The 57,296-nt window shown below is 74.4% G+C and carries 52 protein-coding genes, 3 rRNA genes and 1 pseudogene; 13 read left to right on the plus strand and 43 right to left on the minus strand.

The annotated features are described in order from the left end of the window. Positions 1-54: 54 nt before the first annotated feature. From rrf to ACWIZO_RS00055, 11 genes are all read right to left on the minus strand, one after another. A 5S ribosomal RNA gene (gene rrf, locus ACWIZO_RS00005) occupies positions 55-171 on the minus strand. A 154-nt stretch (positions 172-325) separates the two neighbouring features. Further along, positions 326-3,470, minus strand: a 23S ribosomal RNA gene (locus ACWIZO_RS00010). A 511-nt stretch (positions 3,471-3,981) separates the two neighbouring features. Further along, positions 3,982-5,504, minus strand: a 16S ribosomal RNA gene (locus ACWIZO_RS00015). The 16S, 23S and 5S rRNA genes sit together here, the layout of an rRNA operon. Positions 5,505-5,830: 326 nt before the next feature. Continuing rightward, positions 5,831-6,637 (minus strand): 4-hydroxy-tetrahydrodipicolinate reductase, encoded by an 807-nt coding sequence (dapB, locus tag ACWIZO_RS00020; protein WP_448640539.1) that lies wholly within the window; start codon positions 6,635-6,637, stop codon positions 5,831-5,833. Positions 6,638-6,693: 56 nt separating this feature from the next. After that, entirely contained in the window at positions 6,694-7,071 is a 378-nt protein-coding gene (locus tag ACWIZO_RS00025) for a VanZ family protein (RefSeq protein WP_448640540.1), read from the minus strand. A gap of 28 nt (positions 7,072-7,099) precedes the next feature. Next, positions 7,100-8,398 carry a M16 family metallopeptidase gene (locus tag ACWIZO_RS00030; protein ID WP_448640541.1) on the minus strand — a complete coding sequence of 433 codons (1,299 nt, stop codon included), beginning with the start codon at positions 8,396-8,398 and terminating at the stop codon, positions 7,100-7,102. Between the two features lie 82 nt (positions 8,399-8,480). Further along, entirely contained in the window at positions 8,481-10,760 is a 2,280-nt protein-coding gene (locus ACWIZO_RS00035) for a polyribonucleotide nucleotidyltransferase (protein WP_448640542.1), read from the minus strand. A 269-nt stretch (positions 10,761-11,029) separates the two neighbouring features. Next, positions 11,030-11,299, minus strand: coding sequence for a 30S ribosomal protein S15 (gene rpsO / locus ACWIZO_RS00040; RefSeq protein WP_448640543.1), 270 nt, complete (start codon positions 11,297-11,299; stop codon positions 11,030-11,032). Between the two features lie 129 nt (positions 11,300-11,428). Continuing rightward, positions 11,429-12,397 carry a bifunctional riboflavin kinase/FAD synthetase gene (locus tag ACWIZO_RS00045; RefSeq protein WP_448640544.1) on the minus strand — a complete coding sequence of 323 codons (969 nt, stop codon included), beginning with the start codon at positions 12,395-12,397 and terminating at the stop codon, positions 11,429-11,431. A gap of 32 nt (positions 12,398-12,429) precedes the next feature. Continuing rightward, complete coding sequence (locus tag ACWIZO_RS00050; RefSeq protein ID WP_448640545.1) at positions 12,430-13,569, minus strand: branched-chain amino acid aminotransferase; 1,140 nt, start codon at positions 13,567-13,569, stop codon at positions 12,430-12,432. Between the two features lie 114 nt (positions 13,570-13,683). Further along, the gene (locus tag ACWIZO_RS00055; RefSeq protein ID WP_448640546.1) at positions 13,684-14,007 is read right to left on the minus strand and encodes an antibiotic biosynthesis monooxygenase family protein; all 324 of its coding nucleotides are present in this window, start codon (positions 14,005-14,007) and stop codon (positions 13,684-13,686) included. A 71-nt stretch (positions 14,008-14,078) separates the two neighbouring features. Between ACWIZO_RS00055 and ACWIZO_RS00060 the strand changes: the two genes are divergently transcribed. Next, positions 14,079-14,759 carry an HAD family hydrolase gene (locus tag ACWIZO_RS00060; protein WP_448640547.1) on the plus strand — a complete coding sequence of 227 codons (681 nt, stop codon included), beginning with the start codon at positions 14,079-14,081 and terminating at the stop codon, positions 14,757-14,759. A gap of 76 nt (positions 14,760-14,835) precedes the next feature. On the opposite strand, the gene truB is transcribed toward ACWIZO_RS00060, so the two are convergent. From truB to rimP, 11 genes and pseudogenes are all read right to left on the minus strand, one after another. Beyond that, a complete protein-coding gene (truB, locus tag ACWIZO_RS00065; protein WP_448640548.1) occupies positions 14,836-15,753 on the minus strand; it encodes a tRNA pseudouridine(55) synthase TruB in 918 nt (305 codons plus the stop codon). Positions 15,754-15,808: 55 nt separating this feature from the next. Continuing rightward, on the minus strand, positions 15,809-17,077 hold the full coding sequence (locus ACWIZO_RS00070) for an MATE family efflux transporter (RefSeq protein WP_448640549.1): 1,269 nt from the start codon (positions 17,075-17,077) through the stop codon (positions 15,809-15,811). Between the two features lie 119 nt (positions 17,078-17,196). Then, positions 17,197-18,213: a DHH family phosphoesterase gene (locus ACWIZO_RS00075; RefSeq protein WP_448640550.1), complete on the minus strand. Its 1,017-nt coding sequence runs from the start codon at positions 18,211-18,213 to the stop codon at positions 17,197-17,199. Between the two features lie 5 nt (positions 18,214-18,218). Further along, positions 18,219-18,464, minus strand: coding sequence for a hypothetical protein (locus ACWIZO_RS00080; RefSeq protein WP_448640551.1), 246 nt, complete (start codon positions 18,462-18,464; stop codon positions 18,219-18,221). A 73-nt stretch (positions 18,465-18,537) separates the two neighbouring features. Continuing rightward, positions 18,538-19,041 carry a 30S ribosome-binding factor RbfA gene (gene rbfA, locus ACWIZO_RS00085; RefSeq protein WP_448640552.1) on the minus strand — a complete coding sequence of 168 codons (504 nt, stop codon included), beginning with the start codon at positions 19,039-19,041 and terminating at the stop codon, positions 18,538-18,540. A 108-nt stretch (positions 19,042-19,149) separates the two neighbouring features. Then, the gene (locus ACWIZO_RS00090; protein WP_448640553.1) at positions 19,150-19,449 is read right to left on the minus strand and encodes a DUF503 domain-containing protein; all 300 of its coding nucleotides are present in this window, start codon (positions 19,447-19,449) and stop codon (positions 19,150-19,152) included. Between the two features lie 27 nt (positions 19,450-19,476). Next, positions 19,477-21,309, minus strand: coding sequence for a translation initiation factor IF-2 (gene infB, locus ACWIZO_RS00095; RefSeq protein ID WP_448642905.1), 1,833 nt, complete (start codon positions 21,307-21,309; stop codon positions 19,477-19,479). 1,140 nt (positions 21,310-22,449) lie between these two features. Continuing rightward, positions 22,450-22,593: pseudogene (locus ACWIZO_RS00100) on the minus strand (translation initiation factor IF-2 N-terminal domain-containing protein); the annotation flags it as partial. 94 nt (positions 22,594-22,687) lie between these two features. After that, positions 22,688-23,077, minus strand: coding sequence for a YlxR family protein (locus ACWIZO_RS00105; protein ID WP_448640554.1), 390 nt, complete (start codon positions 23,075-23,077; stop codon positions 22,688-22,690). 8 nt (positions 23,078-23,085) lie between these two features. Then, entirely contained in the window at positions 23,086-24,219 is a 1,134-nt protein-coding gene (nusA, locus tag ACWIZO_RS00110) for a transcription termination factor NusA (RefSeq protein WP_448640555.1), read from the minus strand. Next, positions 24,216-25,004: a ribosome maturation factor RimP gene (rimP, locus tag ACWIZO_RS00115; protein ID WP_448640556.1), complete on the minus strand. Its 789-nt coding sequence runs from the start codon at positions 25,002-25,004 to the stop codon at positions 24,216-24,218. The genes nusA and rimP overlap by 4 nt, the downstream gene beginning before the upstream one ends. Positions 25,005-25,247: 243 nt before the next feature. Here rimP and ACWIZO_RS00120 point away from each other — a divergent pair, with 243 nt between their 5' ends. After that, positions 25,248-25,742, plus strand: a complete 495-nt coding sequence (locus ACWIZO_RS00120; protein WP_448640557.1) for a hypothetical protein — start codon at positions 25,248-25,250, stop codon at positions 25,740-25,742. A 12-nt stretch (positions 25,743-25,754) separates the two neighbouring features. After that, the gene (locus ACWIZO_RS00125) at positions 25,755-26,210 is read left to right on the plus strand and encodes a ferritin-like domain-containing protein (RefSeq protein ID WP_448640558.1); all 456 of its coding nucleotides are present in this window, start codon (positions 25,755-25,757) and stop codon (positions 26,208-26,210) included. A gap of 76 nt (positions 26,211-26,286) precedes the next feature. Here ACWIZO_RS00125 and ACWIZO_RS00130 read toward each other — a convergent pair whose 3' ends face one another. From ACWIZO_RS00130 to dxr, 5 genes are all read right to left on the minus strand, one after another. Continuing rightward, on the minus strand, positions 26,287-28,182 hold the full coding sequence (locus tag ACWIZO_RS00130) for a penicillin-binding transpeptidase domain-containing protein (RefSeq protein WP_448640559.1): 1,896 nt from the start codon (positions 28,180-28,182) through the stop codon (positions 26,287-26,289). Between the two features lie 79 nt (positions 28,183-28,261). Then, positions 28,262-29,113: a GNAT family N-acetyltransferase gene (locus ACWIZO_RS00135; RefSeq protein WP_448640560.1), complete on the minus strand. Its 852-nt coding sequence runs from the start codon at positions 29,111-29,113 to the stop codon at positions 28,262-28,264. Between the two features lie 14 nt (positions 29,114-29,127). Further along, on the minus strand, positions 29,128-30,288 hold the full coding sequence (gene ispG / locus ACWIZO_RS00140; RefSeq protein ID WP_446756809.1) for a flavodoxin-dependent (E)-4-hydroxy-3-methylbut-2-enyl-diphosphate synthase: 1,161 nt from the start codon (positions 30,286-30,288) through the stop codon (positions 29,128-29,130). A 41-nt stretch (positions 30,289-30,329) separates the two neighbouring features. Continuing rightward, on the minus strand, positions 30,330-31,763 hold the full coding sequence (locus ACWIZO_RS00145) for a M50 family metallopeptidase (RefSeq protein ID WP_448642906.1): 1,434 nt from the start codon (positions 31,761-31,763) through the stop codon (positions 30,330-30,332). Further along, complete coding sequence (gene dxr, locus ACWIZO_RS00150) at positions 31,715-32,917, minus strand: 1-deoxy-D-xylulose-5-phosphate reductoisomerase (RefSeq protein WP_448640561.1); 1,203 nt, start codon at positions 32,915-32,917, stop codon at positions 31,715-31,717. Before dxr ends, ACWIZO_RS00145 begins: the two co-directional genes overlap by 49 nt. Before the next feature lie 171 nt (positions 32,918-33,088). On the opposite strand from dxr, the gene ACWIZO_RS00155 reads away from it, so the two are divergent. From ACWIZO_RS00155 to ACWIZO_RS00165, 3 genes are read left to right on the plus strand one after another with little or no spacing between them, the layout of a single operon-like run. Beyond that, on the plus strand, positions 33,089-34,060 hold the full coding sequence (locus ACWIZO_RS00155) for a hypothetical protein (protein WP_448640562.1): 972 nt from the start codon (positions 33,089-33,091) through the stop codon (positions 34,058-34,060). 2 nt (positions 34,061-34,062) lie between these two features. Beyond that, complete coding sequence (locus ACWIZO_RS00160; RefSeq protein ID WP_448640563.1) at positions 34,063-35,031, plus strand: LCP family protein; 969 nt, start codon at positions 34,063-34,065, stop codon at positions 35,029-35,031. Between the two features lie 56 nt (positions 35,032-35,087). After that, positions 35,088-35,408 (plus strand): DUF2631 domain-containing protein, encoded by a 321-nt coding sequence (locus ACWIZO_RS00165; protein ID WP_448640564.1) that lies wholly within the window; start codon positions 35,088-35,090, stop codon positions 35,406-35,408. Positions 35,409-35,478: 70 nt separating this feature from the next. Here ACWIZO_RS00165 and ACWIZO_RS00170 read toward each other — a convergent pair whose 3' ends face one another. From ACWIZO_RS00170 to ACWIZO_RS00180, 3 genes are all read right to left on the minus strand, one after another. Further along, on the minus strand, positions 35,479-36,228 hold the full coding sequence (locus tag ACWIZO_RS00170) for a VIT1/CCC1 transporter family protein (RefSeq protein ID WP_448640565.1): 750 nt from the start codon (positions 36,226-36,228) through the stop codon (positions 35,479-35,481). After that, positions 36,225-37,400: a 23S rRNA (adenine(2503)-C(2))-methyltransferase RlmN gene (gene rlmN / locus ACWIZO_RS00175; RefSeq protein WP_448640566.1), complete on the minus strand. Its 1,176-nt coding sequence runs from the start codon at positions 37,398-37,400 to the stop codon at positions 36,225-36,227. The genes ACWIZO_RS00170 and rlmN overlap by 4 nt, the downstream gene beginning before the upstream one ends. A gap of 63 nt (positions 37,401-37,463) precedes the next feature. Beyond that, positions 37,464-38,816 (minus strand): hypothetical protein, encoded by a 1,353-nt coding sequence (locus ACWIZO_RS00180; protein ID WP_448640567.1) that lies wholly within the window; start codon positions 38,814-38,816, stop codon positions 37,464-37,466. Between the two features lie 197 nt (positions 38,817-39,013). Between ACWIZO_RS00180 and ACWIZO_RS00185 the strand changes: the two genes are divergently transcribed. The 5 genes from ACWIZO_RS00185 to ACWIZO_RS00205 all read left to right on the plus strand — a co-directional run bounded on the left by ACWIZO_RS00185 (position 39,014) and on the right by ACWIZO_RS00205 (position 43,262). Then, positions 39,014-39,649, plus strand: coding sequence for a TrmH family RNA methyltransferase (locus tag ACWIZO_RS00185; RefSeq protein ID WP_448640568.1), 636 nt, complete (start codon positions 39,014-39,016; stop codon positions 39,647-39,649). A gap of 2 nt (positions 39,650-39,651) precedes the next feature. Beyond that, positions 39,652-40,665 carry an RNA polymerase subunit sigma-70 gene (locus ACWIZO_RS00190; RefSeq protein ID WP_448640569.1) on the plus strand — a complete coding sequence of 338 codons (1,014 nt, stop codon included), beginning with the start codon at positions 39,652-39,654 and terminating at the stop codon, positions 40,663-40,665. A gap of 61 nt (positions 40,666-40,726) precedes the next feature. Then, positions 40,727-41,356 carry a dihydrofolate reductase family protein gene (locus ACWIZO_RS00195; RefSeq protein WP_448640570.1) on the plus strand — a complete coding sequence of 210 codons (630 nt, stop codon included), beginning with the start codon at positions 40,727-40,729 and terminating at the stop codon, positions 41,354-41,356. A 32-nt stretch (positions 41,357-41,388) separates the two neighbouring features. Next, positions 41,389-42,153, plus strand: a complete 765-nt coding sequence (locus ACWIZO_RS00200; protein WP_448640571.1) for a polyphosphate kinase 2 family protein — start codon at positions 41,389-41,391, stop codon at positions 42,151-42,153. Further along, on the plus strand, positions 42,150-43,262 hold the full coding sequence (locus ACWIZO_RS00205) for a GNAT family N-acetyltransferase (protein WP_448640572.1): 1,113 nt from the start codon (positions 42,150-42,152) through the stop codon (positions 43,260-43,262). Before ACWIZO_RS00200 ends, ACWIZO_RS00205 begins: the two co-directional genes overlap by 4 nt. On the opposite strand, the gene ACWIZO_RS00210 is transcribed toward ACWIZO_RS00205, so the two are convergent. From ACWIZO_RS00210 to rpsB, 5 genes are all read right to left on the minus strand, one after another. Continuing rightward, positions 43,226-44,380 carry a phosphatidate cytidylyltransferase gene (locus tag ACWIZO_RS00210; RefSeq protein WP_448640573.1) on the minus strand — a complete coding sequence of 385 codons (1,155 nt, stop codon included), beginning with the start codon at positions 44,378-44,380 and terminating at the stop codon, positions 43,226-43,228. The genes ACWIZO_RS00205 and ACWIZO_RS00210 overlap by 37 nt on opposite strands. Before the next feature lie 17 nt (positions 44,381-44,397). Beyond that, on the minus strand, positions 44,398-44,955 hold the full coding sequence (gene frr / locus ACWIZO_RS00215; RefSeq protein ID WP_446756823.1) for a ribosome recycling factor: 558 nt from the start codon (positions 44,953-44,955) through the stop codon (positions 44,398-44,400). Positions 44,956-45,024: 69 nt separating this feature from the next. Next, on the minus strand, positions 45,025-45,810 hold the full coding sequence (gene pyrH, locus ACWIZO_RS00220) for a UMP kinase (protein WP_448640574.1): 786 nt from the start codon (positions 45,808-45,810) through the stop codon (positions 45,025-45,027). Positions 45,811-46,030: 220 nt separating this feature from the next. Then, the gene (tsf, locus tag ACWIZO_RS00225; protein ID WP_448640575.1) at positions 46,031-46,846 is read right to left on the minus strand and encodes a translation elongation factor Ts; all 816 of its coding nucleotides are present in this window, start codon (positions 46,844-46,846) and stop codon (positions 46,031-46,033) included. Between the two features lie 93 nt (positions 46,847-46,939). Then, complete coding sequence (rpsB, locus tag ACWIZO_RS00230; RefSeq protein WP_448640576.1) at positions 46,940-47,899, minus strand: 30S ribosomal protein S2; 960 nt, start codon at positions 47,897-47,899, stop codon at positions 46,940-46,942. A 298-nt stretch (positions 47,900-48,197) separates the two neighbouring features. Between rpsB and ACWIZO_RS00235 the strand changes: the two genes are divergently transcribed. Together ACWIZO_RS00235 and ACWIZO_RS00240 are read left to right on the plus strand one after the other, a co-directional pair. Continuing rightward, positions 48,198-48,701 carry a M23 family metallopeptidase gene (locus ACWIZO_RS00235; protein ID WP_448640577.1) on the plus strand — a complete coding sequence of 168 codons (504 nt, stop codon included), beginning with the start codon at positions 48,198-48,200 and terminating at the stop codon, positions 48,699-48,701. 49 nt (positions 48,702-48,750) lie between these two features. Continuing rightward, positions 48,751-49,371, plus strand: coding sequence for a TMEM175 family protein (locus ACWIZO_RS00240; RefSeq protein WP_448640578.1), 621 nt, complete (start codon positions 48,751-48,753; stop codon positions 49,369-49,371). A 296-nt stretch (positions 49,372-49,667) separates the two neighbouring features. On the opposite strand, the gene whiG is transcribed toward ACWIZO_RS00240, so the two are convergent. The 8 genes from whiG to ACWIZO_RS00280 form a co-directional block, all read right to left on the minus strand. Continuing rightward, positions 49,668-50,468 carry an RNA polymerase sigma factor WhiG gene (gene whiG / locus ACWIZO_RS00245; protein WP_448640579.1) on the minus strand — a complete coding sequence of 267 codons (801 nt, stop codon included), beginning with the start codon at positions 50,466-50,468 and terminating at the stop codon, positions 49,668-49,670. A 140-nt stretch (positions 50,469-50,608) separates the two neighbouring features. Next, the gene (locus ACWIZO_RS00250; protein ID WP_448640580.1) at positions 50,609-51,544 is read right to left on the minus strand and encodes a tyrosine-type recombinase/integrase; all 936 of its coding nucleotides are present in this window, start codon (positions 51,542-51,544) and stop codon (positions 50,609-50,611) included. Between the two features lie 196 nt (positions 51,545-51,740). Then, positions 51,741-53,009: a DNA-processing protein DprA gene (gene dprA, locus ACWIZO_RS00255; protein WP_448640581.1), complete on the minus strand. Its 1,269-nt coding sequence runs from the start codon at positions 53,007-53,009 to the stop codon at positions 51,741-51,743. Beyond that, a complete protein-coding gene (locus tag ACWIZO_RS00260; RefSeq protein ID WP_448640582.1) occupies positions 53,006-54,526 on the minus strand; it encodes a YifB family Mg chelatase-like AAA ATPase in 1,521 nt (506 codons plus the stop codon). The genes dprA and ACWIZO_RS00260 overlap by 4 nt, the downstream gene beginning before the upstream one ends. After that, positions 54,523-54,882 (minus strand): YraN family protein, encoded by a 360-nt coding sequence (locus ACWIZO_RS00265; RefSeq protein WP_448640583.1) that lies wholly within the window; start codon positions 54,880-54,882, stop codon positions 54,523-54,525. Before ACWIZO_RS00265 ends, ACWIZO_RS00260 begins: the two co-directional genes overlap by 4 nt. 131 nt (positions 54,883-55,013) lie before the next feature. Further along, a complete protein-coding gene (locus ACWIZO_RS00270) occupies positions 55,014-55,334 on the minus strand; it encodes a DUF2469 domain-containing protein (protein WP_446756854.1) in 321 nt (106 codons plus the stop codon). Next, positions 55,331-56,029 (minus strand): ribonuclease HII, encoded by a 699-nt coding sequence (locus ACWIZO_RS00275; RefSeq protein ID WP_448640584.1) that lies wholly within the window; start codon positions 56,027-56,029, stop codon positions 55,331-55,333. Before ACWIZO_RS00275 ends, ACWIZO_RS00270 begins: the two co-directional genes overlap by 4 nt. A 306-nt stretch (positions 56,030-56,335) precedes the next feature. Continuing rightward, positions 56,336-57,058 carry a LuxR C-terminal-related transcriptional regulator gene (locus ACWIZO_RS00280; protein ID WP_448640585.1) on the minus strand — a complete coding sequence of 241 codons (723 nt, stop codon included), beginning with the start codon at positions 57,056-57,058 and terminating at the stop codon, positions 56,336-56,338. Between the last annotated feature and the right edge of the window lie 238 nt (positions 57,059-57,296).

Consider the following 57,296-nt stretch of genomic DNA (forward strand, 5'->3'; position numbering starts at 1 on the left):
GAAGGACGCAGGAAGGGCCCCCACCGGGTGGTGGGGGCCCTTCCTGGAATGGTTGTCCGGCGGTGTCCTACTCTCCCACCCCGTCTCCAGGGCAGTACCATCGGCGCTGAGAGGCTTAGCTTCCGGGTTCGGAATGGGACCGGGCGTTTCCCTCTCGCCATGACCGCCGTAACACTGTGAACGTGACCAACCCCCGGCCCCCACACCCCCGGCGCGGATGTCCGCGGGCGGGGTGGGGCGGGTTGGGTGCGTTCAGAACCGCACAGTGGACGCGACACAAGACTCTTCCGATGCTGCTTGCTGGTGGCTTGACCGGTGGTGTGGCGTGGTCAAGCCCTCGGCCTGTTAGTACCGGTCAGCTCCACACCTTGCGGTGCTTCCACTTCCGGCCTATCAACCCGCTGGTCTGGGCGGGGGCCTTACCCCATTGACTGGGTGAGAGACCTCATCTCGAAGCGAGCTTCCCGCTTAGATGCTTTCAGCGGTTATCCCTGCCGAACGTAGCCAACCAGCAGTGCACCTGGCGGTACAACTGGCACACCAGAGGTTCGTCCGTCCCGGTCCTCTCGTACTAGGGACAGCTCTTCTCAAGTCTCTTACGCGCACGGCGGATAGGGACCGAACTGTCTCACGACGTTCTAAACCCAGCTCGCGTACCGCTTTAATGGGCGAACAGCCCAACCCTTGGGACCTACTCCAGCCCCAGGATGCGACGAGCCGACATCGAGGTGCCAAACCATCCCGTCGATATGGACTCTTGGGGAAGATCAGCCTGTTATCCCCGGGGTACCTTTTATCCGTTGAGCGACACCGCTTCCACCTGCCGGTGCCGGGTCACTAGTCCCAGCTTTCGCTCCTGCTCGACCCGTCGGTCTCACAGTCAAGCTCCCTTGTGCACTTGCACTCGACACCTGATTGCCAACCAGGCTGAGGGAACCTTTGGGCGCCTCCGTTACCCTTTGGGAGGCAACCGCCCCAGTTAAACTACCCACCTGACACTGTTCCTGATCCGGATCACGGACCCAGGTTAGACATCCAATTCGACCAGAGTGGTATTTCAACGGCGACTCCACGAACACTGGCGTGCCCGCTTCCACGTCTCCCACCTATCCTACACAAGCCGAACCGAACACCAATATCAAGCTGTAGTGAAGGTCCCGGGGTCTTTCCGTCCTGCCGCGCGTAACGAGCATCTTTACTCGTAGTGCAATTTCGCCGAGCCTGTGGTTGAGACAGCTGAGAAGTCGTTACGCCATTCGTGCAGGTCGGAACTTACCCGACAAGGAATTTCGCTACCTTAGGATGGTTATAGTTACCACCGCCGTTTACTGGCGCTTGAGTTCTGAGCTTCGCACACCCGAAGGCGCACTAACCCGTCCCCTTAACGTTCCAGCACCGGGCAGGCGTCAGTCCGTATACATCGTCTTACGACTTCGCACGGACCTGTGTTTTTAGTAAACAGTCGCTTCTCACTGGTCTCTGCGACCCCCCACCGCTACCCACCGCACGGATGGTCACAGTCAGGGGTCCCCCTTCTCCCGAAGTTACGGGGGCATTTTGCCGAGTTCCTTAACCACAGTTCGCTCGATCGCCTCGGTATTCTCTACCTGACCACCTGAGTTGGTTTGGGGTACGGGCCGCTCGGAACTCGCTAGAGGCTTTTCTCGACAGCATAGGATCATCGGATTCGCCTCACTCGGCTATGCGTCAGGCCTCACCCTGCATGTCCGGCGGATTTGCCTACCAGACGGGCCACACCCTTGCACCGGTACTACCACTCACCGGCCCGACTACCTTCCTGCGTCACCCCATCGCTTGCCTACTACCAGTCCGGGTCCCCAGCTACTCCCCGCGACCCGTCCGAAGACGAGCCACCGGTTTCGGTGGGTCAGCATCGCTGGGTCCAGCATGGGCGTTCCTTCGCGGGTACGGGAATATCAACCCGTTGTCCATCGACTACGCCTGTCGGCCTCGCCTTAGGTCCCGACTCACCCTGGGCGGATTAGCCTGGCCCAGGAACCCTTGGTCTTCCGGCGGGGGAGGTTCTCACTCCCCTCTCGCTACTCATGCCTGCATTCTCACTCGCATGGCGTCCACGGCTGGATCCCTCCGCCGCTTCACCCGCCACACGACGCTCCCCTACCCACCCCACCACCTGGCCGCCATCCCGAAGGATGCCGGCGGGCTATCGGTGGAGTGCCACGGCTTCGGCGGTGTGCTTGAGCCCCGCTACATTGTCGGCGCGGAACCACTTGACCAGTGAGCTATTACGCACTCTTTCAAGGATGGCTGCTTCTAAGCCAACCTCCTGGTTGTCACTGCGATCCCACATCCTTTTCCACTTAGCACACGCTTAGGGGCCTTAGCCGATGATCTGGGCTGTTTCCCTCTCGACTACGAACCTTATCGCCCGCAGTCTCACTGCCGCGCTCTCACTTACCGGCATTCGGAGTTTGGTTGACGTCAGTAACCTTGTGGGGCCCATCAGCCATCCAGTGCTCTACCTCCGGCAAGAAACACGCGACGCTGCACCTAAATGCATTTCGGGGAGAACCAGCTATCACCGAGTTTGATTGGCCTTTCACCCCTACCCACAGCTCATCCCCCAGGTTTTCAACCCTGGTGGGTTCGGTCCTCCACGCGGTCTTACCCGCGCTTCAACCTGGCCATGGGTAGATCACTCGGCTTCGGGTCTAGGACACGCGACTAGAAACCGCCCTGTTCGGACTCGCTTTCGCTACGGCTACCCCCCACGGGTTAACCTCGCCACGCACCACTAACTCGCAGGCTCATTCTTCAAAAGGCACGCAATCACCGCCCGCACACGAAGCGCGGATTCACGGCTCTCACGGCTTGTAGGCACACGGTTTCAGGTACTATTTCACTCCCCTCCCGGGGTACTTTTCACCTTTCCCTCACGGTACTCGTCCGCTATCGGTCACCAGGGAGTATTCAGGCTTAGCGGGTGGTCCCGCCAGATTCACACCGAATTCCACGGGCTCGGTGCTACTTGGGATACAGAAACAAGGAGACGACAGGCTTTCACCTACGGGGCTCTCACCCTCTACGGCGACCCCTTCCAGAGGCCTTCGGCTAACCCGACCGCTTTCTCACTCCCCGCCACCCCGGCAGAGGCGACACGACTGTCCCACGACCCCGACGACACAACGCCTGCCGGCTATCACATGCCATCGGTTTAGCCTCATCCGCTTTCGCTCGCCACTACTCACGGAATCACGGTTGTTTTCTCTTCCTGTGGGTACTGAGATGTTTCACTTCCCCACGTTCCCTCCACACGCCCTATGTGTTCAGGCGCGGGTCACACCACATGACTGGTGCGGGGTTCCCCCATTCGGACACCCTCGGATCAACGCTCGGTTGGCAGCTCCCCGAGGCATATCGCAGCCTCCCACGTCCTTCATCGGCTCCTGGTGCCCAGGCATCCACCGTGTGCCCTCAACATCTTGACCACACACAACCCACCCCTCCACGACCCCTCCCGAAGGAGACAGCCGCGCCCGGGGGCGGGACACCTACAAGCAAACACCCTGCAAACAAACTCTGCAAAACAGAGATCAAAAGATGCTCGCGTCCACTGTGCAGTTCTCAACGACCAACCCGCAAACCCTCCACACGACCCCACCAGCACCGAGAACACTCGGCCGGTCTGAGACCAGGAAGGCCCGGACGAAGACAGCAACCCCTCCCGCCACAGGCTCACACCCACAGCAGCAGAGCCCGCTCCCTCAGGACCCAACAGCGTGCCTACGACCGACCCACCCCTGCCACCCCGTTCCCCACGCCACCAGTGAAGATGACGCCGTACTAGGAGCAGCAGCAGCTGCCGGCCGAACTGGTCAGCGTTCCACCCTCGAGCACTGTCACGAGCACCCGCGGCCACCCGGTAGTGGGCGACCGTCACGACCCGCGCACAGCTCTGCACCCGACAACCATCCGGCTGCCGAGCGAGATGCTCCTTAGAAAGGAGGTGATCCAGCCGCACCTTCCGGTACGGCTACCTTGTTACGACTTCGTCCCAATCGCCGATCCCGCCTTCGACGGCTCCCTCCCACAAGGGGTTGGGCCACCGGCTTCGGGCGTTACCGACTTTCGTGACGTGACGGGCGGTGTGTACAAGGCCCGGGAACGTATTCACCGCAGCGTTGCTGATCTGCGATTACTAGCGACTCCAACTTCATGGGGTCGAGTTGCAGACCCCAATCCGAACTGAGACCGGCTTTTTGGGATTCGCTCCACCTCACGGTATCGCAGCCCTTTGTACCGGCCATTGTAGCATGTTTGCAGCCCTAGACATAAGGGGCATGATGATTTGACGTCATCCCCACCTTCCTCCGAGTTGACCCCGGCAGTCTCCCATGAGTCCCCACCATCACGTGCTGGCAACATGGAACGAGGGTTGCGCTCGTTGCGGGACTTAACCCAACATCTCACGACACGAGCTGACGACAACCATGCACCACCTGTGCACGACGCCAAAGGCACCCCGCATCTCTGCGAGATTTCCGCGCATGTCAAGCCTAGGTAAGGTTCTTCGCGTTGCATCGAATTAAGCAACATGCTCCGCCGCTTGTGCGGGCCCCCGTCAATTCCTTTGAGTTTTAGCCTTGCGGCCGTACTCCCCAGGCGGGGCGCTTAATGCGTTAGCTGCGGCACGGAGACCGTGGAATGGCCCCCACACCTAGCGCCCAACGTTTACGGCGTGGACTACCAGGGTATCTAATCCTGTTCGCTCCCCACGCTTTCGCTCCTCAGCGTCAGTTGTTGCCCAGAGACCCGCCTTCGCCACCGGTGTTCCTCCTGATATCTGCGCATTTCACCGCTACACCAGGAATTCCAGTCTCCCCTGCAACACTCGAGTCTGCCCGTATCGACTGCAGGCCCGGAGTTGAGCTCCGGGTTTTCACAGCCGACGCAACAGACCGCCTACGAGCTCTTTACGCCCAATAATTCCGGACAACGCTTGCACCCTACGTATTACCGCGGCTGCTGGCACGTAGTTGGCCGGTGCTTCTTCTGCTCCTACCGTCACTTCCGCTTCGTCGGAGCTGAAAGAGGTTTACAACCCGAAGGCCGTCATCCCCCACGCGGCGTCGCTGCGTCAGGCTTCCGCCCATTGCGCAATATTCCCCACTGCTGCCTCCCGTAGGAGTCTGGGCCGTGTCTCAGTCCCAGTGTGGCCGGTCACCCTCTCAGGCCGGCTACCCGTCGTCGCCTTGGTAGGCCACTACCCCACCAACAAGCTGATAGGCCGCGGGCCCATCCCCAGCCGGAAACCCTTTCCACCACCAGACCATGCGGCCAGCAGAGGACATCCGGTATTAGCCCCAATTTCTTGGAGTTATCCCAGAGCCGGGGGCAGGTTGCCCACGTGTTACTCACCCGTTCGCCACTCATCACCACCCGAAGATGGATCAGCGTTCGACTTGCATGTGTTAAGCACGCCGCCAGCGTTCGTCCTGAGCCAGGATCAAACTCTCCGTAGATGCTTGAACCAGGCCGAGAACCGAGACCTGACAGATCTCGATCACATCAACCAAAGGAATCCCACCCAGGCATCACGCCCAGGCCGGGGTTACTACTTGGCACTGACTTTCGGCACGCTGTTGAGTTCTCAAGGAGCGGACGCACACCAACTCCACCCTCTCGGGCTTCCTCGGTGACGGCTTGTCCCACTGTACGCCGACTCGTGGAGCCCTGCACCACTCGGGTGGTCTCCGCGGCCCTCCCGGGCCCGTCCGGCGCGAAGGGAACAGTACACGACCGTGGAGGGGTGTGCACGCCGGGTCCGGCGCACGCAGCCGGACCGGTCTCAGAGGCCCAGGAACCCCTCGATGCCCACGGTCAGGCCGGGGCGCCGGCCGACCTCCCGGACGGCGAGCAGGACGCCCGGCATGAAGGAGGCACGGTCGAAGGAGTCGTGCCGGAGCGTCAGGGTCTCCCCCGCCGCACCCATCAGCACCTCCTGGTGGGCCACCAGCCCGGTGAGCCGGACGGCGTGGACCGCGACCCCCTCCACGTCGGCACCGCGTGCCCCGGGCAGGGTGTCCGTGGTCGCGTCCGGCGACGGCGGCATCCCCGCCGACCGGCGGGCGGCCGCCACCAGGCGGGCCGTCCGCACCGCGGTGCCCGAGGGGGCGTCCACCTTGTTCGGGTGGTGCAGCTCGACGATCTCGGTCGAGGGGAAGAAGCGGGCCGCCTCCTGCGCGAAGCGCATGAGCAGCACCGCGCCGATCCCGAAGTTCGGGGCGATGACCACGCCGAGGTCGGGCTTGGGCCGGAGCCACTCCGCGACCGTGGCCAGCCTGTCCTCGTCGAAGCCCGTCGTCCCGACGACGCAGTGGATGTCCTGGTCGATGCAGAAGCGGATGTTGTCCATGACGACGTCCGGGCGGGTGAAGTCCACGACCACGTGGGCGCCGGCGTCGGACACGTTGAACAGCCAGTCGCCGTCGTCGACCATCGCGACCAGCTCGAGGTCGTCGGCGGCGGTGACCGCGTTGACCACCTCGGTGCCCATCCGGCCGCGCGCGCCCAGGACGGCGACCGGGATCCTCGGGGACTCCGACGCCGCGGTACCGGGGGCCTGCTGCTCGGACGACGGGCGGCTGGTGGTCACCCGGCCAGGCTTCCCGGCGTCCCCGCGCGGCGCAAGGCGGCTCCGGAGCCGGCGGTTCAGCGCGCCACGGAGCGGCGCTCGCCCGCGGACCAGGCGAGCAGGCCGAGGGCGACGCCGGCGCCGTCGGCCAGCCAGTCGAGCACCGACCCCGAACGCTGCAGAGCCGTGACCGCCTGCACCACCTCGCTCACCGCCCCGTAGGCGACCAGGAGGACGGCGAGCGGTCCCGGCCGGACCCCCGCCCAGCGTCCGGCGAGGGCCAGGGCGAGGAACAGGGTCAGGTGCACCACCTTGTCGACGCCGGGGGGTGCCGACGGCACGTCGGCGCCGGGCGCGAACAGGACGGCGAGGGAGACGAGCACCGTCACGGCGAACGCGCCGCGCGACAGCGCCCCGTGCACGCGCATGGCGGGGTGCGGACGGCGGGCGGTCATCGCGGGCGGTCCCCGGGTACGGGCGGGGTCAGAGCCGGTCGAGGTCGGACTCGCGGTACGGGCCGACGACGGCCAGGCAGGTCTCGCGGCCCAGCAGGTCGGCGGCCACGGCGCGCACCTGGTCCTCGTCGACCGCGGCGATCCGGTCGAGCACCTCGCGCACCGGCACGTACTCCCCGTGCGAGAGCTCGCTCTTGCCCAGGCGGCTCATCCGCGAGCCGGTGTCCTCCAGCCCGAGCACCGTCCCGCCGCGCAGCTGGCCGCGCCCGCGGGCGACCTCCTCGCCGGTGAGACCCTCGGCGGCCACCCGGGCCAGCTCCTCGCGGACCAGCCGCAGGACCTCGGGCACCCGCTTCTTCGCGCACCCGGCGTAGACGGAGAACGACCCCGTCCCGGCGTAGGAGGTCAGCGCCGAGCCGACGCTGTAGACCAGCCCCCGCTTCTCGCGGATCTCCTGGAACAGCCGCGAGCTCATCCCGCCGCCCACCGCGGTCTCGAGGACGGCGGCGGCGTAGCGCCGCTCGTCGAAGCGGCTCAGGCCCAGGCTCCCGAGCAGCAGGTGCGTCTGCTCGGTGCGGCGGGACACCAGCCCGGTGGCCCGCGCCGGCCGGTCGAGGACGACGTCCTCCCCGCGGCGCAGCGGTGCCGGGGACGCCGAGCCCGACAACCGCCCGCCGAAGACCGCCGTCACCAGGTCGACCACCTGCTGGTGGTCCACCCGGCCGGCGGCGGTGACCACCATCGAGGGGACGGCGTAGCGGGAGCGGTACCAGCCGTCGACGTCGTCGCGGGTCAGGCCCTCGATCGAGTCGATGGTGCCGAGCACCGAGCGGCCCAGCGGCGTGCCGCCGAAGAGCGTCTCGGAGAAGAGGTCGTGCACGAGGTCGGAGGGCTCGTCGTCGCGCATGGCGATCTCCTCCAGCACCACCGTGCGCTCGGACTCCAGGTCCTCGGCGGTGTTGAGCGCCTCGGTCACCAGGTCGCCGAGCAGCGTGACGGCCAGCGGCAGGTCACTGGCGAGCACGTTGGCGTAGTAGCAGGTGTGCTCCTTGGCGGTGAAGGCGTTCATCTCACCGCCGACGGCGTCCATCTCCGTCGCGATCTCCAGCGCGCTGCGGCTGCGGGTGCCCTTGAACAACAGGTGCTCGAGGTAGTGCGAGGCACCGGCGACGCGGTCGGTCTCGTCGCGCGACCCGACGCCCACCCAGATGCCGAGGGTGGCCGAGAGCACCCCGGGCATCGTCTCGGTCAGCACCCGCAGGCCGCCGGGCAGCACGGTGCGCTCCACCCGGCCGCCGACCTCGTCGACGTCGAGGACGCGGGGCACACCGACCGGGGCCGGGGCGGCGGCGAGGTCGGTGGACCCCTCCCCCGCCCCGGCCCCGGTCGTGATCGGGTCGGCGGTCGTGTCAGGCCTCCGCGGGCGCGGGGGCCTCGGCCGGCGTGGCGCCGTCGCCGGCGGGAGCACCGTCACCGGCACCCTCGGCGGCCACCGGCACGAGGCTGATCTTGCCGCGGGCGTCGATGTCGGTGATCTCGACCTGCAGCTTGTCCCCGACGTTGACGACGTCCTCGACCTTGCCGATGCGCTTGCCGCCGCCCAGCTTGCTGATGTGGACGAGACCGTCCTTACCCGGCAGCAGCGAGACGAAGGCGCCGAACGGCGTGGTCTTGACGACGGTGCCGAGGAAGCGCTCGCCGACCTTCGGCATCTGCGGGTTGGCGATCGCGTTGATGCGGTCGACCGCGGCCTGGGCCGAGGGGCCGTCGGAGGCGCCGACGTAGATCGTGCCGTCGTCCTCGATGGTGATGTCGGCGCCGGTCTCGTCCTGGATCGAGTTGATCATCTGGCCCTTGGGACCGATGACCGCGCCGATCTTGTCGACCGGGATGCGCACCGTGGTCACGCGCGGGGCGTAGGGGCTCATCTCGTCGGGGCCGTCGATGGCCTCGTTCATCACGTCGAGGATGTGCAGGCGGGCGGCGCGGGCCTGGGTCAGCGCCTGGGCCAGCACGTCGGACGGGATGCCGTCGAGCTTGGTGTCCAGCTGCAGGGCCGTGACGAAGTCCTTGGTGCCGGCGACCTTGAAGTCCATGTCACCGAAGGCGTCCTCGGCACCGAGGATGTCGGTCAGCGCGACGTACTGCGTCTTGCCGTCGACCTCGTCAGAGACCAGGCCCATCGCGATGCCGGCGACCGGGGCCTTGAGCGGCACACCGGCGTTGAGCAGCGCCAGGGTCGAGGCGCACACCGAGCCCATCGACGTCGACCCGTTGGAGCCCAGCGCCTCCGACACCTGCCGGATCGCGTAGGGGAACTCCTCGCGGTCGGGCAGCACCGGCACCAGCGCCCGCTCGGCCAGCGCGCCGTGGCCGATCTCGCGCCGCTTGGGCGAGCCCACCCGGCCGGTCTCGCCGGTGGAGTACGGCGGGAAGTTGTAGTTGTGCATGTACCGCTTGCGGGTCACCGGCGACAGCGTGTCCAGCTGCTGCTCCATGCGCAGCATGTTCAGCGTGGTGACCCCGAGGATCTGGGTCTCGCCGCGCTCGAACAGCGCCGAGCCGTGCACCCGCGGGACGACCTCGACCTCGGCCGACAGCGGCCGGATGTCGGTCAGGCCGCGACCGTCGATGCGGACCTTGTCGCGCAGGATGCGCTGCCGGACGACCTTCTTGGTGACGGCGCGGAAGGCGGCCGACACCTCCTTCTCGCGACCGGCGAACCGCTCGGCCAGGGAGGAGACGACCTCGTCCTTGAGCGCGTCGGTGGCGTCGTTGCGCTCCTGCTTGCCGGCGATCGACTGCGCCTGGGTGAGCCGGTCGAGGGCGGCGGACTCCACGGCGGCGTAGACGTCGTCCTGGTAGTCGAGGAAGCGGGGGAAGTCGGCGACCGGCTTGGCGGCCTTCTCCGCCAGCGCGGACTGCGCGTCGCACAGCGCCTTGATGAACGGCTTGGCCGCCTCGAGGCCCTGCGCCACGACCTCCTCGGTCGGGGCGGGCGAGCCGCCGGCGACCAGCTGGATGGTCCGCTCGGTGGCCTCGGCCTCGACCATCATGATCGCGACGTCGCCGTCCGGGAGGACGCGGCCGGCCACGACCATGTCGAAGACGGCCTCCTCGAGCTCGGAGTGGGTCGGGAAGCCGATCCACTGGCCGTCGACGAGCGCGACGCGGGTGCCGCCGACCGGGCCGGAGAACGGCAGGCCGGAGAGCTGGGTGGAGGCGGACGCGCCGTTGATGGCCAGCACGTCGTAGAGGTGGTCGGGGTCCAGCGCTAGGACCGTGATGACGACCTGGACCTCGTTGCGCAGGCCCTTGGCGAACGTCGGGCGCAGCGGGCGGTCGATGAGCCGGCAGGTGAGGATCGCGTCCTCGCCCGGGCGGCCCTCGCGGCGGAAGAACGAGCCGGGGATGCGCCCGGCGGCGTACATCCGCTCCTCGACGTCGACGGTCAGGGGGAAGAAGTCGAACTGCTCCTTGGGCTGGCGGCCGGCCGTGGTGGCCGACAGCAGCATGGTGTCGCCCGTGGTGACGACGACGGAGCCGGCGGCCTGCTTGGCCAGCCGGCCGGTCTCGAAGGTGATGCTGCGGCTGCCGCGACTGCCGTTGTCGATGACCGCGGTGGCGGTGGTGACCCCGTCCTCGGGGTCGAACTCGGCGGCGATGCTGTGCTGGGTGGGTGCGGACACTGTGTCCTCTTCCTTCGTCGCATGCGGCGACGTCCTCTGCGGCGCGATCTCGCGCCGGCGTCCTCCTCGGCGTCCCCTGCGCCGACGGCGTCCGGGGCGACCGGTCTTCGATCGAAACCCCCGGGACCCTGTGTCCCCCGCGGGAGGACCGGTCATGCCCGGGGGCCACCACCGAGGACCGGTGCGCTGCGCGCCGTGGTGGCCGGGGTCGTGCGGCGGGTGCCGCACGAGAGAGGGGACCGTCCCGGCGGGACGGTCCCCTCGACGTGCTAGCGGCGCAGACCGAGCCGCTCGATCAACGAGCGGTAGCGGGTGATGTCGGTCTTGGCCAGGTAGTTCAGCAGCCGGCGACGGCGGCCGACCAGGAGCAGCAGGCCCCGGCGGCTGTGGTGGTCGTGCTTGTGCTGCTTGAGGTGCTCGGTCAGGTCACTGATCCGGCGGGTGAGCATCGCGACCTGGACCTCGGGCGAGCCGGTGTCCCGCTCGACCGTCGCGTAGTCGGTCATGATCTGCTGCTTCGTCGCGCTGTCGAGCGCCATGGGCGGGCCTCCGGGGGTCCGGTCAGGTGTGGCCCCCGGTCTGGGTCACGGGGGCAGGTGGCACACACGTCGGGCAGGGCCCGACGTGGACGAGGTTACCAGCGCGGTCCGCGGGCCCCGTCGGCATGATCACCGCGCGGGCGGCAGCCCGAGCACGGCGCGGGTGCGGGCGACGTCGTCGGCCATCGCGGCGACCAGCGCGTCGACGCCGGTGAAGGAGGTCATCGGCCGCAGCCGCTGCACGAACTCGACCCCGACGTGCTCGCCGTAGAGGTCGCCGGAAAAGTCGAGCACGTGGGCCTCGACGGTGCGCCTCGACCCCTGGAAGGTCGGGTTCGTGCCGACCGAGATCGCGGCCGGGGCGCTGCCGAGGGTGGCCCCGGAGACGTCGCGGGTGACCAGGGAGCCGGCGTAGACGCCGTCGGCCGGGATGGCGGTGAACGGCGGCGTCTCGACGTTGGCGGTCGGGTACCCGAGCTCCCGGCCGCGCCGGTCACCCCGGACGACGACGCCGTCGACGCGGTGCGGGCGGCCCAGCGCCCGGGCCGCGCTGCCCATGTCACCGGCGGCGACGCAGGCGCGGATGTAGGTCGAGGAGATGGTCACCTCGCCGTCGGCCGAGGCGTCCCCGGCCAGAGGCACGCCCTCCACGGCGAAGCCGAACCGGCGCCCCGCCTGGGTGAGCGTCTCGACGGTGCCGGCCGCCCTGTGCCCGTAGGTGAAGTTCTCTCCCACGACGACCGCGGCCGCGTGCAGGTTCTCCACGAGCACCGCGTGGGCGAACTCCTCGGGGGTCCACCGGCTGAACTCCTGGGTGAACGGGACGACGCACATCGCGTCGACGCCCAGGCCGGCGACCAGCTCGGCCTTGCGGTCGAGCGAGGTCAGGATCGCCGGGTGCGTGCCCGGGCGGACCACCTCGGTGGGGTGCGGGTCGAAGGTGACCAGCACGCAGGGGCGGCCCAGCCCGCCGGCCCGGGCGACGGCGGTGCTGATGAGCTGCTGGTGGCCGCGGTGGACGCCGTCGTACATGCCGACGGTGACCACCGTCCGGCCGAGGTCGGCCGGGGTGTCCGCGAGCCCGCGCCAGCGCCGCACGCGCACGCTCCCCTGACCGCCGTCGGGGTCGCTCAGGCGACCCGGTGCAGCCAGCCGTGGGTGTCGGGCACCCGGCCGTGCTGGACGTCGAGCAGGTGCTCGCGCAGCCGCATGGTCAGCGGCCCGGGCTCCCCGTTGCCGACGGTGAAGTCGCCGGTGCGCGCCTTGACCTCGCCGACGGGGGTGATGACCGCGGCGGTGCCGCAGGCGAAGGTCTCGGTGACCGTGCCGTCGGCGACGCCGGAGCGCCACTCGTCGACGCTGAACCTCCGCTCGGTGACCCGATGGCCGGTCTCCCGGGCGACCGTGATCAGCGAGTCGCGGGTGATGCCGGGCAGCAGGGTGCCGGTGAGCTCGGGGGTGACCAGCTCGGCGTCGTCGCCGTCGCCGAGGACGAAGAACAGGTTCATCCCGCCCATCTCCTCGACGTAGCGCTTCTCCACCGCGTCGAGCCACACGACCTGGTCGCAGCCGGCGGCGATGGCCTGCTCCTGGGCCAGGAGGCTGGCGGCGTAGTTGCCGGCGCACTTGACGTCGCCGGTGCCGCCGGGCGCGGCCCGGATGTAGTCCTCGGACAGGTAGACGCTGACCGGGTGGACGCCGCGCGGGAAGTAGGCGCCGGCGGGGCTGGCGATGACCAGGAACAGGTACTCGTGCGCCGGGCGGACGCCGAGGAACGGCTCGGTGGCCAGCTGGTAGGGCCGGATGTAGAGCGTCTGGTCCGGACCGGTCGGCACCCAGTCACGGTCGGCGTCGACGAGGGCGTCGACGGCGCTGATGAACGCCTCCTCGGGCACCGGCGGCATGGCCAGCCGGCGGGCGCCGCGGGCGAAGCGGGCGGCGTTGGCCTCGGGCCGGAAGGTGGCCACGCTGCCGTCGGGCTGGGCGTAGGCCTTGAGCCCCTCGAAGATCGACTGGGCGTAGTGCAGGGCCGCCGTGGCGGGGTCGACCTGCAGCGGCGCGTACGGCGTCAGCCGGGCGTCGTGCCAGCCGCGACCGGCGGTCCAGCGGGCCACGAACATCGAGTCGGTGAAGTGCCGGCCGAAGCCGGGGTCGGCCAGCACGGCCTCCCGCTCGGCGGCCGGACGGCGGGTCACGTCCTCCACGGTCACCGGCACGCCCTCGGTGAAGACCCGGGAGGAGGTGCGGCTGTCGGCGAGCGTGTCGGTCATGTCTCCCACCTGCGCGTGCTCGGGGCGGGACCGGCGGACGACCGGCCCGCCGTCCACACTAGCGCCGGGCGCGGCGGCGGCCGGGAGGCGACCGCCGCCGTCCGCCCGCGGGGGTCAGGGCCGGTCGGGCGCCGAGCTCTCGATCACCTCGTAGGACCACAGGTGGGACGAGTCGCTCGCCGCGGGTGCCAGCTCGTCACCGCCGCCCTGGTGCGCCCGGGCGAAGTCCTGGCCGCTCTCCCAGTCGCGGTAGGCCTCCTCGCTCTCCCACCGGGTGTAGACGAGGTACTGGTCGGTGCCCTCCAGCGGGCGCAGCAGCTCGAACCACTCGAAGCCGGGGGTCTTCTCCACGGCTCCGCCGCGCCCGCGGAAGCGCTCCTCGAAGCGCTCCTGCGCGTGGGACGGGACGCTGATCGCGTTGATCTTCACGACGCTCATGGCAGTCCCCTTCCCGGCGGGCGAGCCGGTCAACCACTGCGGGGGTCCCCGGGCCGGGCGAGGATGGCCCGATGACCCCGGCCCCGCGGCCCGGCGTGCTGTTCGACGTCGACGGCACCCTGCTCGACACCAACTACCTGCAGGTCCTCGCCTGGTGGCGGGCCTTCCGCGACACCGGGCACGACGAGGTCGCGATGGCCGACTGCCACCGGTCGATCGGCATCGGCAGCCAGGAGCTGGTCACCCACCTGCTGGGGGACCACGCGGACGACGTCGACGCGGTGATGGAGGCCAAGAGCCGGCGCTACGAGCCGCTGCGCGAGCTGGTGACGCCCTTCCCGCATGTCGACGACCTGCTCGCCGCGTGCCGGGACCGGGGCCTGGCCGTGGTGCTGGCGACCAGCGGTGAGGAGTCCGACCTCGAGTGGATGGTGCCGGCGATCGGCGGCGAGGACGTCGTCGACGGGACCACCTGCTCGGCCGACGTCGAGTCGGCCAAGCCGGCGCCGGACCTCATGCAGACCGCCGTCGAGGCGCACGGCCTGGACGCCTCCCGCACCGTCGCCGTCGGCGACACGGTGTGGGACGTGCGGGCGGCCCGGGACGCCGGCCTGCCGTGCATCGCGCTCACCTGCGGCGGCATCTCGCGGGCCGAGCTGCTCGAGGAGGGGGCCGACGAGGTGTACGACGACCCGGCCGACCTGCTCGCCTCCCTCGACGACTCGCTCATCGGGAAGCTGGTCCGCGACTAGTCGGACGACCCCCGTACCCCCCCCACGCCTTGCACGCGCAGGCGGAGGGCCCCCTGCACGGGGGCCGAGGAGCACCTCACCCCGGGAAGCCGACGGCGACGCGGGCGGTGGGCCCGGCGTCCTCGACCAGCGCGACCAGCCGGCCCGCCGGGTCGACGGCGGCCGACAGCCCGGGCCGCCCGGTGGCCGCGATGCGCTGCCCGTACCCCAGGGCGCGGGCCTCGTCGTCGGTGAGCCGCCGCTCGGGGAAGACCGCGGTGGCGGCGTCGGGGAGGGTCAGCGTCCCCGGGCCGCCGCCCGCGGCGAGCGCGGCCGCCGCCTCCTCCACCGGCGCGGCCTGCGCGGTGGTGAACGGGCCGGAGGCGGTGCGCCGCAGCGCGGTGAGGTGCCCGCCGACGCCGAGAGCGGCGCCGGCGTCGCGGGCGATGGCGCGCACGTAGGTGCCCGCGGTGCACGCGACGGTGACCTCGACGTCGACCAGGTCGGGCGTGGGCCGGGTGACCCGGTGGACGTCGAGGCGGTGGACGGTCACCGCCCGCGGCTCCAGGACGACCTCCTCGCCGGCCCGCACGCGGTCGTAGGAGCGGCGGCCGCCGACCTTCACCGCGCTCACCGAGGACGGCACCTGCGACAGCGGTCCGGTCTGGGCGGCCAGCGCCGCGCGGACGGCGTCGTCGTCGAGGTGCCCGGCCGGCGTCGTCGTCAGCACCTCGCCCTCGCGGTCGTCGGTGACCGTCGTCTGCCCCAGCCGGACGGTGGCCTCGTAGACCTTGTCCGAGCCGCCGAGGTGACCGAGCAGCCGGGTGGCCGCGCCGACGCCGAGCACCAGCAGGCCGGTGGCCATGGGGTCGAGGGTGCCGGCGTGCCCGACCCGGCGGACGGAGAGGACCCGCCGGGCCCGGGCGACGACGTCGTGGGAGGTCATCCCGCCGGGCTTGTCGACCAGCAGCACGCCCGGGGTCACGTCGGCGTCGGCGGCGCGGCGGCGGCTCATGCCGGGGTCCCCACGCAGACGTGGAGCGCCGGCGGAGCGTCTTCGTGGGGTGAGCTCACGTCCCCACCGTGGCAGGTGCGGTCAGCCACCTCTCCCCCGCCACCCGGGCCAGGACGGCGACCAGCCGCAGCGCGATGAACAGCGTGAGGCCGGTCCACACGCCGGCCAGTCCCCAGCCCAGCGGGCCGGACAGCAGCGACAGCGGCACGAACCCGACGAGCGCGGCGCCGACGGTCACCGTGCGCAGGTAGCCGACGTCGCCGGCGCCCATGAGCACGCCGTCGAGGGCGAACACCACCCCGGCCAGGGGCTGGAAGCCGGCGAGGAACCACCAGACCAGCTCGGCCTGCGCCCGGACGGTGGGGTCGCCGGTGAACAGCGGGACCAGGAGCTCACGCCCGGCCAGCAGCAGCACCGCGACCACGACGCCGGTGCCCAGCCCCCACAGCGTGACCCTCCGGGCGGTGGCGCGGGCCTCGGCGGGGCGCCCGGCGCCGAGGGCGTGCCCGACCAGCGTCTGGGCGGCGATGGCGTAGGCGTCGAGGACGAGCGCGAGGAAGAGGAACAGCTGCAGCGCGATCTGGTGGGCGCCCAGCGCGGCCTGCCCGGTGCGCGCGGCGACGCCGGCGGCGACCAGGAAGGCCAGCTGCAGCACGGTGGCGCGCAGCAGGAGGTCGCGGCCGAGGACGAGCTGCGCCCGGACGGCGGCGGGGCGCAACCGCCAGTCGGCGCCCTCGCGCAGCAGCGCCCGCACGAACAGCGCCGCCGTCAGCGCCTGGCCGGTCAGGTTGGCCACCGCCGAGCCGGGCAGCCCGAGGCCGGCCGGGTGCACCAGCAGCGGGCAGAGCACCAGACTGGTGAGGCTCCCGGCCAGGACGAAGCGCACCGGCCGGCGCAGGTCCTGCACGCCGCGCAGCCAGCCGTTGCCGGCCAGGGACACCAGCAGCAGCGGCGCGCCGCAGCCGGCGATGCGCAGCCACTGCTCGCCGGCCGCGGCGACCTCGCCGGGCCCGCCGGCCAGCGCGCGGGTCAGCGGCCCGGCGAGCACCTGGAACAGCAGCACGACCGCTGCGCCGAGCAGCAGCGCCAGCCAGGTGGCCTGCACGCCCTCGGCGACGGCGCCGGCGCGGTCCCCGGCGCCGGCCCGGCGGGCGGCGCGGGCGGTGGTGCCGTAGGCGAGGAAGTTCAGCAGTGCGGCGGCCCACGCCAGCAGCCCGCCGCCGACGGCGAGGCCGCCGAGCGCGACGGTGCCGAGGTGGCCGACGACGGCGGTGTCGACGAGCAGGTACAGCGGCTCGGCGGCCAGCACCACCAGTGCCGGCACCGCCAGCCCGAGGACGCCGGGACGCGGGGGGCGGAGCCCTCCCGGCCCGGTGGCCTGAGCGGGCTCAGCGACGCCGGGGGACGGCTCCTGGCCGCGGTGCGGTCCGGAGGACCGCGGTGTCATGTGTCGAGGAGCCGGCGCAGCTGCGCGATCGTCGTCTCGTGGTCCTCGTGCGAGGTGAAGCCGGCCGCCGCGCGGTGGCCTCCGCCGCCGAGGGCCGTGGCCACCCGGGCGACGTCGGTCGCCCCGCGGGAGCGCAGCGACACCGACCAGGTGCCGTCGTCCTGGCCCTTGAGCACGCAGGCGACGTCGGCCTCGGCGGTGGAACGGACGACGTCGACCAGCGCCTCGAGCTGCTCGCCGGGCAGGGCGTGCTCGGCCGCCTCGGCGGTGCTCGACCAGGTCCACACAAGGCCGGCGCCGACGCCGGGCTCCAGCACCGCGCGGCCGGTGACCGCCGAGAGCAGCCGCAGCCAGCCGAAGGGCGCGGTGTCGAAGAGCCGCTGGCTGATCACCGCGTGGTCGATGCCGGTGGCCAGCAGCCGGGCGGCCAGCGCGTGGGTGTCGGGCCGGGTGCTGCTGAAGCGGAAGGAACCGGTGTCGGCCGCCAGGCCCGCGTAGAGCAGCGTGGCCAGCCGCGCATCGAGGGTGATTCCCAGCTCGTCGAGCAGACCGGCCACGAGGACGACCGTCGCCGGGGCGGCCGGGTCCACCAGGCGCACGGTCCCGAACCCGGGGTTGCTGGCGTGGTGGTCGAGGACCACCGACGTGCCGGCGCCGGTGAGCAGCGCCGCCAGCTCACCGAGCCGGGCCGGCGAGGCGGCGTCGAGGCTGACGAAGACGTCCGGGGAGGCGGGGACGGCGGTGGACGGGACCAGCCCCTCCGCGCCGGGCAACCAGCCGAGGGAGGCCGGCAGGCCGGGACGGCCGGGGAAGGTGGCCAGCACGCGCGCACCACGGCGGCGCAGGCCCTCGGCGAGGGCGAGCGTGCTGCCGAGGGCGTCGGCGTCGGGCTGGACGTGCCCGGAGAGCACGACGCTGGCGCGGGCGTCGGCGGCTGCGGCCAGGACGGCCGCCGGTGTGGGTGCGGGGCCGGCGACCGGCGCCGCCGGCGACCCCGGGGAGGCGGTGGTCACCGGGGTCAGGCGTCGGGGCCGGGGTCGGCCACGGGCGGCGCGTTGCGGTCCTCGGTGACCAGCCCGCCGCCGGGCGGCAGCGGCGGGCCGCCGTCGTCGGGCTCGTCCTCGGCGATGCTCGGCGCCTCGCCGATCTGGCCCTTCCGGCCGCCGTCGGTGGGGTCGCCGGCGCCGGGCTCGGCGCGCCCGCCGAGCTCCGAGCGTCCCTGCCCCTCGTCCGGGAGGTGCGGGTCGGGGTCGTTCTCGCTCACCAGGCCTCCTCGTGGGCGTCCGTCGGCCGCGGTCGCGGCGCTGTCGTGTCCCCGTGTGCGCTCGCCAGCCGGCTCACGAGGCGTTCCTGCGGTCGGTGACCGGGTCGGTGCCGGCGTCGAGGTCGGCCGGGGAGGCGTCGTCGGCGTCGTCCTCGTCGTCGGCCGGGTGGCGGTAGGGGTCGGCGTCGCCGGCGTAGCTCGCGTGCTCGCGCAGCCGGGCGAGCTCGGCGTCGGCCGACCGCACCCGCTCGAGCGCCTCGTCCAGCTCGCGGGCGGTGTCGGGCACGTGGTCGGCGACGAAGGCCAGCGTCGGCACGAACTTGATGCCGGTCTGGCGGCCGACCGTGGAGCGCAGGACACCGGTGGCGCTGGCCAGCGCGCGGGCGGAGTCCTCGACCTGGGTCGGGTCGCCGTAGACGGTGTAGAAGACGGTGGCCTCGCGCAGGTCGCTGGTCACCCGCGCGTCGGTCACGGTGACCATGCCCAGCCGCGGGTCCTTGATCTGCGACTCGATCGCGGCGGAGACGATCTGGCGGATGCGCACCGCGAGCTTGCGGGCGCGGGCCGGGTCAGCCACGGCGGACCTCCGGGGGTCGGGGCGTCACGTGGACGCCGGTGGACAGGGGCGCCCCCTCGCAGGGGCCCGGCCCGAGCGTGTGGGGGACGGGGGCGAGGGGGCCCGTCGTCAGTCGGTGTCGGAGAACAGCTGCCGGTGCGTCGTCAGCAGCGTCACCTCCGGCCGCTCGGCCAGCAACCGCTCGCAGGCGTCGAGGACGTCGGTCACCTGACCGGCGTCCCCGGCGACGGTGGCGACCCCGACCTGCGCGCGCCGGTGCAGGTCGACGTCGCCCACCTCGGCGGCGGCCACGGCGAAGCGGCGCCGCAGCTCGGCCACGATCGGCCGGACGACGGCGCGCTTGCCCTTGAGCGAGTGGACGTCGCCCAGCAGCAGGTCGGCGGTGAGCGTGCCGGTGAACACGCTCACCGCCTCCCTGCTGCTCGAACGGGGCCCCTACGCGCGGGGCTTCTCGCGCATCTCGAACGTCTCGATGACGTCCTCGATCTTGATGTCGTTGAACGACCCGAGCCCGATACCGCACTCGTAGCCGTCGCGGACCTCGGTCACGTCGTCCTTGAAGCGGCGCAGCGACTCGACGGTGAGGTTGTCGGCGACGACCACCCCGTCCCGGACCAGCCGGGCCTTCGAGTTCCGGGTGATCGTCCCGCTGCGGACGATGGAGCCCGCGACGTTGCCGATGCGCGGCACACGGAAGACCTCGCGGACCTCGGCCGAGCCGAGCGCGACCTCCTCATACTCCGGCTTGAGCATGCCCTTGAGGGCCGCCTCGATCTCCTCGATCGCCTGGTAGATGACCGAGTAGTACCGGACGTCGACGCCCTCGCGGTTGGCGAGCTCGGTGGCCTGACCCTCGGCCCGGACGTTGAAGCCCAGGACGATGACGTCGTCGGCCAGTGCCAGGTCGATGTCGCTCTTGGTGATGCCGCCGACGCCGCGGTGGATGACCCGCAGCGAGATGTCGTCGCTCACCTCGATCTTCATGAGGGCCTCCTCGAGCGCCTCCACGGTGCCCGAGTTGTCGCCCTTGATGATCAGGTTGAGCTGGCGGTTCTCCTTGAGCGCGGCGTCGAGGTCCTCCAGGCTGATCCGCTTGCGCATCGACGCGTTCTGCGCGTTGCGGATCCGGGCCTGACGACGGTCGGCGATCTGCCGGGCGACGCGGTCCTCCTCGACGACGAGGAACGTGTCACCCGCACGCGGCACCGAGGTGAGGCCGACGACCTGCACCGGGCGGGCCGGCAGGGCCTCCTTCAGCTTGTTGCCGTGCTCGTCGAGCAGCGACCGGACGCGCCCGTAGGCGTCGCCGGCCACGATCGAGTCGCCCTGGCGCAGCGTGCCGCGCTGGACGAGGACGGTGGCGACGGGGCCACGTCCCTTGTCCAGCTTGCCCTCGATGACCACACCCTGCGGGTCCTGCTGCGTGTTGGCGCGCAGGTCCAGCGAGGCGTCGGCGGTCAGCAGGATCGCCGTGAGCAGCTCGTCGAGACCCTGACGGGTGGTCGCGGAGACGTCGACGAACATCGTGTCGCCGCCGTACTCCTCGGCCACCAGCCCGTACTCGGTGAGCTGCTGACGGATCTTGGCGGGGTTGGCCCCCTCCTTGTCGATCTTGTTGACCGCGACGACGATCGGCACCTCGGCGGCCTGGGCGTGGTTGAGCGCCTCGACCGTCTGCGGCATGACGCCGTCGTCGGCTGCCACCACCAGGACGACGATGTCGGTCACCTTGGCGCCACGGGCACGCATCGCGGTGAACGACTCGTGACCCGGGGTGTCGATGAAGGTGATCGGACGCTCGTTGTCCTCCAGCTCGGTGACGACCTGGTAGGCACCGATGTGCTGGGTGATGCCGCCGGCCTCCCGCGCCACCACGTTGCTGTTGCGGATGGCGTCGAGCAGCTTCGTCTTGCCGTGGTCGACGTGACCCATGACGGTGACGACCGGCGGACGGGCCTCCCAGTCCTCCTCGTCACCCTCGTCGCCGAAGGTGAGGTCGAAGGTCTCGAGGAGCTCGCGGTCCTCGTCCTCGGGGCTGACGACCTGGATGTCCCACTCGATCTCGGCACCGAGCAGCTGCAGCGTCTCGTCGCTGACCGACTGCGTCGCGGTGACCATCTCGCCCAGGTGGAACAGGGCGGTCACCAGCGTCGCCGGCTGGGCGCCGATCTTCTCGGCCAGGTCGGTCAGCGAGGCACCGCGGGGCAGCCGGACGACCTGTCCGTGGCCACGCGGCAGGCTGACGCCGCCCATGCTGGGCGCCGCCATCTGGTCGAACTCCTGGCGCCGCTGCTTCTTGCTCTTGCGCCCGCGGACCGGACCGCGACCGCCGGGACGACCGAAGGCACCCGCGGTGCCCGCACCGGAGCCACCGCGGCCACGGCCGCGGCCACCGCCGCCACGGAAGCCACCGCCGGCGGGGGCACCGCCACCGCCGCCACCGGGGGCGCCGCCGCCACCGGGTCGGAAGCCACCGCCACCACCACCGCCGGGACCACCCGGACGACCACGGCCGCCGGGACCACCGGGACCGCCACCGGGACGGCCGGCACCGGCCGGCCGCGGCGGCATCATGCCCGGCGAGGGCCGGGGCGGCATCATGCCCGGGTTGGGACGGGGGCCGCCCGGACCGGCCGCGGGACGCGGACCACCGGGACGCGGGCCACCGGCACCCGGAGCGGGCCGCGGGCCGCCGGCACCAGGGCCGGGACGCGGGCCGGCACCGGCTGCGGGGCCGGGACGGGGGCCGCCGGCCGCCGGGCCCGGTCGCGGGCCACCGGCCGCGGGAGCCGGACGCGGAGCGCTGCTGAAGGGGTTGTTGCCCGGCCGCGGGGCCGGACGGGGACCCGGCCGCGGGCCGGCGCCCGGCGCGACCGGACCGGCACCGGGGCCGCCGGGACGGGGAGCGCCCGGCGCCGCGGGACGCGGCGCGGCCGGACGGGCGGGACCGGGGACGGGGCCGCCACCGGCCGGACGCGGCGACGGGGCACCCGGACGCGGGGCGCCCGGCGCGGCCGGCCGGGAACCCTCGGCAGGAGCCTGGGCCGCCGCCGGAGCGGGAGCCGCCGCCGGAGCGGGAGCCGCCGCCGGAGCGGGAGCCGCCGCCGGAGCGGGAGCCGGGGCCGGGGGCTGCTCGACCGGCGCGCTGGCGGCCGGCGCCTGCGGAGCGGGCGCGGCCGGACGCGGGCCGGGGGTGGGGCCGGGACGCGGAGCGCCCGGACGTGGACCGGGGGCGATCCCCGACGGAGCGGGCGCGGCCGGGGCCTGCGGAGCGCTGGCCACCGGCTGCGGCGCGGCCGGGCGGGGCGCGGACGGAGCGGCGGGACGGGCCGCGGGAGCACGGCCGCCGTTGCCTCCACCGTTGCCGCCGCCGTTGCTGCTGCCACCGGTGGCAGCGCCGAGGGCCTCCCGGAGCCGCCGGGCCACGGGGGCCTCGACGGTCGAGGAGGCGGACTTCACGAACTCGCCCTGCTCCTTGAGCTTGGCGAGCACGGTCTTGCTGTCGACCCCGAACTCCTTGGCGAGTTCGTGGACGCGGGCTTTGCCTGGCACGGATCTCCTCTGGTGAGGCCGGCGGCTCGCCCGCGCGACCTCGTCGTCAGTGGTGCATGGTCTGGCTTGTCATCGTGGGGACTTCACGGCTGACTCATCCGACGACGTCCTGCTCTCGACGTGCGGACCGGCCGGGTGCCGGTCCGTCGGTGGGACTGCGGTCTGTCGTTCGTGTGCGTTCGCCCGTCCGGGACCGGCCGTCCTCGGACGCCGCGGCGCCGAGGACATGGGCCCGGAGCGGACCGGCCTCCACCGCGGCGCCGCCCCCACCAGGGAGGCGCAGCGCCCGGGGGAAGGCCCGGCGTCGCTCCGCTGCGCGCAGGCACTCCGGAGTGGGGTGCAGCGAGGCGCCCCGGCCGGGGAGCCGCCGCCGCGGGTCGGGCACGAGGGCCCCGGCCCGGAGGACGACACGCAACAGGTCGGTGACCGGAGCGCGCTCCCGGCAGCCCACACAGGTGCGCACCGGGATCGACGTTTCGGCCACCCGTCATCCTAGCGCGCGTCGGGGCCCCGTTGTTCCGGGCGCCGCGGACCGGGGCGGAGGGTGCCCCCGCCGGGCGAGGGACGACCGCCGGGGGCGCCGGCGCGCACCGGCGGGGGGCCCGAGCGCAGCGGCGGGCGGCCCACCCCGGGCGAGGGCGCGGCGTCGTCGGGCTGGGCGTCGCTGCGGATGTCGATGCGGCAGCCGGTCAGCCGCGCGGCGAGCCGGGCGTTCTGCCCCTCCTTGCCGATGGCCAGCGACAGCTGGTAGTCGGGGACGACGACCCGCACCGCCTTGGCCTTGGGGTCGACCAGCTGCGCGCTGTTCACCCGGGCGGGGCTCAGCGCGGAGGCGACGAAGGCCGCGGGGTCGTCGGACCAGTCGACGATGTCGATCTTCTCGCCGTGCAGCTCGCTCATGACGTTGCGCACCCGCTGGCCCATCGGCCCGATGCAGGCGCCCTTGGCGTTCAGGCCCGGCACCGCGGTGCGGACGGCGATCTTCGAGCGGTGCCCGGCCTCCCGGGCGACGGCCACGATCTCGACGCTGCCGTCGGCGATCTCGGGGACCTCCAGGGCGAACAGCTTGCGCACCAGGTTCGGGTGGGTGCGCGAGACGGTCACCTGCGGGCCGCGGTAGGTGCGCGCCACCGACACGACGTAGGCGCGCAGCCGGCTGCCGTGCGGGTAGCGCTCACCGGGCACCTGCTCGGCCGCTGGCAGCACCGCCTCCACCTTGCCGATGTCGACCAGCACCGAGCCCTGCGCGTTACGGCGGGCGTCGGCCTGGACGACGCCGCTGACGATGTCGCCCTCCTTGCCGGCGTACTCGCCGAAGGTCTGCTCGTGCTCGGCGTCGCGCAGCCGCTGGACGATGACCTGCTTGGCGGTGCTGGCCGCGATCCGGCCGAAGTCCGAGGGGGTGTCGTCCCACTCGCGCACGACCTCGCCGTCGGCACCGAGCTCCTGCGCGAGCACGGCGACCTCGCCGGTCTTGCGGTCGACGTGCACCCGCACGTGCTTGGCGGCGCCGTCGGCGTGCCGGTAGGCGGTCACCAGCGCCGTCTCGATCGCCTCGATGACCGTGTCGGCGGGGATGCCCTTCTCCCGCTCGACCGCCTTGAGGGCGGTCACGTCGATGTTCACTGTCCTCCTCCGTCGTCGTCGCCCTCGTCGTCCGTCAGGTCGTCCAGCAGGTCGTCCGGGTCGTCGTGCGGGTCGTCGTGCGGGTCGTCGTGCTCGTCCCCGGTGCCGGGGTCCTCGTCGCGGCCGGGACGGGCGAACTCGACCTGCACGCGCCCGGCGCCGAGCTCGGCCCACGGCACCTGCCGCGGGGTGGGCGGCTTCCTCCGCGCGCCCGGCTTGCCCGGCTTCTCGACCGCGAGGGTCACCCCGGCGCCGTTGACGGCGGTGATCCGGCCGGTGAGCTGCTCGGTGGCGCCGGCCGGGCCGACGGTCACGGCGACGAGGCGGCCGGTGTTGCGCCGCCAGTGCCGGGGCTCGGTGAGCGGCCGGTCGACGCCGGGGCTGGTCACCTCGAGCACGTAGGGCGCCCGGCCGAGCTCGCCGTCGTTCTCGTCGAGCACCGCCGACACCGCCCGGCTGACCTCGGCGACGTCGTCGAGGCTGACGCCCTCGTCGCGGTCGACGACCACGCGGACGACGCTGCGCCGGCCGGCGGGGGTGACCACCAGCTCCTCGAGGTCGTAGCCGGCGGCGCCGATGACCGGCTCGATCCAGCCGGCCAGCCGGGTCGCGGCCGGGTCGTCCTGGCGACGCCCGGTGGCCGGGTCCTGCCGACGCCCAGCGGCCGGGTCCTGCCGACGCCCAGCGGCCGGGTCCTGCCGACGCCCAGCGGCCGGGTCCTGCCGACGCCCAGCGGCCGGGTCCTGCCGACGCCCAGCGGCCGGGTCCTGCCGTCGCGTGGACACGGGCTCCCTCCCCTCCTGCACCGGTCGGAGCTCGTGCTCGGCGGACCGCCCCGCCGGGGACCGCGCCGGCGGCCCGTGCGTCGCACGGCACCGGCCGGCGGCGCACCCGGGGAGTGGTCAGGCTACCGCTCTCCTGCCCGCTGCCCCTCCGGACGGTGTGCTGGGCACCCGCGGGCCCGGCACGGCACGACGCCCGCCCGGCGGTGCCCGCCCGGGAGGACGGCGCCTGGGAGGATGGCGTCGATGTCCGCACCGCCCCCCTCCCCGCCCGGCATCCCGCGGCGGAGCCTGCTCGCCGCCACGGCCGGCCTGGCCGTGCTCGCCGTGGCCGGGTGCACCTCCGGCGCGTCCGGGGAGGCCGCCGCGCAGACCGCGGAGCAGGTCGACCGGCTGGCCGGGCAGGTCGCCGTCCAGGAGGCCGCCGTGGCCGCCTACGCCGCCGCGGCCGCGGCCGACCCGGGGCTCGGCGACCAGGTCACCGTCCTCGCCGGTCAGGCCCGCGAGCAGCTGGAGCGGCTGCGCGCCGCGGCACCCGGGGCGCCGTCGACGGCATCGGGAGCGGGAGCGGCAGCCGCGCCCCCGCCGGCAGGTGGTGACGTGCGGGGCTGGCTGCGCGGGCAGGTGGGCGCGGCCGCCACGGCGCACGCCGGTGCCTGCGTCGACGTCTCCGGCGCTCGGGCGGCACTGCTCGGGTCGGTGGCGGCCGGGCTGCGCGGCCACGAGGCCGCGCTCGCGTGAGGGGGGACCGGCATGGCTGACGACGGAACCGGCGGCGGGGAGGACGCCGGGCTCCGCGACGCCCTGGCCGCCGAGCACGCCGCCGTCTGGGGGTACGGCGTCGTCGGGGCGGCACTGCCCCCGGACGCCCGGGCTGCCGCCGAGGAGGGCGAGCTGGCGCACCGCGACGTCCGCGACCGGCTGGCCGCGCTGCTCGACGAGCGCGGTGCGGACCCGGTGCCGGCCGAGGCGGGTTACACGCTGCCGTTCCCCGTCCTGTCGGCGGTCGACGCGGCGGCGCTGGGGGTGGTGCTCGAGGAGGGCGTGAGCGCCTCCTGGGTGGCGCTGCTCGACGCCGCGGAGCAGGCGTCGGTCCGTCAGCTGGCGGTGACCGAGCTGCAGGCCGCGGAGGGCCGGGCGGTCGGCTGGCGGGCGGCGGCGGGCCGGAGCCCGGTCACCACGGCCCTGCCCGGCCTCCCCACCGGCTGATCGAGGACCCTCGCGCCCCCCGGCCTCCCTGCAGGTTCCCGCCGCGAGCCCGCGACTGGTGGGGGCGGGGAGGTGCTCAGCCGAGGTCGCCGAGGAAGGCGTCGGTGACGCCGACGGCGGCGCTGCTGGACTGCCCCGCCTCGACGAGCACGGCGAAGGCGATGTCGCCCTGCGGGCCGCCCAGCTGGTAGCCCATGAACCAGCCGTGCGAGTCCGGCGGGGTGTTGCTGCCGAACTCCGCGGTGCCGGTCTTGCCGTACACCTCGCCGCGGTCGGCGAGCGCGGTCGCCGTCCCGGTGAGGACCACCTGGCGCATCAGCGGGCGCAGCTGGTCGAGCACGGCCTGTCCCGGGCCCGCCGGCGCCGGGCCCGCCGCGTCGGCGCCGACCACCTCGACCGGCGCCACGGCGCTGCCGCCGGCGACACCGGCGGCGACCAGGGCGAGCTGCACGGGGCTCATGAGCACCTCCCCCTGGCCGATGGCGTCGGCGGCCTTGGCGGTGCCGGTCGAGTCGGCCGGGACGCTGCCGGAGAAGACGTCGACCGGCAGCTGCCAGTCGCTGCCCACGCCGTAGGAGGCGGCCGCGTCGGCCAGCGCGTCGTCGGGCAGCCGCAGCCCCGCCTCGATGAACGTGGTGTTGCACGACTCGGCGAAGGCCTCGGTGAAGGGCACCGTGCCCAGGTCGAACTGGTTCTGGTTCTCGAACTCGCGGCCGTCGACGACCGTCGTGCCCGGGCAGGCCACCGGGGTGTCGGGGGTCAGCTCACCGGTGGACAGCAGCGCCGTGGCGGTGATCGTCTTCATGCTCGACCCCGGCGGGAACTGGCCGGTGAGCGCGTTGCCGGCGTTCGCCGCCTCGTTGGAGGCCACGGCCAGGACCTCCCCGGTGCCCGGCCGCACCACGACCAGGTGGGTGGCCAGCGGCTGGGTGGCGACGGCGGCGTCGGCGGCCTCCTGCAGCGGGCGGACCAGCGGCGTCTGCGCCGGCTTCCCCGGGACCGGGTCGACGGCGGCGACCTGCCGGCCGGCGTCCCCGGTGCTCTCGTCGGTGCTGACCACCGCGACGGTGAACCCCGGCGTGCCGGTCAGCTGCTCCTGCAGCGCGCGCTGCAGGCCCGAGAGGCCGAGCTGGTCGCCGGCGGCGTACGCGGCCACCCCGTCCTCGGTGGTCTCCTCGATCGCCTCGGCGGTGGCCGGGCCGACCCGGCCCAGCAGCGCGGAGGCGAACCGGGCCGAGGGCGCGAGCAGCCGGGTCTCGGTGGGGAAGACCGCCCCGGGCAGGTCGAACACCTGCGCGCGGATGGCCTCGAAGTCCGGGCGGCGCAGGGCGATGACCGGCACGAACTGGCCGGGCGGGGCGGCCTGGACGTCGGCGGTGATCTCCTCGGCCGGGACGCCGGTGGCCGCCGACAGGCCCGAGGCCAGCGCGGGCAGATCGGTGACCTGTCCGGTGTCGACGCCGACGTCCACCACCTCGGTGGGCATGAACAGCGGGTCGCCGGCCGCGTCGGTGAGGGCCGCGCGCTCGGGCAGGGACCGGGTCAGCCGCAGGCGCTGCCCCTCCCCCAGCTCCGGATGGACCACGGTGGGCTCGGCGACGACCTGCCAGCCGTCCTCGCCCTCCTGCAGCTCCAGGGTCGCGTCGTAGGTCCAGTCGGGAGCGGCGGCGAGGTCCCAGGTGGCCGTCCAGCCGGCGGTGGCGGTGCCGTCGTCGACGGTGACGTCGCCGAGCTCGGCGTCCAGCGTGGCGTCGGGCAGGTCGGTGGCGGTCTGCCCGAGCAGGGCGCCGGCCGCGTCGGGGTCGGTGGTGGCGGCGGCCGCGGCGTCGGTGTCACCGGCGGTCCAGTCGTCGAGGAAGGCCTGGGCGGCGGCGCGGACGTCGTCCTCGGAGCTGCCCGAGCAGGCCGCCAGCACCGGGGCGGCCAGGAGGGTCAGGACCGAACCGAGGACCGCCGTGCGTCGTGCTCCCACGGATCCCCACCCTGTCAGACGGCGGGCCCGATCCGGGGGAACGACCCCCCGTGCAGGCGGCCGGAGGAGTGGTCCTCCCTCAGAACAGCACGCTGGCGTAGCGGCCGACCTCGTGGAAGCCGACCCGGCGGTAGGCCGCGCGGGCGGGCGCGTTGTAGTCGTTGACGTAGAGGCTGACGACGGGCGCGATCGCCGTCCGCGCGTACTCGACGACGGCGGCCATCCCGGCCGCCCCCAGCCCGCGCCCGCGCCGGTCGGGGGCCACCCACACGCCCTGCACCTGGCAGGCCGCGCGGGACACCGCGCCGATCTCGGCCTTGAACAGCACCGTGCCGTCCTCGATCCACGCCAGGGACTGCCCCGCGCGGACGAGGTCCTCGACCCGGGCCCGGTAGCCGGCGCCGCCGTCGACCCGCAGCGGGCTGACGCCGACCTCCTCGGTGAACATCGCCACGGCTGCTGGGAGGAGGACGTCGACCTCGGCCGGGCGCACCGGCCGGACCCGCGGCTCCGGCACGACCGCGGGCGGGCCCTCGATCGCCAGGAGCGGCTGGCGCGGCCGGTGGTCGCGGGCCGGTCCCCAGTAGGGCTCGAGCAGGTCCCACAGCGGGTCGACGGCGGCGGCCGGGCCGACGATCGTCGAGCAGCGCCGGCCAGCCCGGCGGGCGCGCTCGGCGAAGGCGGCGGCCGCGGCCCGCTCGGCCCCGGGGACGGCGAACGGGATCAGGTTGGCGCCGGCCAGGCAGACGGCGTCGAGGTCACCGCCGGCGCCGACCCCCCACAGCGGGGCGCCCAGGGCGGCCGGAGCCGTGCCGGTGACCTCCACGCGGCCGGCGATGACGCAGGCCGCGACCGGGTCGGCGGCCAGCAGCCGGCGGACGGCCGGCTCGTCGGCCTCGTCGAGGACGCGGGCGGTCGGCGAACGGAGCACGGGAGGGGGGCGGGTCAGCCGACGGTGACGACCGGCGGGCCGGACGGGACGCCGTCCCCGGTCTGCTCCCCCGCGATGCGCATGGCCTCCTCGATGAGCGTCTCGACGATCTGCGACTCGGGCACGGTCTTGACCACCTCGCCCTTGACGAAGATCTGGCCCTTGCCGTTGCCCGAGGCCACGCCCAGGTCGGCCTCGCGGGCCTCGCCGGGGCCGTTGACGACGCAGCCCATGACGGCCACCCGCAGCGGCACCTCCAGCCCGTCGAGGCCGGCGGTGACCTCGTTGGCGAGCTTGTAGACGTCGACCTGCGCGCGCCCGCACGAGGGGCAGCTGACGATCTCCAGGCCGCGCTGGCGCAGGTTCAGCGACTCGAGGATCTGCGTGCCGACCTTGACCTCCTCGACCGGCGGGGCCGACAGCGAGACGCGGATGGTGTCGCCGATGCCCTGCGAGAGCAGCGCGCCGAACGCGACGGCGGACTTGATCGTGCCCTGGAACGCCGGGCCGGCCTCGGTGACGCCGAGGTGCAGCGGGTAGTCGCACTGCGCGGCGAGCAGCTCGTAGGCACGCACCATGACCACCGGGTCGTTGTGCTTGACCGAGATCTTGATGTCGCGGAAGTCGTGCTCCTCGAACAGCGAGCACTCCCACAGCGCCGACTCGACCAGCGCCTCGGGCGTGGCCCGGCCGTACTTGGCCAGCAGCCGCTTGTCCAGCGAGCCGGCGTTGACGCCGATGCGGATCGGGGTGCCGGCGTCCTTGGCCGCCCGGGCGATCTCGCCGACCCTGTCGTCGAACTTCTTGATGTTGCCCGGGTTCACGCGGACGGCCGCGCAGCCGGCGTCGATCGCGGCGAACACGTAGCGCGGCTGGAAGTGGATGTCGGCGATGACCGGGATCTGCGACTTCCGTGCGATGGCCGGCAGCGCCTCGGCGTCGTCGGTGTCGGGGACGGCGACCCGCACGATCTGGCAGCCGGCGGCGGTGAGCTCGGCGATCTGCTGCAGCGTGGCGTTGACGTCGGCGGTCTTGGTCGTCGTCATCGACTGCACGCTCACCGGGGAGTCGCTGCCGACGCCGACGTCTCCCACCACGAGCTGGCGGGTCTTGCGCCGGGGGGCGAGGACGGGCGGGGGCGCAGCGGGCATGCCGAGACTGACGGGGGTCGCCATGACCTCGAGTATCCCCGTTTCCGCAGGCTCGGCGCGGGCGCCTACTGCAGTGTGATCGGGTTGACCACGTCGGCGACGAGCAGCAGGCCCGACAGGGCGATGAACAGGCCGGCGACGACATAGGCCACCGGCATGAGCCGGGCGATGTCGAACGGGCCCGGGTCGGGGCGGCCGCGCCAGCGGGCCACGACCGAGCGGACCTTCTCGTACAGCGCCCCGGCGACGTGCCCGCCGTCGAGGGGGTAGATCGGCAGCAGGTTGAACAGGAACAGGACCAGGTTGACGCTGGCCAGCAGGCTGAGGAAGAAGCTGAGCTTCTCGACGCCGCTGAGCTGGTCGATGGCGAAGACCTCGCCGGAGATCCGCCCCACCCCGACGACACCGATGGGTCCGTTGCGGTCCCGCTCCTCGCCGAGGAAGGCGGCGCGGAACAGCTGCGGGACCCGCTCGGGGATCTGCACCAGCCGCTGCACCGACTGCGAGACGACCATGCCGAAGTAGCCGGGCAGCTCGCTCACCGACTGGCGGGCGAACCCGGGCAGCGGGGCGACGCCGAGGTAGCCGGCGGTCACCGTGCCCTCGCCGTCCTCGGTGGGCACGACGTTCCCGATGGGGGTGACCGTCAGCTCGCGGCGGGCGCCGTCGCGCTCGACGGTGAGGTCCAGCGGCCGCCCGGCCGAGCCGCGGATGGCCTGCTGCACCGCCGTCCAGCTGTCGTAGGCGGTGGGGTCCAGCGCCTGACCGCCGACGGCCACGATGGTGTCGCCGGGCCGCAGGCCGGCCTCCGCGGCGGGGCTGGCCGGGGGCAGCGCGCAGCCGGGGCTGCCCTCCTCGCACACCTGTCCGGCGTCGGCACCGGCGGTGACGATCGGGACGGCGCAGACGTCGGTCCCCTGGTCCTCGGCCACGGAGATGCTCTCGGCGTCGGCGGGGACGACGCACGCCGGCACGGTCCGCACCTGGGTGGTGATCACGGTGGTGCCGATGGCGGTGAGCGTGATGGTGAAGAACAGCACCGCGAGCACGAGGTTGTGGAACGGCCCGGCGAACATGACGATCACCCGCTGCCACCAGGGCTTCTTGTAGAACACCCGGTCGCCGTCGGTGGGCAGCACGTCGTCGAGGGCCTGGCCGCGCACCTCGGCGATGAAGGAGCGCATGCGGGTGGCGCGCGTGCTCTCGTTCTCCTCGGCCGGCGGGATCATGCCGACGATGCGGATGTAGCCGCCGAGCGGGATGGCCTTGACGCCGTACTCGGTCTCCCCCCGTCGGCGGGAGAAGACCGTCGGCCCGAAGCCGACCATGAACTGCGGCACCCGCATGCCGAACTTCCGGGCCCAGAAGAAGTGGCCGGCCTCGTGGAAGCCGATCGAGAACAGCAGGCCGACGAAGAACGCGACGATCCCGAGGACCGTCAGGAGGGTGCTCAGCTCGGTCCTCCGGCCAGGGCGGCGCGGGCGTGCTGCCGGGCCCAGCGCTCAGCGGCCAGCACGTCGTCCACGCAGGTGGGCGCGCCGAGGTCCGGCGCGTCGTCGAGCGTACGCGCGACGAGGCCCACGACGTCCGGGAAGCGCAGGCGACCCGCCAGGAAGGCCGCGACCGCCTCCTCGTTGGCCGCGTTGTACAGCGCCGGGACGACGCCGCCGGCCTCCCCCGCCGCGCGGGCGAGCCGGACCGCCGGGAAGGCCTGCTCGTCCAGCGGGGCGAACTCCCAGGCGCTCGCGGCCGACCAGTCCAGCGCCGGCTGCACGTGCGGGAGCCGGTCGGGCCAGGCCAGGGCCAGCGCGATGGGCAGGCGCATGTCCGGCGGGCTGGCCTGGGCGATGGTGGCGCCGTCGGCGAAGGTCACCATCGAGTGCACGATCGACTGCGGGTGCACGACGACGTCGATGTCGGCGTAGGGGACGCCGAAGAGCAGGTGCGCCTCGATCAGCTCGAGGCCCTTGTTGACCAGCGTCGCGGAGTTGACGGTCACGACCGGGCCCATGTCCCAGGTGGGGTGGGCGAGTGCCTGCTCGACGGTGACGTCGGCGAGGTCGGCGGCGGAGCGGCCGCGGAAGGGGCCACCGCTGGCGGTGAGCACCAGCCGCGCGACCTCGCCGCGGGCGCCGCCGCGCAGGCACTGGGCCAGGGCCGAGTGCTCGGAGTCGACCGGCACCAGCTGCCCGGGCGCGGCCGCCGCAGTGACGAGGTCACCACCGGCGACCAGGGACTCCTTGTTGGCCAGGGCCACGACGTTGCCCGCCCGCAGCGCCGAGAGGGTCGGGCCCAGCCCGATGGAGCCGGTGATGCCGTTGAGGACGACGTCGGTGGGGCGGGCGGCGAGCTCCTCGGCCGCGCGCGGGCCGGCGAGGATCTCCGGCAGCGCGTACTCCCCCGTCGCCCACCCGCGCTGCGAGGCGGCGGCGTAGAAGGCCAGCTGCAGGTCCTGGGCCGCCGTCGCGCGGGCGACGGCCACCGTGCGGACGCCGAGGCCGAGCGCCTGCTCGGCCAGCCGGGCGACGTCGCCGCCGCCGGCGGCCAGCGCGGTGATCCGCAGGCGGCCGGGGTTCTGCTCGGCGACCGCGATCGCCTGCCGGCCGATCGACCCGGTCGAGCCCAGCACGGTGACCTCGCGCGGCTCGCTCATGCGGTGATCCTGCCAACCGCCTCCCCGGCCGGGGGCGCCACCCGGGGTCCCGTGCGCCTCACGCGTCACTCCCGACCCGAAGTGATCACCCGGCTACAGCGGACCGGCGTCGTGCCGATGTGGATCACGACGGCCCGGGTGTCCGGGCCACCGACGCCCCCGGAGGGCCCCATGTCCCGCGTGTCCCCGCTCCGCCTCGTCCTGTCCACCGGGATCGCCGTCGGCACGGCCGCCGCGGGCCTGGCGCTCGCCCCGGCCGCCCTCGCCACCGGGCTGGCCGCGCCCACGGCCCCCACGACCGTCGCCCCGGGGCAGACCTTCACCGTCAGCGGCACCGGCTGCGTCACCGACGACCCCGAGCACCCCGAGTACGAGGCCCTCGTGGTCGTCGTCACCGACCTCGCCGACCTCGACGCCGAGCCGCCCACCGGGCTCTTCCCGGCCGACCCGTCCGACGCGGGCGCGTGGTCGACCCAGGTGTCGTTCCCGGCCGGCACCACCGGCGCGCACCAGCTGCACGCCGCCTGCGCCCCCTCCTACGCCGGGGCGCCCCTGGAGTACCCCTCCCTGACCGTCACGGTGGCCACGGCCGCCACCCCGACGGCCACCCCGACGGCGACCTCGACCTCGTCGGCGCCCTCCTCGGCGTCCTCCGCCGCCCCCACGACGGCGGCCACCGGCGCCATCCGCGGCACCTCGGCCAACACCCCGGGCGTGGCCAGCCCCGACAGCGGCGCCGCGACCGGCGACACCGCTGCGCCCGGCCGCAAGGTCGTGAAGGTCCTCACCGGTTTCAAGCCGGGCGAGGTGGTCACGGTGACCCTGCACTCGACGCCGCAGACCGTGGCCACCGCCACCGCCGACGCCAACGGCCGGGTGACCGTCGAGTTCACCGTCCCGGCGGGCACGCCGACCGGTGACCACACGCTCGTGTACGAGGGCAGCATGGGCACCTACTTCCAGGAGGCGTTCGCGGTGACCGCCGCCTCGGCCGCCTCGGCCGCCTCGCCGAGCCTGGCCTACACCGGCGCCAGCGTCGCGCTCCCGCTCGGCCTCGGCGCCGGCGCCCTGGCCCTCGGCGGTGGCCTCGTCGTCGTGGCCCGTCGCCGGTCCGCGGCCGCCGCGGAGGCCGCGCAGGCCTGAGCGTGACCGCACCGCACGACACCGACGCCGGCCAGGGCCCCCCTGGCCGGCGTCGGCCGTTCGCGCGGCCGCGGCGCGTCGTCCTCGCCCTCCTCGTGACGCTGCTGGCCGTCGCGGGGGCCGACACCGCGGCGGTCGCCGCGCGCGTCGACGAGGTGGCCGTCGACCTGCACGCCGACGACGGCGACGGCCGCACCTGGGTGCTCGTGGGCCTCGACTCGCGGGCCCGGCTCCCGCAGGGCGCCGACGTGGCCGACTTCGGGACGCCCGAGGCGGTCCCGGGGAGCCGGGCCGACGTCGTCGTGGTGGTCCAGCAGACCGACGCCGGCACGACGGCACTGTCGGTCCCGCGCGACCTCCTGGTCCTGGACGGCACCACGGCCGAACGGCTGACGACGACCTGGCTGGACGGGCCGCAGGCGACCGTCGCGGCGCTGTGCAGCCTGGGCATCCCGACCGACCACCTCGTCACCGTCGACCTCGCCGGCTTCGCCGCGGTCGTCGACGCCGCCGGCGGCCTGGAGGTCGACGTCCCCGAGCCCGTGCGCGACGAGCCGGCCGGGCTGCTGCTGCCCCGGGCCGGACGGCAGCACGTCGACGGCGCGACGGCGCTGGCGCTGGTCCGCTCCCGGCACCCCGAACACCTCGTGGACGGCACGTGGACCCCCGCCCCCGTCGACCCCGAAGGCCGCGCGGGGGCGGCGGGCACCGTCCTGTCGGCACTGCTCGACCGGGTCCGGGGATCGCTGTCGCGGCCCTGGCGGCTGCAGCCGGTCGCCTGGGCGGTCTCCGGTGCCGTCGCCGTCGACCCCGGCACCTCCGCGACCGATCTGCTCGGCCTCGCCGGCACCGGGGTCGGACCGGTGTCCGTGCTGCCCGCCGGCGACCCGGTCGGTGCGGCGCTCGCCCGGCCGCCGACGGCCGGCACCGCCGCCGCCGTGGCCGCAGCCGGGCTCACCTGCGGCGGCTGACGACCCGCCGCGACCTCGCCCGGTGGGGCAGGCCCCCGGCTGGCAGGATGGACAGCGTGAGCGAGCAGCACCGGGCCCGGATCGCACAGGACAACCCCGCCACCACGCGGGTCAACCAGCCGGGCCGGGAGGAGGGCGTCGCCCGCGCCGGCGAGCAGCCCATCGAGCACGAGCGTCCCGAGGACTGGGGCTGGCACGGCCGCGCCGGCAAGTGGGCGCAGGTCGCCGGCTGGCTGACGACCCTCGCGATCCTGTCCTACCTCTGGGGCAACCACGAGGGCCGGATGGAGGACCTCTGGCTGGTCGGCATCGCCGCGATCATGATCGGGATCCTGCTGTGGGACCTCCACCGCAAGAGGACCGCCTGGCGCCCTTGACCGCCCCTGACGGAGCACCCCCTGCCCCTCACTGCTCGCAGGCCGGTGGCAGGCCCCTGCAGGGCGCCGGTCAGGAGGCGGCGACCCCGATCGCCGCACCGATCACGTAGGTCGCGCCGGCGGCGACCGCACCGAAGAGCAGCTGGCGCAGGCCCGCGTACCACCACGGCCGCGGGGTGAAGCGCGACGACAGCGCACCGGCCGTCACCAGGCCCAGCCCGCCGCACAGCAGCGCCACCCACAGCAGCGAGAGCCCGAACAGGTAGGGCAGCAGCGGTAACACCGCGCCCAGCGAGAAGGTCAGGAACGACGAGACCGCCGCCGTCCGCGGCGAGGGCTTGTCCTCGGGGCTGAGCCCGAGCTCGGCCACGATGTGCAGCCGCAGCACGACCTCGGGGTCGCGGGAGAGCTGGACGGCGACCTCGCGCGCCAGCCCGTCCTCGACGCCGCGCACGCGCAGCATCCGGACGAGCTCGGCGAGCTCCTCCTCCGGGTGGTGCTCGAGCTCGCTGCGCTCCTTGGCCACCTCCAGGTCGAGCTGCTCGTTCTGCGTCTTCACCGAGGTGTACTCGCCCAGGGCCATCGAGATCGCGCCCGCGACCAGGCCGGCGACGCCGGAGAGCACGATCGTCCGCGGCGCCGCTCCCCCGCCGCCGACCCCGGCGACCAGCGCGGTGTTGGTGACCAGCCCGTCCATCGCGCCGAACACGGCCGCCCGCAGCCAGCCGCCGGAGACGTCGGCGTGGTGGTGCTCGTGCTGGGCGGCCGGGTCGTCGCCGGGGACCCCATCGGCGGGGATCTGGTCGGTGCCGGCCGTCACGCGTCGGCCTCGGCGCCGAGCGCCACGGGCGCCTCCGGCGTCGGGGTCGGGGTGGCGACGGTGGGGACGCCGTCGGCGCGGTCGGCCGCGGCGAGCTGGCCGCAGGCGCCGTCGATGTCCTGGCCGCGGGTGTCGCGCACCGTCGTCGGCACACCGGCGGCGCGCAGCCGGGTCACGAACTCCCGCTGCGCCGGCAGCGGGCTGGCGTCCCACGGGCTGCCCGGGGTCGGGTTCAGCGGGATGAGGTTCACGTGCGCCAGCTTCCCGGCCAGCAGCCGGCCCAGCAGCTCGGCGCGCTCGGGCTGGTCGTTCACGTCGCGGATCAGCGCGTACTCCACCGAGTACCGGCGGCCGGTGCGGGCGGCGTAGGCGTCGGCGGCGTCGACGACCTCGCGCACCTTGTACCGGGTGTTGATCGGCACGAGGGTGTCGCGCAGCTCGTCGTCGGGAGCGTGCAGGCTCACCGCGAGGGTGCAGTGCATGCCCTCCTCGGTGAGCCTGCGGATCGCCGGCACCAGCCCGACGGTGGAGACGGTGACCGAGCGCTGTGACAGCCCGAGGCCGTACGGGGCGTGCCCGAGCAGCGAGTGCAGGGTCTGGCGCACGCGCGGGTAGTTGGCCAGCGGCTCGCCCATGCCCATGAAGACGACGTTGGACAGCCGCCCGGGGCCGCCCGGGATCTCGCCGGAGGCCATCGCGGCCGCGGCGGCGACCGCCTGGCCGGTGATCTCGGCGGCCGACAGGTTGCGCGTCAGGCCACCCTGCCCGGTGGCGCAGAACGGGCAGGCCATGCCGCAGCCGGCCTGGCTGGAGATGCAGACGGTGGCCCGGTCGGGGTAGCGCATGAGCACGCTCTCGACCAGCGCCCCGTCGTGCAGCCGCCACAGCGTCTTGCGGGTGCGGCCGCCGTCGGCGGACTGGTGGCGCACCGGGGTGAGCAGGCCGGGAAGCAGCGCCCCGGTGAGGGTCTCGCGGGCCGCGGCGGGCAGGTCCGTCATCTCCGCGGGATCGGTGGTCCCGCGGTAGAAGTGCCGGGCGAGCTGGTCGGCGCGGAACGCCGGCTGGCCGAGCTCGGTGACGGCGGCGCGCGCCTCCTCGCGGGTCAGGTCGGCGAGGTGGCGCGGCGGCTTGCCCCGGCGGGGGGCGTCGAAGACCAGGGGCAGGGCAGTCATGGCGTCTGCCATCGTCCCACTCCCACGCGCCGCGCGGGCCGCGTCACGGGTGAGGTGGCTCGCTCAGGGCGCCAGCGACCCGAGGTCCGGCACGGGCAGCTGCGTCGTCGTGGGCGGCTGGGGGCCGGTCCCGGCGCCGCCGGGCTCGGGGACGTCGCTCGGCGCAGGGTCCCCGTCGGGGTCCCCGCCGGGGTCCTGGACCGTGTCCCCACCGGCGTCCCCGTCGGGGTCCCCGTCGGGGTCCGGGGTGGGGTCCAGGGCGGTGTCCCCGCCGTCCTGACCGGTGTCGCCACTGGTGTCACCACCGGCGTCGCTGCCCGTGTCGCTGCCCGTGTCGCTGCCGGTGTCCTGTCCGGCACCCCCGGCGGAACCCGGGTCCGGGCCCGGGTCGGTGTCCCCGCCGGTGTCCCCGACGGAGGCATCCGTCACCGGAGGCGCCGGAACGTCGCCGGGCACGGGGTCGGTGCTCGGTCCGCTCGATCCGGCGGGCACACCGGGCCGGCCGGTCGGCGCCGGGACCGGCGTCCCCGGAGCGGCCGGCGGGACCACCAGGGAGAGCGACGTGCCGGCGGTGGCGGCGGCCGAGGGGGCGGTGGTCCGGGCCCTCGTCGCGCGGACCGGGTCCGGAGCCGGAGCCGGAGCCGTGCCGGCTGTCGGCTCGGGCGCCGGCACCGGGACGCCGGTCGTGGGCGCGGTCGGCACGGGGTCCGGGACGTCGGAGGACCGGGGCGCGGGAGGAGTCCGCGGAGGTGTCGTGACCGGACCCGGCGACGTCTGCACGGCCGCGGTCGGGACCGGTCCGGACGAGGAGGTGGTGACCAGGGCCGCACCGGTGATGCCGGCCGTGAGCAGCCCCGCCACCACCGCGACGAGCACCCGGCGACGGGGCCGCACGCGCGCGCCGACGACGACGCGCGGGACCTCGGTCCCCACGGCGGCGGGCGAGGGGTCCGGGAGCGCCGTCTCCTGCTCGTCGGCCTCCGGGTTCGCGTCCTCCGCGGCGGCGTCGTCGGCCGCGTCGTGGTCCGCGGCGGCGTCCTCGGCCGCGTCGTGGTCCGCGGCACCGTCTCCTGGACCGGCCGTCGGCCCGGGGACCTCGAGGTCGCCGTCCTCCTGCGGGTCGCCGTCCTGCGGGTCGTCGTCCTCGACCTCGCCGGCCTCGCTGGCGCCCTCGTCGGCAACGGCCTCGGCGCCGGGTGCGTCCCGGACGGCCCCGGGGGTGCTCACCCAGTCGGGGAGCCACTCCTCCCAGTCGTCCTCCGGGAGCCCGGGGGTGCCCTCCGGCACCCCGTCGACCGGCACCCCGTCGACCGGCACCCCGTCGACCGGCACCCCGTCGACCGGCCCGACGGCGGCCGGCGCGGGCGCGGCCGGACCGGGAGCGTCCAGCACCTCGTCGTCCTGCTGCGCCGTCATCCCACCTCGCCGTCACCTAGAGCCACGCGCTGCTCACCTTTCGGAGTGGCTCATCGTGCCGGACGGACCTGGGCGGTCCTCGGAGGCGCGACCGGAACCGGGCGCGAGCCCGCCCACACGCACCGGCTGCCCCACGCCGGTCCACCCCAGCCGCGGCCCCGGCCGAGGAGCGGGCGACGCCAGCTAGCGTCGGCCGGGTGACGGAGGCCGACCGGGCGCTCCCGCCGCTGGACAGCGTCGGGGTGGGCCCGTGGCAGGGGCCGTGGCCCGCGGACCCCCGGTACGACCCCGAGCTGCTGGCACACGGCGACCGGCGCAACGTCGTCGACCGGTACCGCTACTGGACGGTCGAGGCGATCGTCGCCGACCTCGACCCGCGCCGGCACGGCTTCCACGTGGCCATCGAGAACTGGCGGCACGACCTCAACATCGGGACGGTCGTGCGCACCGCCAACGCCTTCCTCGCCGCGGAGGTGCACGTCGTCGGGCGCAAGCGGTGGAACCGCCGCGGCGCCATGGTCACCGACCGGTACCTGTCGGTGCGCCACCACCCCGACGCCGCCGCGCTCGGCGCGTGGGCACGGGCGGAGGGACTGCCGGTCCTGGCCGTCGACAACCTCCCCGGCGCCCGCCCGCTGGAGACCACGGCGCTGCCCCGCGGCTGCGTGCTGCTGTTCGGTCAGGAGGGCACCGGGCTGTCGGAGGAGGCGCGCGGGGTGGCCGACGACGTCCTGTCCATCGCCCAGTTCGGGTCCACCCGGTCGATCAACGCCGGCGTGGCCGCTGGCATCGCCATGCACGCCTGGATCCGTCAGCACGCCGAGGTGGACTGACCGTGGACGACGCCGACCTCGCCGCCGCCTGCTCCGGGGACGAGGCCGCCTTCGCCCGGCTGGTCGCCCGGCACCGCCGCGAGCTGGTGGCGCACTGCTACCGCATGCTCGGCTCCCCGCAGGACGCCGAGGACGCCCTGCAGGAGAGCCTGCTCGCCGCCTGGCGCGGCCTGCCCGGGTTCGAGGGCCGCAGCTCGCTGCGCACCTGGCTGTTCCGGGTGACCACCTCCGTCTGCCTCCGCCAGGCCCGGCGCCGGCCGCGGCTGCTCTCCCCCGACGCCGGACCGCCCCGGACCGACGTCACCGACCTCGGCGAGCCGGTCCCCGGGCCGGTCTGGCTCGAGCCGCTGCCCGCCGACCTCGTCGACGACCGCGCCGACGACCTGGCCGACGACACGGACCCCGCGACGGCCTACCTGCGCCGCGAGGGCGTGGAGCTGGCCTTCGTCGCCGCGCTGCAGCACCTGCCCGCCACCCAGCGGGCGGTCCTGCTGCTGCGGGAGGTGCTCGGGTACAGCGCGGCCGAGACCGCGGAGCTGCTCGCCACCACCACCGCCTCGGTGAACAGCGCGCTGCAGCGGGCGCGGGCCGCGGTGGCCGAGCGGGTACCGGCGCGCAGCCAGCAGGCGGAGCTCGCCGCGCTCGGGGACGCCGGCCGGTCGGCGCTCGTCGCGCGGTTCGTCGACGCCTGGGAGCGCGCCGACGTCCCGGCGCTCGTCGGCCTGCTCACCGAGGACGTGCGCTTCACGATGCCGCCGCTGCCGGCCTGGTTCGCCGGGCGCGGCGACGTCGCCCGTTTCCTCGCCGAGCGGGTCTTCGCGACCCCCTGGCGGCTGACGCCGGCGACCGTCAACGCCTCGGTCGGGCTGCTGTGCGAGCAGTTCGCCGACGGCGCCTGGCGGCCGGGCTCGGTGACCGTGCTCGGCCTGCGCGACGGGCGCGTCGACTGGATCGCCGCCTTCGTCGACCCCGCCCTGCACGAGCGGTTCGGAACGGGATCCGCCGGCGACCGATGAGTCGCGGCAGCCGCGTGTCTCTGCACGGGTACGGACCCACCGACTCCTGAGGAGACCTCCCGTGATCCCTGTCGTCGTCAGCACCCTCGTGTCCCTGGACGGGTACGTCGCCGGCCCCGGCGGCGACATCTCCCGCCTGCCCATGGACGGCTCGTTCGACGCCCTCAACCTCGAGCGGCTGCGCGCCGCGGGCACCCTGCTGCTGGGTGCCACCACCTACCGCCAGATGGTGGTGTGGTGGCCGGCCGTCGCCGCGGACCCGTCGGTGTCCCCCGCGGTGCAGCTGGACCCGTCCGCCGCCGGGCTGCACCGCGAGACGGCGCGGCGCAACGCCGAGCTGCCTAAGGTGGTCGTCTCCGACTCCCTGACCCCGGCCGACGCCGGCCCCTGGGCCGACACCACGACGATCGTCCGGCGGGCCGACGCGCACGCGGCCGTGGCCGCCCTCCGGGAGCAGGCCGGCAGCGGGGACGTGCTCGTCTTCGGCAGCCGGACGCTGTGGGGCGACCTGCTGGCCGCGGGGCTGGTCGACGAGCTGTTCCTCCTGGTGGGCCCCGCGCTGCTGGGCGCCGGGCTGCGTGCCTTCCCGGACGGCGTCCCGGCGGACCTGCGGCTGCGGGACACGTCCCGGCCTCTCGGCTCGGACAGCGTCCTGCTGCACCACACCGTCGACCGCGTCCGGCCGAGCTGACAGCCACGCCCGCGTGGGCCAGGCTCGGCCGGGTGAGCCGACTCGACGACGTCGACCTGTCCGCCCGGCTGCCGAAGAAGGAGGCCAGGGAGCAGCTCGCCGCGGCGCAGCAGCGCCTGGTGCACCTGCGCCTGCTGCTCGGCGGGCAGATCGGGTCCGGGGAGCTCGGCCCGCCGCTGTGCGTGCTCTTCGAGGGCTGGGACGCCTCGGGCAAGGGCGGGGCGATCAAGCGGCTGGTCGACGAGCTCGACCCCCGGCACGTGCGGGTCGCCCAGTTCGCCGCCCCCTCCTACGACGAGAAGCGGCACCACTTCCTGTGGCGCTTCTGGCCGGTCCTGCCCGGCTGGGGCGGCATGGCCGTGCTCGACCGCACCTGGTACGGCCGGGTGCTGGTCGAGCGGGTCGAGGGGTTCGCGTCCGAGGAGGCGTGGCAGCGGGCCTACGGCGAGATCGTCGACCTGGAGACGACGCTGGCCGCCGAGGGCACGGTGCTGGTCAAGTTCTGGATGCACGTCTCGCCGGAGGAGCAGCTGCGCCGCTTCGAGTCCCGCCGCGACGACCCCTACCGGGCGTGGAAGCTCACCGACGAGGACTGGCGCAACCGGGACCAGCGTCCGGCCTACGAGGACGCCGTCGAGGAGATGCTCGCGCGCACCGACCACCCGGGCGGGCGCTGGACGGTCGTCCCGGCCGACGACAAGCGGTACGCGCGGGTCGCCGTCGTCCGCACCGTGTGCGAGGCGATCGAGGCGGCGCTGGGCGCCCGCGGGGTCGATCCGGACGCCCTGCCGGCGTGAGCCCGCTGCTGCACCTGTGCGAGCCGGCCGCCTGGCGGGCGGCGCTGGCGGAGGGGGCGCTGCGGCCGCCGTCGCTGGACGACGCCGGGGTGGTGCACCTGTCGCACCCGGAGCAGGTGCACCTGCCGGCCGGGCGGCTGTTCCCCGGCCGGCGCGACCTGGTGCTGCTCGTCGTCGACCCGGCGCGCCTCCCCGACCCGGTGCGCGAGCAGCCCGGCGTCCCCGGCGACCCGGACGGGATGCGCTTCCCGCACCTGTACGGGCCGCTCCCGACGGCCGCCGTGGTCGCCGTCGTCCCGTACCGGCCGCCCGCCGTGCCGGTCCTCCCCCGTCCGGACGACGCGCTCGGGCGCGCGCTGGCGCTGTCGCTGTCGGTGCGCGTCCGGCGGGCCGCCGAGGTGCGCGACGTCCCCGGCGGCGTCGCCGTGCTGGACCCGCGCTTCCCGCACTCGCGCGACGACAACCGGCTGGTGCTGGCGGAGCCGGTCGACGCCGCCACCGTGGTCGCCGCCGCGGCCGACGCGGGCCTGCCGCACGCCACCGCGACCCTGACCTGGCCCGGTGCCGGCGGCGTCGCCAGGGAGCTGGCCGGTCGCGGGTGGCAGGCCGAGGAGCTGGTGGTCATGGCCCGCCCCGCGACGCCGGTGCCGCCGGGGCGCCGCGCCGAGGCGGTGGACCAGCGGGAGCTGCACGGCTTCTGGGAGCGCTCGTGGCGGCGTGACCTCGCCGGCCTGCCCGACCTCGACGAGGTGGTCGCCCAGCTCGTCGGCCGGGAACACCGCACCGACGCGGTCGTCGCGGTCACCGACCTCGCCGTCCGGGAGGGCGACCGCCTCGTCGCCGCGGGGCAGCTGCGCCTCGACGGCGCCACCGCGGCGGTGGAGTCGGTCCTGACCGAGCCGGCCGCGCGCGGCCGCGGGCACGGGGACGCCGTCCTGGCGGCGGCACTGGACCGCGCCGCGGCAGCCGGCTGCGACCTCGTGGTGCTGGAGGCCGACGCCGGCGACTGGCCGCGGCACTGGTACGCCCGGCGCGGCTTCGCCGTCGTCGGGTCGACCTGGGAGGTGACTGCTCAGAGCGGGGGCGCCACCCACGACAGCAGCAGGTAGGCCGCCACCGCCGACGGCAGCAGGCTGTCGAGCCGGTCCATGATCCCGCCGTGCCCGGGCAGCAGGGTGCCCATGTCCTTGATGCCGAGGTCGCGCTTGATCAGCGACTCCCCGAGGTCACCGGCGGTGGCGGTGACGGCGAGCGCGGCGCCGAACAGGACCCCGCCCCACCACGGGCCGTCGAGGGCGAGGGTGACGATCGGGGTGGCGACGGCGACGCAGGTCACGACCGACCCGGCCATGCCCTCCCACGACTTCTTCGGGCTCACCGACGGCGCCATGGGGTGCCGGCCGAACAGCACCCCCGCGGTGTAGCCGCCGACGTCGTTGCCGACCACGGTCGCGATGAAGACCAACACCCGCACGGCGCCGTCGTCGGGGACCAGGAGCAGCACCGCGAAGCCGGCCAGCAGCGGCACGTAGAGCGCGACCAGGACCCCGGCCGAGGCGTCGCGCAGGTACCCCTCCGGCCCGTCGCCGAGCCGCCACAGCAGGACGGCGACGACGGTGAACAGGAACGCGACGACCAGGCCGTCGGGCCCGCGGGTCCAGGCCAGCCCGGACATCGCGACCGTGCCCGCGACCAGGGGCGCCAGCGGAGCCCGCGCCCGCCCGGCCTCCAGCGCGCGCACCAGCTCGACGACCCCCACGAGGATCGCCACGGTGACGACGAGCAGGAACGCGGGCCGGTAGACGAGCAGCGAGGCGAGGATGACCGCACCGAGCCCCAGGCCCACCCCGATGGCGGCGACGAGGTCGCGCCCGGCCCGGCCGCTGCCGCGCCGGGCCGCCGGCCGCGAGGCCCCGGCCGCACGGTGCTCGGCCGGCTGGCGCTCGGCCGGGTCCGCGACCACGGCGGCCGGGACGGGCAGCTCCTGGGTCCGGGGAGGATCGGCCGCCGGCGCCCCCTCCGGGAGCGGGACGGCGATCGGGCTGGTCGGCGGCGGCTGGGGTGCCGCGGGGGGAGGTGGCGGGGACGGCCGCCCGACGACCGGGACGGGCCCGGTGTCCGCGTCCCCGGGCACCGGCCGGGCGGGCCCGAGCAGCCGGGTGACCTGCGGGCGGGGGCGCCCCGGGCCGGACGGGCCGGCCCCGGGAGCCTCGGGTCGGGGGGTCATGACGGAGTCGGGAGCGCTCAGACCTCGAGCAGCTCGCCCTCCTTGTTCTTGACCGCCTCGTCGATGCTCGACACGTGCTGGGCGGTGAGGTCGTCGAGCTCCTTCTCCGCGCGGCGCACGTCGTCCTCACCGGCCTCGCCGTCCTTGGCGATGCGGTCGAGCTCCTCCTTGGCGCGGCGGCGGACGTTGCGGATGGCGACCTTGGCGTCCTCGCCCTTGGACCGGGCCATCTTCACCAGGTCGCGGCGGCGCTCCTCGGTGAGCTGCGGGAACACCACGCGGATGATCTGGCCGTCGTTGGTGGGGTTCACGCCCAGGTCGCTGTCGCGGATGGCCCGCTCGATGGCCGACAGCTGGCTGTTGTCGTAGGGCTTGATGACGGCCATCCGCGCCTCGGGCACGGTGATCGAGGACATCTGCGGCACCGGCGTCGGCGCGCCGTAGTAGTCGACCAGGATCTTGTTGAACATCGAGGGTGCGGCGCGGCCGGTGCGCACCGAGCCGAGGTCCTCCCGTGCGACCGACAGGGCCTTGTCCATCCGCTCCTCGGCGTCGAGCAGGGTGTCGTCGATCACGGGTCTCTCCTCCTGCGGCGGGCTGCCCCGCCGCCCTCCTGGGTGCGGCTGCGCGTACGGGCGCCGGGCTCAGTCCGGCTGGCTGATCAGGGTCCCGATCTTCTCACCTGCGACGGCCCGGGCGATGTTGCCGTCCTGCAGCAGGTTGAACACCACGATGGGCATCTGGTTGTCCATGCAGAGGCTGATGGCGGTGGCGTCGGCGACCTTGAGCTGGTCGGCCAGGACCGTGGCGTACTCGAGGTCGTCGTACATGGTGGCCGACGGGTTGGTGCGCGGGTCGTCGTCGTAGACGCCGTCGACACCGTTCTTCGCCATCAGCAGCACCTGACAGCCGATCTCCAGCGCGCGCTGCGCGGCGACGGTGTCGGTGGAGAAGTACGGCATGCCCGCGCCGGCGCCGAAGATGACCAGCCGGCCCTTCTCCATGTGCCGGACGGCCTTGCGCGGGATGTAGGGCTCGGCGACCTGGCCCATGGTGATCGCGGTCTGCACCCGGGTCTCCAGGCCCACCTGCTCGCAGAAGGCCTGCAGCGCGAGGGCGTTCATGACCGTGCCGAGCATGCCCATGTAGTCGGCGTGCCGGCGGTCCATCCCGGCCTCGGCCAGCTCGGCGCCGCGGAAGAAGTTGCCGCCGCCGACGACGACGGCGACCTGCGTGCCGCCGTGGACGACCGCGGCGAGCTGCTCGGCGATGCTGTGCACGATGCCGGAGTCCACGCCCACCGTGCCCCCGCCGAAGGCCTCCCCCGACAGCTTGAGCAGCACGCGCTGGTACCCCGCGCCGTCGGCGGGCTGGAACGCGGTGGGAGCGGACGTGGGCGCGGTGGTGCGCGGCGCGGCGGTGTCGGTCAACGGGTCCATCCCTCGCTCGGCGTCGTTCCCCTGATCCTGCCGCACGGCTCCTGCGGCAGCTCGCGGGCGGGGTCTCCCGCACCGGCGCCCGGGACGCCACCGGCCCCCGTGTCCGGTGGGACGGACGAAGGACCCCGCCACCCCCCACGCCTCGCGTGCTCGGCGCGGGCCCCGGTGCCGGGGCCGATCGGGGGTGGCGGGGTCCTCGCTCCCGCTGCTGCTACGCCTGGCCGACCTCGAAGCGGGCGAACCGCTGCACGGTCAGGCCGGCGTCGTCGAGGATCTGCTTCACCGTGCGCTTGGGCTCGGTGATCGACGGCTGCTCGAGCAGGACGAAGTCCTTGTAGTAGGCGTTGACCCGGCCCTCGACGATCTTGACGATCGCCTGCTCGGGCTTGCCCTCCTCCTTGGCGGTCTGCTCGGCCACGCGGCGCTCGGTCTCGACCGCCTCGGCCGGGACCTCCTCGCGGGACAGGAAGCGCGGGCGGGCGGCGGCGATGTGCATCGCCAGCGAGCGCGCGGCCTCCTCGTCGCCGCCCTGGTACTGGACGGCGACGCCGATGGCCGGGGGCAGGTCGGTGGCCCGCTTGTGCAGGTACACCGCGGTCGGGCCCTCGAAGGTGGCGAAGCGGGAGAGGACGAGCTTCTCGCCGATGCGGGCGGACTCGGACTCGATCAGCTTGCCGACGGTCTGGCCGTCGACCTCGGTCGCCAGCAGCGCGTCGAGGTCGTTCGGCGACTGCTCGAGCACGATCTCGATCAGGCGCTCGGCGAGTGCGACGAAGTCGGCGTTCTTGGCGACGAAGTCGGTCTCGCAGTCGAGCTCCAGCAGGGCGCCGTGCTTGCTGACGACGATGCCGTTGGTCGTCGAGCGCTCGAGGCGCTTGCCGACGTCCTTGGCGCCCTTGATGCGCAGCAGCTCGATGGCCTTGTCGTACTCGCCGTCGGCCTCGGTCAGGGCCTTCTTGGCGTCCATCATGCCGGCGCCGGTGGCGTCGCGGAGCCGCTTGACGTCGGCGGCGGTGAAGGCAGGCATGTCACTTCCCTACGGGTGTGGAGTGGGTGGGTGCGGACGTGCCGCGGCGCCGCTGCCCGCCCGCGGACGCGGGTGGGCGGCGGCGCCGGCGGGTCAGCCGTTCTGGGCGCCCTGGGTGCCGGTGGCCGTGTCGCCGGTGGCGGGCACGCCCTCGACCGGGGCGATCTCCTCGGCGGTGACGGTCGGCGGGGCGTCCGGGGTCTCCGGCAGCGGGGTGGCCGCAGCGTCGGCGGCTGGGACCTCGGCGGCCGGGGCGGCACCGTCGGCCTGGCCGGTGAGCAGCTCGCGCTCCCAGTCGGCCAGCGGCTCGCCGCCACCGATCGCCGGCTCGCCGCCGTCCTCGCGTCCGGCGTTGGCCTGCGAGGCCGAGCGGGCCATGAGGCCGTCGGCGACGGCGTCGGCGACCACGCGGGTCAGCACGGTGATGCTGCGGATCGCGTCGTCGTTGCCCGGGATCTTGAAGTCGACCTCGTCGGGGTCGCAGTTGGTGTCGAGGATCGCCACGACCGGGATGCCCAGCTTGCGGGCCTCACCGACGGCGATGTGCTCCTTCTTGGTGTCGACGATCCAGATGGCGCTGGGCACCTTCTGCATGTCGCGGATGCCGCCGAGGCTGCGCTCGAGCTTGGCCTTCTCGCGGGTCAGGCCGAGCTGCTCCTTCTTGGACAGGCTGACCAGCACGCCGGTCTGCTCCATGTCCTCGAGCTCCTTGAGCCGCTGCAGCCGCTTGTGCACGGTCTGGAAGTTGGTGAGCATGCCGCCCAGCCAGCGCTGGTTGACGTAGGGCATGCCGACCCGCTGCGCCTGCTCGGCGACGACCTCCTGCGCCTGGCGCTTGGTGCCGACGAAGAGGATCGAGCCGCCGTGGGCGACGGTCTGCTTGACGAACTCGTAGGCACTGTCGATGTACCCGAGCGTCTGCTGCAGGTCGATGATGTAGATGCCGTTGCGCTCGGTGAAGATGAACCGCTTCATCTTCGGGTTCCAGCGACGGGTCTGGTGCCCGAAGTGGACGCCGCTGTCGAGCAGCTGCTTCATGCTGACGACTGCCATGTGCAGCCTTCCTGTCCGTGCGCGCGGCCGTCGGGCGGCCACGCTCCTCGGTTGACGCGGGCACCGGGTGGTGCACCGCCCTGGCGTCCCGCGGCGCCACCGACCCGGGGTGGACCGGGACCGAGGTGGGGCTGCCCCGCCGGAGCGGCGGGAGGAGGACGCGCGGAGTCGACCCGCCGTGACGGGTCGCACCGGAGAGCATACGCCGCGCCCCGGGTGGCCCTCCCCCGCCGTCGGGGCCGTCCACAGGTCACCTCGTCCGTCCCGCTCCGGCGGGGCGGACGGCGAGGCTCGCGGGGTGCGCCTGCGCCTCCTGACCGCCGCGCTCGTCGTGTCCGCCGCGGTGCTGCTGCCCGCCCCCGCGGTCGCCGAGCCGGCCGCCCCTCCTGCGAGCGTCTGGGTGTCCCCGCTGGGCGACCCGCCGACGGTCACCCGCCCCTTCGCGCCGCCGCCGTCGCCGTACGGGCCCGGGCACCGCGGCGCCGACCTGGCCGCGTCGCCGGGGACGGCGGTCCGGGCGGCCGGTGACGGCGTGGTCGTCTTCGCGGGGATGGTCGCCGGCCGGCCGGTGGTGAGCGTGGACCACGCCGACGGGCTGCGGACGACGTACGAGCCGGTGCAGCCGACCGTGGCCGCCGGCCAGGTCGTGGCCCGCGGTGCCCCGCTGGGCACGCTGCTGGCCGGTCACGAGGGGTGCCCGACCGAGGCCTGCCTGCACTGGGGCCTGCGCCGGGCGGAGACGTACCTCGACCCGCTGGCCCTGCTGCGCCCGCCCGAGGTCCGTCTCCTGCCGGTGGGGTGACGCGCGGGAGGGTCGTCCCGGGCCGGCCGCCGCCCCTAACCTGCGCGAGGTGCAGACCGAACGGGGCCTCGACCGTCTCGTCACGTTCCTCGACGCGGTCGTCGCCATCGCCATCACGCTGCTGGTACTGCCGCTCACCGAACTGCTCGACGGCGCCGAGCAGCGGACCGGCCTCGGCACGCTCCTGGCCGACGAGGCGCCGCAGATCGGCGCCTTCTTCCTCAGCTTCGCCGTGATCGCCCGGCTGTGGCTGATCCACCACCGGGTGGTCGAGACCGTGCGGTCCTACGACCGGGCGTTCCTCACCGCCAACCTGCTGTGGATCCTCACGATCGTGCTGCTGCCCTTCGCGACCCAGGTGGCGGCCTCCTACGGCACCGCCCGACCGGCCGTGGCGCTCTACATCGGCACGATCACGCTCAGCTCGATCTGCCTCACGTCGATCAGCGTGCTGCTGTGGCGGCGTCCCGGCCTGCGCCGCGACGCCGCCGGGCAGGTCCCGCCGCCGTGGCCCGCGCTGGTCGCCAGCGGGCTGTTCGTCGCCGCGCTGCTGGTCGGCGCGCTGGTGCCGGGCGTGCACTACTGGGCGATGTTCCTGCTGTTCCTGTCCGGGCCGCTGGAGTCCGCGGCGCGCCGCCGCACCGCTCCCGGACGGGTCGCCGCCGACTGAGGGTGCGGATCGGGCCGTTCGGCGCCGGTGCGGTGCCCGACCACCGGGACCGGGCCGTCGAGCCGCGTGGCAGCGCCCGCCACTCCCGGTGGGCCGGCGGGCCCCGGACCCTCGGTGCGGTCCCCCGCCGGTCCCACCCGGCGAGCAGCAGGGGCCCCTGCCGCTCGGGGCGGTGGACAGCCGGGGAGCGGAGGCCCGGAGAGGCCGCGATCAGCGGGCCGGGCCGGCAGGAGCGCACGCCCGAGCGCCACCGACGCCTCAGGCGATGTCACCTACCTCAGGCGATGTCGGCTACCTCAGGCGATGTCGGCGAGCTTGGTGCGCAGGTGGAGGACGGCCTTGGTGTGCAGCTGGCAGATCCGGCTCTCGGTGACGCCGAGGACACGGCCGATGTCGGCGAGGGTCAGGCCCTCGAAGTAGTAGAGGCTGACGACGACCTTCTCCCGCTCGGGCAGCTGCTCGACGGCGCGCGCGAGCAGCTGGCGTGCCTCGCCGTGCTCCGCGGCGGCCTGCGGGTCGAGGGCGTTGGCGTCCTGCAGGGTGTCGACCAGCCGGGGCGCGCCGCCGTCGTCGTCGGTGAGCAGCTCGTCGAGGGCCACCACGTTGACCAGGGAGAGCTGGCCGAGGAACTTGCGGACCTCCTCGACGTCCATGTCCATCTCCGCGGCCACCTCCTCCTCGGTGGGGCTGCGCTGCAACCGGCTCTCGAGGGCGGCGACGGTGCGCTCGAACTGGCGGGCCTTCATCCGCACCGACCGCGGGATCCAGTCGGTGCTGCGGAGCTCGTCGATGATCGCGCCGCGGATGCGCGACATCGCGTAGCTCTCGAACTTGACCTCGCGCGAGGGCTGGTACCGGGTGATCGCGTCGATGAGCCCGAAGGTGCCGTAGGAGACGAGGTCGGCCTGCTCGACGTGGGCGGGCAGGCCGCTGCCGACCCGGCCGGCGACGTACTTCACCAGCGGCGCGTAGTGCAGGATCAGCCGGTCCCGCAGCGCGGGGGCGCGGTCGGTGACGTACTGCGCCCAGAGTTCGGCCAGAGCTGCGTCGGCGTCCTCGTCGGACGTGCCGATCCGGTGGGTGGTCGCCTCGGGCACGGTGTGCACTCCCGCTCTCTGGGTGGTCCGGCGTCCCGCGGCGGGCGGGGACGCGGTGAGGGTGGACTCGGTGGGGCCCGGTAGGTGGCGGGCCGGCGTGTGGGGGTCCGCTGGGTGTCGCAGCACGGTCGACGCTCCGCTCAGGCCCGGGGGTGCGCCTGCGCGTGCACCGCGCGGAGGCGCTCGACCGTCACGTGCGTGTAGATCTGCGTCGTGGCGAGGCTAGCGTGGCCGAGCAGCTCCTGGACCGACCGCAGGTCGGCGCCGCCCTCGAGCACGTGCGTCGCCGCGGAGTGGCGCAGCCCGTGCGGGCCGATGTCGGGAGCGCCCGGCGCCCGGGCGACGGCGGCGTGCACCGTGCGGCGGGCCTCGCGGGGGTCGAGCCGCCGGCCGCGCAGGCCCAGCAGCAGCGCGGGCCCGGACTCCGGGGTGGCCAGCGCGGGACGGCCGCGGGTGAGCCACTGGTCGAGCGCCAGCTCGGCCGGCGCGCCGTAGGGGACGCTGCGCTCCTTGCGGCCCTTGCCGAGGACCCGCAGCAGCCGCCGGCCGCGGTCGACGTCGTCGACGTCGAGACCGACCAGCTCGCTGACCCGGATGCCACTGGCGTAGAGCAGCTCGAGGACGACGGCGTCGCGCAGGCCGGCGGGGTCGTCGGCGCCGGCGGCGGACTCGACGACCGCCCGCGCCTGGTCGGGGGCGAGCACGTCGGGCAGCGTCCGGTGCGCCTTGGGGCTGACCAGCCGCAGGCCGACGTCCTCGGGCGTGACCCCCGAGCGCCGCAACCACGCGGTGAACGAGCGGGCGGCCGCGGCCCGGCGGGCGGTGGTGGCGCGGCTGGCTCCCCGGGTGCGGCCCTGGGCCAGCCAGCTGCGCAGGACGGCGAGGTCGAGCTCGTCGGCCCGGACACCGCCGCGCCGGGCGAGGTGGTCCAGCAGCCAGACGGTGTCGGTGACGTAGCCCCGGACGGTGTGCTCGGAGAGGTCCCGCTCCTCGCGCAGCGCCTGCTCGTAGCCCTCGAGCGCGGCGGCGAGCGCCGGCGGAAGCGCGGCGCGGGCATCGGCGGTCCGGGCGGTCACACCCCGACCGTCCGACGGCGTCCCCCGGCGGTCAAGCCGCCGCGCCGCTCACCCGCCCGTGACGGAAGCCGGGTCACCACCGCCCCAGCCGTTGCGCACCCCGGCCGGCCCGCGCGGCACCGGCCGCCGCCGCGGAGAGGCCGCGCGGGACACCGCCATGACCCCGCCGAGACCCCGCGTTCGCCGGCGGCCGGCGTCACCGGCCCGCGCCGTGCCCCTCCCTCCGCCTCGGCGGCGGGGCCAGCCGCCAGCCGGTGCCGGTCCACTGCACGAGCTCGGCCAGCTCCAGCGCCGGCAGCACCCGCAGAGCCTCCAGGGGGCCGCAGCCGGCGACGGCGGCCAGCCGCTCGGCGCTGACGCCGACGCGCACCGGGCAGGCGTCGAGCACCCGCCGGGCCAGGTCGGAGAGCCCGTCGCGAGGTCCCGGGGGCCGCGCCGGCGGCTCGGCGAGGTCGGCCCCGATGCCACCCACCGCCTCGACCACCTGCGCGGCGCCGGTGACCAGGCGTGCGCCCGCCTCCTCCTCGCGGAGCAGCTCGTGGCAGCCGACCGACATCGCGCTGGTCACCGGGCCCGGCACGACGAGCACCTCCTTGCCCAGCCCCCGCGCGCGGCGCGCGGTGGCCAGCGCACCGGAGCGGGCGGCCGCCTCGACGACCACGGTGCCGCGGGTGAGCGCGGCGATGATCCGGTTGCGGACGAGGAAGCGGTGCCGGTGCGGCGCCGCGCCCGGCGGCCACTCGCTGACCAGCAGGCCGCCGCCGTCGGCGATGCGGGTGAAGACCGCCGAGTGGGCGACCGGGTAGGGCCGGTCGACCCCGCAGGCCAGCACGGCGACCGTCGGCGCCCCGGCGGCCAGCGCGCCGCGGTGGGCGGCCGCGTCGATGCCGTAGGCCCCGCCCGACACGACGGTCCAGCCCCGCTCCCCGAGCTGGTGGCCGAGCTCTGCGGCCACGTGCTCGCCGTAGGCGGTGGACGCCCGGGCCCCGACCACCGCCACCGACCGGTCGGCCACCTCGTCGAGCCGGGCGGTGCCGCGCACCCACAGTCCGACCGGCGGCACCAGCGCGGTCGTGCGGTCGGACTGCTCGACCTCCCCGGCACGGCTGACGACGGCCACGGTGAGCGAGTGCAGCGGCAGGGCCGGCCACTCGTCGTCCTCGGGGACCACCAGGCGGGCACCGCAACGCTCCGCGCGCCGCAGGTCGGCCAGGCTGGCGTCGTCCCCGGCGCGGACGCCGACCAGCGCCCGCGCCGTCTCCGGTGCCGTGCCCGCGCGCAGGGCCCGCACGGCAGCGACCGGGCCGACGTCGTCGATCCAGCGCCACAGCTCCACGGAGCCGGGCTCGGTCGCGCGGGTCAGCCATGCCCGCGCGCGCCGCAGGCCCGGGACGGCCGCACCGTCGACCGCCGTCGGCCCGCTCAGCGCCTCCTCGAGGTCTTCGTCGAGGGTCGGCGCGCTCATGCCGCCACCCGCTGCAGCCGCAGGCCCAGCGCCTCGGCCACGTCGTCGCCGTCGGGGACCGTGCGCCCGGCGAGGTCGGCCAGCGTCCAGGACACCCGCAGCACGCGGTCCAGCCCCCGGACCGACAGCACGCCGCGGTCGAGCGCCCGCTCGGCCAGGGCCAGCGCCGGCCGGGGCACCGTCCAGCGCTCGCGCAGCAGCCGGCCGGGCACCTGGCTGTTGAGCGCCAGGCCGGCGCGGCCCAGCCGGGCCGCCGAGGCCGCCCGCGCGGCCGCGACCCGGGCGGCCACCTGCGCGGTCGACTCCGGTGGCTCCTGCCCGCGCAGCCAGGCCGCTCGCGTCACCGGCGGCAGGTCCACACGCAGGTCGATGCGGTCGAGCAGCGGGCCCGACAGTCGGGCCTGGTAGCGGCGGCGTTCCAGCGGGCTGCACGTGCAGGCGGCGTCCCCCGCCGCGCTGGCGCAGGGACACGGGTTGGCGGCCAGCACCAGCTGCGCGCGGCACGGGAAGGTCGCCGACCCCGACGCGCGGGCGATGGTGACCGCGCCGCGCTCCAGCGGCTGGCGCAACGTGTCCAGGGTCGCGCGGGAGAACTCCGGCGCCTCGTCGAGGAAGAGGACACCCCGGTGGGCCCGGCACAGGGCACCGGGCCGGATCGCGCCCGAGCCGCCGCCGACCAGCGCCGCCATCGTCGCCGAGTGGTGCGGCGCCTCGAACGGCGGCCGGCTCACCAGGGGCACACCCGGCGGCAGCGTGCCGGCGACCGAGTGGATCCCGGTGACCTCCAGGGCGGCCCGCTCGTCGAGGACGGGCAGCAGCCCGGGCAGCCGCTCGGCGAGCATCGTCTTGCCCGCACCCGGCGGCCCGGTGAGGAACAGGTGGTGCCCGCCGGCCGCCGCCACCTCGACCGCGCGCCGGCCGGCGGCCTGCCCGACGACGTCGCCGAGGTCGGGGACCGGCCCCGGCGGGGGCAGGGGTCCGCGGACGTGCGGCGACAGGCGGGCGTGGCCCGACAGGTGGGCCACCAGGTCGCCGAGGGTCGCCGCCGGCAGGACCTCGACGCCGTGCACCAGCGCGGCCTCCTCCGCGTTGCCGGCCGGGACCACGACGGCGCCGTGCCCGGCCGCCGCGGCGGCCAGCATCGCCGGCAGGACGCCGCGGACCGCCCGCACGGAGCCGTCGAGCCCGAGCTCGCCGAGCAGGACGAGCCCGTCGGCGGCGTCGGCGGGGACGGTGCCGGCCGCGGCGAGGACGGCGGCAGCCAGCGCCAGGTCGAAGCCGCTCCCCTGCTTGGGCATCGACGCCGGGGACAACCCGATGGTGATCCGGCGCATCGGCCAGGAGGCGCCGGTGTTGACCACCGCGGCCCGGACGCGGTCGACCGACTGGCGCACGACGGCGTCGGGGAGGCCGACCAGGACCACCCCCGGCACACCGGCCGACATGTCCACCTCGACCTCGACCATGGCGCCGCTGACGCCGGCCAGGCCCACCGACCACGTGCGGGCCAGCGTCACGAGAAGGCCCCGCGCAGGTGCGTCACCAGGGCCGGCCGCTCCGGCCGCACGAGCACACCGACGACGTCGAAGCGGAGGTCGGGCGCGTGCTGGTCGTGCGCCGCCAGCCAGCGCTGGGCCAGCGTGCGCAGCCGCCGCTGCTTGGCGGGGGTGACCGCCTCCACCGGGTGGCCGAAGCCGGTGGCGCGGCGGGTCTTGACCTCGCAGAAGACGATCGCCGATCCGTCGCGGGCGACGATGTCGAGCTCGCCGTCGCGACAGCGCCAGTTGCGGTCGAGGACGAGCAGCCCGGCGTCGGTGAGGTAGGTCGCCGCGATGGCCTCGCCCCGGCTGCCGAGTTCGGTGGTGGTGGTCACCCGCCGACCGTCGCCGCTCCGGCCGCCGCCGGTGTGCCGCGGCGGCTCCCTGTGGACGGCGCAGCGGGCTGTGGACGGCCCGGGCGGCGATGTCGTCCCGGTCGGTCAGCCTGCCGGGCGTGCGGAGCGGATCAGGTCAGCCGGGGGCCGTCGGGCAGTTCGAGGTCGGGCTTGTCCAGCTCCTCGACGTTGACGTCCTTGAACGTCAGCACCCGGACGTTGCGCACGAAGCGCGCCGGCCGGTACATGTCCCAGACCCAGGCGTCGGAGAGCTTGAGCTCGAAGAACACCTCGCCGCCGGCCTCGCGGACCTGCAGGTCCACGGAGTTGGCGAGGTAGAAGCGCCGCTCGGTCTCCACCACGTAGGTGAACTGTCGGACGATGTCCCGGTACTCGCGATAGAGCTGCAGCTCCATCTCGGTCTCGTACTTCTCCAGGTCCTCGGTGCTCATCGAGGCTCTCCGGACACAGGGCGCATGCCCCCATCATCGACCATGCCGCCGGGACCGGTGAGTTGGAGCTCCCGGTCGGCGTGTGCGGCACGGCTGTGGGCGTCGCGGGCGCGCACCACGTTGACGAAGCGCGACCGGTGCTCGGGGCAGGGGCCGTGACGCTCGAGGGCGGCGGTGTGGGCCTCGGTGGTGTAGCCCTTGTGCACCGCGAAGTCGTACTGCGGGAAGCGCTCGTGCAGGTCGAGCATGATGCGGTCGCGCGTGACCTTGGCGAGCACCGACGCCGCGGCCACGCAGGCGGCGACCCGGTCGCCCTTCCAGACGGCGAGGTTCGGCCGCCCGAGGCCCGGCACGGGGAACCCGTCGGTGAGGACGTAGTCGGCCGCGGGGTCGAGCGCGCAGACCGCGCGGCGCAGCGCCTCGAGGTTGGTCACGTGCATGCCGCGCGCGTCGAGGTCGGCGACCGGGATGACCACGACCGACCAGGCGACGGCGCGCTCGACGATCTCGTCGTGGACCCGGTCGCGGCTGGCGGCGGTCAGCAGCTTGGAGTCGGCCAGGCCGGGGACGCGGCCGCGGCGGCCGGCGGGCAGGACGCACGCAGCGGCGACCAGCGGGCCGGCGCAGGCGCCGCGCCCGGCCTCGTCGGCACCGGCCACGGCGGTGAAGCCGCGGCGGCGCAGCGAGCGCTCCATGTCCCAGAGGGCGTCGTCGGGCGGGGGTGCGGTGGGGCGGGAGGTCCGGGGGGACGCTGCCCGGTGCGGGAGGGGGAGACGGCCGGCCATCGCCGTCCGAGACTACGACGGTGCCGCCGGGGCGCGGGCGGCCGGACACCGGACGACCGCGGGCCGGTCCCCGGGGTCAGAGGGGACCGGCCCGCGGACCGGAGCCGGGCCGGCCGGCGGCCGGCGGGGCACCTCCCGGACCGCCGAGGAGGCGGACGGCCCGGGCGTGGTGCGCCGGGCCCGGCGGGGATGCGCGCCGGGCCCGGGCGTCGGGGGTCAGACCTCGGCCGGGGCCGGGGCCGCGGCGGTCAGCCCGTGGGCGCCGCAGGTGCAGGCGGCCGGGTTCCGCGAGGAGAGGACCAGCGAGACGGCGTGCGCCCGGTCGCGGGCACCCAGCTTGCGCAGGATCGCCTTGACGTGGGACTTGACGGTGTCCTCGCTGATGAACAGGTTGCGCCCGATCTGCCGGTTGGACTGGCCCTGGAGGAGCTCGTCGAGGACGTCGGACTCGCGGCGGGTCAGCGGGACCTCGGGGGTCAGCGGCTTGCCGACCGGAGCGGCCGAGGGCTCGACGCGGCGGATCTGCGGGTCGACGACGGTGCGGCCGGCGCGGACGGCCAGGACCGCCCAGCCGAGCAGGGTCGGCGAGGTGTTCAGCAGCAGGTAGCCGCGGACGCCGGCGGCGACCGCCTCGTTCACCACGGCCGGGTCCTCGGAGGTCGCCAGGGCGATGACGGCCACCCGCGGGAAGCGGCGGCGCAGGTCGCGGACGACGTTGAGGGTGGCGGCGCGGCCGGCACCCATCTCCACGACCACGGCGTCGGGGCGGGCCGTCTCCACCAGGGTCAGCGCCCGGCGCATCTCCCCCGGGGTGCCGACCGACTGCATGCCGGCGGTCTCGTTGATCATGCTGACCAGACCGCGGCGCAGGACGGGGGCGTCGGCGAGGACGAGGACGCGGGTGACGCCTCGGGCGGCGCTCGCCATGGGTGCGGACACGACGTACTCCATTTCGGTGGACCGAGTTGCTCTCGAACACCTCATCGGAGTGGAATGGGAGTTCCTTGAACACTTCTTCGAGATTTCTCTCAGAAATTCGCTGCGACCCGGAATGGGTCGTCCCCACCACAGCAGAAACGCGACTGGGTCACGATCCGCAGATTGTCGACATGGTGACGCCATTCCCAGGGAATGGCGCGGGAACGACCGGACACACGACGACGACGCCGCCCCGCAG

Source organism: Geodermatophilus sp. URMC 63 (assembly GCF_053502565.1).

Excerpts from the sequence above, each read along its gene's own strand:
- ACWIZO_RS00025 (WP_448640540.1), bottom strand. The coding sequence starts at position 7,071 with ATGACCGCCCGCCGTCCGCACCCCGCCATGCGCGTGCACGGGGCGCTG.
- rpsO (WP_448640543.1), bottom strand. The coding sequence starts at position 11,299 with ATGGCGCTCGACAGCGCGACGAAGCAGCAGATCATGACCGACTACGCG.
- ACWIZO_RS00050 (WP_448640545.1), bottom strand. The coding sequence starts at position 13,569 with ATGACCGACACGCTCGCCGACAGCCGCACCTCCTCCCGGGTCTTCACC.
- ACWIZO_RS00055 (WP_448640546.1), bottom strand. The coding sequence starts at position 14,007 with ATGAGCGTCGTGAAGATCAACGCGATCAGCGTCCCGTCCCACGCGCAG.
- ACWIZO_RS00060 (WP_448640547.1), top strand. The coding sequence starts at position 14,079 with ATGACCCCGGCCCCGCGGCCCGGCGTGCTGTTCGACGTCGACGGCACC.
- truB (WP_448640548.1), bottom strand. The coding sequence starts at position 15,753 with ATGAGCCGCCGCCGCGCCGCCGACGCCGACGTGACCCCGGGCGTGCTG.
- infB (WP_448642905.1), bottom strand. The coding sequence starts at position 21,309 with ATGGCGGCGCCCAGCATGGGCGGCGTCAGCCTGCCGCGTGGCCACGGA.
- ACWIZO_RS00120 (WP_448640557.1), top strand. The coding sequence starts at position 25,248 with ATGTCCGCACCGCCCCCCTCCCCGCCCGGCATCCCGCGGCGGAGCCTG.
- ACWIZO_RS00125 (WP_448640558.1), top strand. The coding sequence starts at position 25,755 with ATGGCTGACGACGGAACCGGCGGCGGGGAGGACGCCGGGCTCCGCGAC.
- ispG (WP_446756809.1), bottom strand. The coding sequence starts at position 30,288 with ATGGCGACCCCCGTCAGTCTCGGCATGCCCGCTGCGCCCCCGCCCGTC.
- dxr (WP_448640561.1), bottom strand. The coding sequence starts at position 32,917 with ATGAGCGAGCCGCGCGAGGTCACCGTGCTGGGCTCGACCGGGTCGATC.
- ACWIZO_RS00155 (WP_448640562.1), top strand. The coding sequence starts at position 33,089 with ATGTCCCGCGTGTCCCCGCTCCGCCTCGTCCTGTCCACCGGGATCGCC.
- rlmN (WP_448640566.1), bottom strand. The coding sequence starts at position 37,400 with ATGACTGCCCTGCCCCTGGTCTTCGACGCCCCCCGCCGGGGCAAGCCG.
- ACWIZO_RS00180 (WP_448640567.1), bottom strand. The coding sequence starts at position 38,816 with ATGACGGCGCAGCAGGACGACGAGGTGCTGGACGCTCCCGGTCCGGCC.
- ACWIZO_RS00210 (WP_448640573.1), bottom strand. The coding sequence starts at position 44,380 with ATGACCCCCCGACCCGAGGCTCCCGGGGCCGGCCCGTCCGGCCCGGGG.
- tsf (WP_448640575.1), bottom strand. The coding sequence starts at position 46,846 with ATGCCTGCCTTCACCGCCGCCGACGTCAAGCGGCTCCGCGACGCCACC.
- rpsB (WP_448640576.1), bottom strand. The coding sequence starts at position 47,899 with ATGGCAGTCGTCAGCATGAAGCAGCTGCTCGACAGCGGCGTCCACTTC.
- dprA (WP_448640581.1), bottom strand. The coding sequence starts at position 53,009 with ATGAGCGCGCCGACCCTCGACGAAGACCTCGAGGAGGCGCTGAGCGGG.
- ACWIZO_RS00270 (WP_446756854.1), bottom strand. The coding sequence starts at position 55,334 with ATGAGCACCGAGGACCTGGAGAAGTACGAGACCGAGATGGAGCTGCAG.
- ACWIZO_RS00275 (WP_448640584.1), bottom strand. The coding sequence starts at position 56,029 with ATGGAGCGCTCGCTGCGCCGCCGCGGCTTCACCGCCGTGGCCGGTGCC.